Raw genomic sequence first — 55,689 nt, 5'->3', positions numbered from 1 at the left:
CACGGCCCCGCCGGCCCCCCCCCCCCCCCCGCCGGGCGCGCCCCCCCCCCCCCCCCCCCCCCCCCCCCCGCCGGTCGGAGACTCCGGGGAGATCGCGGGCGGCTACGCGGTACGGGCGTCCCGGTCCGATCCGACGCACAGCGCCCAGATGACGAAGGCGTCGACGGCGATCAGGACGCTGGCCCACACCGGGGAGTGCGGCAGCCACATGAAGTTGGCGACCATCGACAGTCCCGCCAGGGTGATGCCGACGATCCGGGCCCACAGCATGCCGCGGAACACGGCGACGCCGGCGAGGACGACCAGGACGCCCAGGGTGAGATGGATCCATCCCCAGCTCGTGAGGTTGAAGGTGTAGACGTAGTTGCGGGTGGTGACGAACACGTCGTCCTGGGCGATGGCGGCGATGCCCTGGAACACCGCCATCGCTCCTCCGAAGATCATCATGACTCCGGCGAAGGCGGTCCAGCCGGACACCCACGCCCCCGAACTACCGGCGGTTCCCTGCCGGTGCATACCCGTCGTAGCCATAGCGAGCTCCTCCTGCGTAGATCTCACCACTGACCGGGCGACGGCCGGTGGCCCACATTTCAGCTTGCCATGGGAATGACAGACCGGCAGATCGTCGGAAATCGCGCCCGATGAGGGAGAGATCGAGGTGCGGGGGAATCCGTTCGGTGCTCCAATGGTTCTGCCCGATGCGCCGGGACGAATTCGGCGCACCCAGGGGATCGAATCCCTTTCGGGCTCGTTCCGTATGTCTCGTGCCGGAAAGGAAACCACCGTGCCAGGTCTCCTCCGCGGGGTCGCCCGCACCGCCGTGGTGGCCGGTACGGCCACCGCCGTCTCGAACCGTGTCTCCCGTCGTCAGCAGGGACGATGGGCACAGCAGGAAGCCCAGCAGCAGTACCAGGAGCCCCCGCCCCCGCCTCCGCCCCCCGCGCCGGCCGACGAGATGACCAGCAAGATCGATCAGCTCAAGCAGCTCGGGGACCTCAAGGCCCAGGGCGTGCTCACCGAGGCCGAGTTCGAGGCACAAAAAGCCCGCATCCTCGGCTGACTCGCGTCCTTCGCCGGGTGGTGGGCGGACTCGCGGTCAGCCCACCCGGTGGCCGTTCTCCAGTTCCGCCGCGCCCGACCCCTCCGCCAGGACGTCGAGCGCGGCGAGGACGCGACGGCCCGAGGCGCCCGACAGATGAGCGGTCACCTCCTCCCGCGGCACCAGCCGCCAGGACAGCAGCTCCTCCTCCTGGAGCCGGATCGCCTTGAGTTCCCGCTCGCCGAGCACCCCGCCGTCGTACAGATAGGCCACGATCGGCGGGCGCTCCGGCCCCAGGACCCAGTCGACCGCCAGCAGCCGTCCGAGCTCCACGTCGAGGCCGATCTCCTCGGCCGTCTCGCGGCGCGCACCCCGCCGGGGGCTCTCGCCGGCGTCCGACTCCACCGTTCCGCCGGGCAGGGTCCAGCCCTTGCGGTAGTTCGGTTCGACGATCAGTACCCGCCCTTCGGCGTCGCGGAGGAGGGCGGCGGCCCCGACGAGGACACGGGGCAGGCCGGCGATATATGCGGCGAAGTCCGAAGTGGTCACCCCACGAAGGGTAGCGAGAAGACCCGTACGTTCGCGGGCGGCGGGCGGCGGGCGGCGGCCCAGGGCCCTGGGCCCAGGGCCCTGGGCCCAGGGCTCAGGGCTCAGGCTTCGACCAGCGCGACCGTGCGTGACGCGAGCTCGCTGATCCGTACCCCGTCGAAGCCGAACACCGCGCTGCGGACGGTGTCCTCCAGCGGGTCCTTCCACTGCGGGGGGATCGCCTCCGCACCGCACAGGACGCCCGCGACGGAGCCCGCGGTCGCGCCGTTCGAGTCGGTGTCCAGGCCGCCGCGGACCGTCAGCGTGATGGTGCGGGTGAAGTCCCCGTCGCCGTACAGCAGCCCGGCGGTCAGCACCGCCGCGTTCGGGACCGTGTGGATCCAGCCCATCCCCGCGGTCTCCTCGGACACGGCGGTGAGCGTGTCCTCCCAGGTCATCCGGGTCTCGTGGAGCGCGAGCACCCGGCGCACGGTGCGGGACAGGCGGCTGCTCGCGGGGATCACGGTGAGCGCCGTGTCCAGCGCGTCCCGGACGGAGGGGGCGGTGAAGGCCGCGGAGATCAGCGCCGCCGCCCACATCGCGCCGTACACGCCGTTGCCGGTGTGGGACAGGACCGCGTCACGGCGGGCCAGGGAGGCCGCGCGCTGCGGCTGCCCCGGCGACGTCCAGCCGTAGACGTCCGCGCGGATCAGCGCCCCGATCCATTCCTGGTACGGGTTCTCGTACGTCGCCGTCACCGGCGGTTTCAGACCCTTGGCGAGGTTGCGGTAGGCGGCGCGCTCCGCCGTGAACGTCTGGAGATACGGAAGCCGCGTCAGCCACAGGTCACCGACCTGCTCGGTGCTGAACGAGAAGCCGTGCGTCTCCAGCAGGTCGAGTCCGAGGATCGCGTAGTCCACGTCGTCGTCACGGCAGCTGCCGTGGATGCGGCCGCGCACACAGTCACGCCACTCGGGCCGCAGCTCGAACTCGCCCCCGTCGTCGTCGGCGGGTCCGGGGAGATAGTCGGTCAGGGGCAGGGCGGCGGCCTGCCGCAGATAGCGGTCGATCCGGTCCCGCGTCCAGTGGTCGCCCTGCTCGACCGGCTTGCCGAGCATGTTGCCCGCGATCCGGCCGAGCCAGCCCCCGAGGACGCGGTCGGCGAAGTCGGTGCCCACAGGGGTCATGGCTCCGGTCTACCCAATTCCGGGCGGGCGTGCTCGCCGGGAGGCAGGGAATCGGGTGCTCCGGGAGCCGCCGGGCCCACGGACGTCCGCGCCGGACGGACCGACGGCCGCCGTCCCCGGGCCGTCCCCGGGCCGTCCCCGGGCCGGTCCAGGGCCGGTCCCGGGGGATGGGCAGGGGCATGACGGCGGGGGTCCGCTCCGGCTATGGTCGCAGCGGCGCGACTGCCTTGACGTGTGCAAGGCCCGGAAGCAAGGGGAATGCAAGGTGGCGGACGCTGCTGTGGATCGGACCCCGCGTGTGCTCATCGCGGCGGACAAGTTCAAGGGATCTCTGACGGCCGTACAGGTCGCGGAGCGGGTGACCGCCGGACTGCGCCGGGTCGCGCCGCACGCCGAGATCGAGTCGCTGCCCGTGGCCGACGGCGGCGACGGCACCGTCGACGCGGCGGTCGCGGCCGGATTCGAGCGCCGCGAGGTGCGCGTCGCCGGACCGCTGGGCCACGAGGTGACGGCCGCGTTCGCGCTGCGCGGGCGGACGGCGGTCGTGGAGATGGCCGAGGCGAGCGGGCTCCAGCGGCTGCCCAAGGGCGTCTTCGCGCCGCTCTCGTCCTCGACGTACGGCACCGGGGAACTGCTGCGGGCCGCGCTGGACGCCGGTGTGGACACCGTCGTCTTCGGCGTGGGCGGCAGCGCGACGACGGACGGCGGGGCGGGCATGCTCTCCGCGCTCGGCGCGCGTTTCCTCGACGCGGAGGGCGAGCCGGTGGCTCCCGGCGGCGCCGCGCTGGGCGATGTGGAGAGCGCCGATCTGTCCGGCCTCGACGACCGCCTCGCCTCGGTCGACCTCGTCCTCGCCAGCGACGTGGACAACCCGTTGACCGGCCCGACGGGCGCGCCCGCCGTCTACGGCCCCCAGAAGGGCGCCGGTCCCGACGACGTGGCGGTGCTGGACGGCGCCCTCGCCCATTTCGCCGGCGTCATGGAGAAGGAGATCGGACCGAAGGCCGCCGGGTACGCCACCGCGCCCGGCGCCGGTGCCGCGGGCGGAGTCGGATACGGGGCCCTGGTCCTGGGCGCACGCTTCCGGCCCGGCATCGAGGTGATGCTCGACGTGCTCGGCTTCGCGCCCGCGCTGGAGCGCGCCACGCTGGTGATCACCGGGGAGGGGTCGCTGGACGAGCAGACCCTGCACGGCAAGGCGCCCGCCGGGGTCGCGGCGGCCGCCCGAGCAGGGGGCAAGGAGGTCGTCGCGGTCTGCGGCCGCCTCGCGCTCCGGCCCGAGGCGCTCGGCAGGGCCGGCATCCGGCGGGCCTATCCCCTCACCGAGGCCGAGCCCGACATCGCGCGGTGCATCGCCGACGCCGGACCGATCCTGGAGCGGGTGGCGGAGAACATCGGGCGGGACTTCCTGGTCTGAGGGCCGGTCCGCCCGCGCGGACCCGTCGCCCGAGGAGTTCACCGCTCCCGGACCCGTCGCCCGAGGAGTTCGCCGCTCCCGGACCCGTCGCCGGAAGTTCACCGTTCCCGGACCCGCGGTCCGGGGACTTCACCCCCCTCGGACGGCGGCCCGAGGGCGGTCCGCCCGCCGTCCCCGGCGTCGTGGGCCGTGCCGCGGACCGGCCGCTCCCGGTTCACCGTCCCGGCCCCGCCCCCGTGACCGCCGTGGCGCCCGCCAGCCGGTAGGCGTCCAGGGCCAGGGTCATCTCGATCAGGTCGCGGGGGCGGGCCAGTGAGCGGGAGGTGAGCTGTTCCAGCCGGCGCAGGCGGTTGAACACGGTGTTCCGGTGGCAGTACAGACGTCCGGCCGCGCGTCCCGCGGAACCCTCGCAGGCCAGCCACATGTCCAGCGTCTCGATCAGCACGGCCCGGTCCCCGGGTTCGAGCTCGAGCAGCGTGCCGAACACGTCGGACACCAGCCGGGCCGCCAGCTCCGGCTGGCTCACGACGAGCGCCGTCGGCATCCGCTGATCCAGGCGTACGACACCGGTCGCGTCCGGCGGACAGGTGCGCAGCGCCAGTTCGGCCCACCGCCGGGCCCGCCCCAGCTCGCCCAGACCCGAGACCACGGGACTGATGCCGCCCGGACCCGAGCGCCGTCCGTCCAGCAGCCGGGCCACCCCGTCCAGGCCCTGTCCGGCGTCCAGCGCCACCACCGCGATCTCGCAGTCGGCCCGCATCCGCCAGATGAACCGCAGCCCCGCGCCCACCATCGGCCGGACGCAGACGTCCCGTCCGTCGTGACGTTCCGTCCGCAGCACGACGACGGCGTACGGTCCGTGCTCGGGCAGATCGAGCCCGGCCGCCGCCCGCGCCGCGAGCCCCGGCGCCTCCTGACCCTCGAGCAGCGCGTCGAGCAGAGCCTGGAGTTGCTCGTCCGTGCGCCGCCGCAGCTCCCGTTCCGTGGCGAGGTAGGACTCCGACGCGGTCGTGGCCTGCGCGTCCACGGCCGACCACACCATCGTGGCGCACCGCATGAGCACCGCGAGCCGCTCGGGCTCCCGGCTCGCCGCGCTCTCCATCAGCGCGTCCCACACCAGATAGCCCGCGGCACGGTAGGCGTGCACCAGGAGTTCGAGCGGCAGCCCCTGGTGGGCCCGCCGCCGTCCCGCCTCCTCGGCGTGCTCCAGATCGCGGCGCGGTGAGTCCCGCGGCGCGGAGATCGCCTTGATGCCGATGCGCATCGCGGTCTCCGCCTCCCGCCACTGCTGGTCGTACGGCAGCACCTGTCCGTAGACGGGGGAGTACTCGGTGAGCTGCCTGACGTGCTCGTCGACGAGCTCGGGCAGCCGTTCCAGCAGAGCCGTACACGACTCCGCGAGCAGCTTCCAGTCATGACCGGTCCGCGGTCTGCGCCCTCCCATGGCCGGAGGATGCCACCGGGACACGGGGTCGCACAGGCCCCTGACACGCGGTGTTGTGCGCGTGCACAACGGGCGGGCGCCACCGGTGGGCTCCCGCCGCGTTTCGGCCGCAGCCCGTGGACGGGGGTCTTCGCCGGTGCTGAGGTGAGCGCCACACCGAGCGAGGACAAGGGAGATGCCATGGGCGGTTCCGCTCTGCTCGTGCGGGAACTGTCGGTCGGATACGGCCCCGTACGCGCACTGCGTCATGTGTCGTTGGAGGTGCCCGAGGCATCCGTGGTGACGGTCCTCGGCGGCAATGGCGCGGGCAAGACGACGCTGCTGCGGGCGGTGTGCCGGACCCTCTCCTTCCACGGGGGAGCGGTCACCGGTGGCACGGTCACTCTCGGCGGACGCCCGCTGGACCGGCTGCCGCCGGACCGGGTGGTGGCCGCCGGGGTGTCCCAGGTCCCGGAAGGGCGGCGGGTGTTCAGCCGGATGACGGTCGCGGACAATCTGCGCGCCGGAGCCCTCGGCGGCACCGGCGGCCGCGTCGGCAGGGCGCGCGCCCTGCGGCGGGTGCACGAACTTTTCCCCGTCCTCGCCGACCGCGCCGACCAGCGGGCGGGGCTGCTGTCCGGCGGGGAACAGCAGATGCTCGCGGTCGGCCGGGCGCTCATGGGCGCCCCGAAGGTGCTGCTTCTCGACGAGCCCTCCCTCGGGCTCGCTCCGCTGATGGCCGCGCGGATCGCCGACACCGTGCGGGAGATCAACGAACAGGGCACCTCCGTCCTGCTCGTCGAACAGAATGTCGCCCTCGCCCTGCGCCTCGCGTCCCGTGCCTACGTCCTGGAGGTCGGCGAGGTCACCCTGTCCGGTCCCGCGGACGAACTCGCCGCCTCCGACGAGGTGCGCCGCCGCTATCTCGGCGTGGTCGACGAGGACGCCGCGGCCGACGGGGCGGCCACGCCCGACGGCCTTCCGTCCCTGACCCGCTGGAAGGGGTGAACCCACCGTGGAAGAACGCGACAACGCGACGGCCAGCACGGCCGCTCCGGCAACCGCGCCGGCGCACCCGGAAGCTCCGGAGGCCGTGCCCTCCGGCATCCCGTCGCTCGACGTCCGGGACGTGACCGTCCGCTTCGCCGGGCTGACCGCGCTCGACGCGGTGAGCTTCACCGTGCGGCCGGGCACCGTGCACGCCCTCATCGGCCCGAACGGGGCCGGGAAGTCCACCTGCTTCAACGTGCTGTCCGGTGTCTGCCGGCCCGCCGCCGGAAGCGTCCGCCTCGGGGAACAGGAGCTCACCGGCCTGCCGCCCCACGAGATCGCCGGTCTCGGCGTGGCCCGGATCTTCCAGAACCTCGCCCTGCCCGCGCACGCCACGGTCGAGGACTGTCTGATGCTCGGCCGGCACCGGCTGACCCGCGCCGGATTCCTCGCCGCCGGGCTGCGGCTGCCCTCGGCGGCCCGCGAGGACCGGCGCCACCGCGAACGCGTCCGCGAGATCGCCGCGTTCGTGGGCCTTCAGGGACAGCTCGGCCGGCCCGCCGGTTCGCTCCCGTACGGGCAGCAGAAGCTCGCCGAGCTCGCCCGGGCCCTGTGCATGGAGCCCCGGGTCCTGCTCCTGGACGAACCCGTCGCCGGCATGACCGCCGACGAACGGCGCCGAACCGCCGCGGTCGTGGCGGGGGTCCGCGACAGCCTCGGCATCTCGATCGTGCTCGTGGAACACGACATGGGGGTGGTGATGCGGCTCGCGGACGCGGTGACCGTACTCGACTTCGGGCGCCGGATCGCCGACGGCGCCCCCGCAGACGTACAGAACGATCCGGCGGTGGTGCGTGCCTATCTGGGCGAGCGCGCCGAGCCAGAGGAGACCGCGTCATGAGCACCTTCGTCGAACTCCTGCTCAACGGCCTGTCCATGGGCTCCGTCTACGCCCTCATCGCCCTGGGCTTCGTCGTCATCTTCCGGGCCACCGAGGTCGTCAACTTCGCGCACGCCTCCCTGCTGCTCGCGGGCGGCTATGTCACCGCGACCCTCCACGACGACATCGGCTTCTGGCCCGCCCTGCTCGCCGGGGTCGCGGGCGCCGCGCTGGTGGGGGCCGCCGTGGAGTTCCTGGTGATGCGCCGCTACCGGGGCTCCGACCAGAGCGTCCTCGCCATCGTCACCATCGGCGTCGACATCCTGCTCACCACCGAGCTGACCCGGCGGATCGGCACGGACGTGCTGGCGCTGGGCGACCCCTGGGGCAACGCCGTCCTCACCGTCGGCCCCGTCTCCATCGCCCACACCAGGATCGCGGCGTTCGTCGCGGCGGCCCTGCTCATCACGGCCTTCCTGCTGGCCTTCCGGTACACGTCCTGGGGCGTGGCGATGCGCGCCGCCGCGGAGAGCCCGGAGACCGCCGCCCTGATGGGGGTCCGGCTCGGCCGGGTGTCGCTGGGGGCCTGGGCGGTGGCCGGCGGCCTCGCGGCCGTCGCCGCGCTGTTCCTGACCGTCTTCCCGACACCCGGGCTGGAACGCGCCACCTCGCTGGCCGCGCTCAAGGCGTTCCCCGCGGCGATCCTCGGCGGCCTCGACTCGACGACCGGCGCGCTGGTCGGCGGACTCCTCGTCGGCGTCACCGAGTCCCTGGCCACCGGCTACCAGAGCGACCTCACCTTCCTCGGGCGCGGCCTCGGCGACCTCGCGCCCTACGTGGTCATGGTCGCGATCCTGCTCATCCGGCCCGCCGGGCTGTTCGGCACGAAGGAGCTCGCCCGTGTCTGAGGTCCTCACCCACGACGAGGCGGGCAGCGCCTCCCGCCCCGCCCGCCGGCGCACGGTCCGGCTCCCCGCGGCCCGGACCGCCGCCGGGACGGCCGGCGCCGTCCTGCTGCTCGCGCTTCCCTTCTACGTCGACCGCTTCTGGCTGCAGGCCGGACTGTTCGCGATGGCCGCCGCGATCGGCGCCATCGGCCTGAACCTCCTGACCGGCGCGACCGGACAGCTCTCCATGGGGCACGCCTTCTTCCTCGCGGTCGGCGCCTACGGGTACTGCGTGTTCGCCGCCGACGGGGGCGACGGGCTGACCGGGCTCGGACTGCCCGCCTGGCTCGCGGCCGTGCTCGCCGTGGCCGTCTCCGGGATCGCCGGGGGCCTGTTCAGCCCGATCGCGGGACGGCTGCGCGGTGCCTACCTCGGCATCGCCACGCTCGCCCTGATCTTCATCGGCCAGCACGTCCTGTTCAACGCCCGGGATCTGACGGGCGGCTTCAACGGCCGCGACGTACCGCCGCTCAGCCTCTTCGGGCTCACCTTCGACGACCGCGAGCTGGTCGTCGCGAACGTGCCCTTCGGCTCGGCCGAGAAGCTCTGGTACGTGGGTCTGCTGCTGCTCCTGGGCTGCGGGCTGTTCGCCCGAGGGGTGCTGCGCGGCCGGCCCGGCCGGGCGATGAACGCGATCCGCGACCACCGGATCGCGGCCGGGGTGATCGGCGTGCCCGTCGCCCGGTACCGCGCCGGCGTCTTCGTCCTGTCCTCGATGTACGCGGGCCTGGCCGGGGTGCTGCTCGCCCTGGTCTTCCAGCGCACGGTGCCCGACTACTTCGGGATCACCCTCTCGCTCGACTATCTCGCCATGATCGTCATCGGCGGCCTCGGCTCGGTGACCGGGGCGGTCGCCGGGGCCGTGTTCGTCTCGCTGCTGCCCCAGCTGCTGACCCGCTACAGCGACACCCTTCCCCTGGTCTCCGACCCGGGCATGGGCGGGATCGCGCCGGGTGAGGCGGCCCGGTACCTGTACGGCGCCGCTGTCGTGGCGGTGGTGCTTTTCCTTCCGGGCGGTCTGGTCAGGGTGGCCGCCCGGCTTCGCGTCACGCCCCGTCCCGGGGCCACTCCAGGGGAGGAAGAATGAGAACGACACACACCGCGAGGCTGGCCGCCGGGGCGCTGGCCGCCCTGCTCGTGCTGGCCGGATGCAGTTCCAAGGCCAAGGACGACGACGGCGACAAGGGGGCGGCCGGCGGGGTGAAGACCGGCGAGGGGATCTCCGGGAAGACGATCAGCCTCGGAGTGCTCACCGACATGAGCGGTGTCTACGCGACACTCGGCAAGAGCGTCACCCAGGCCCAGCAGCTCTACGTGAAGCAGACCAACGCCGCCGGCGGTGTCTGCGGCTACAAGCTGGCGCTGACGGTCCGCGACCACGGCTACGACCCGCAGAAGGCCGTCTCCGGCTACACGGAGCTGGCACCGAAGGTGCTGGGCTTCACCCAGTTCATCGGCTCGCCGTTCGTCGCGGCCGTCAAGCAGCGCATCGACGGCCAGGACAAGGCCCTGGTCCTGCCGCAGGCCTGGTCGGCCACCCTGCTGGGCAGCCCGTACATCCGGCCCATCGGCGCCACGTACGACATCGAGACGATCAACGCGATCGACTTCCTGATGAAGGAGAAGGGCCTGAAGAAGGGCGACAGCATCGGCCACGTGTACTTCGAGGGCGACTACGGAGAGAACGCTCTGACGGGCTCCCGGTACATGGCGGAGCAGTCGGGTCTCAAGGTCGTCGAGCAGAAGATCAAACCCACGGACAACGACATGACCGGCCAGGTCGTCGCGCTGAAGAAGGCCGGGGTGAAGGCCGTCGTGATCAGCGCGGGACCGCGGCAGGCGGCCTCGCTCGTCGGGGTCGCGGCGGCCGGCAAGTTCAATGTGCCGATCATCGGCAACAACTCGGCGTTCGCCCCGCAGCTCCTGGCCACCGCGGCCGCCCCGGCACTGGAGGCGAACTACTACGTCGCGAACCCCTCGCTGCCGATCGGAGCGGACACCCCGAAGGCGAAGAAGCTGGTCGCGGACTACAAGGCCGCCTACCCGAAGGACTCCCTGGACAACGGCGTGGTGGCCGGCTGGACGGCCGCGACGGCGTTCGGCGAGGCGCTGAAGAAGGCCTGCGCGTCCAAGGACCTCACCCGTGCGGGCGTCGACAAGGCCCTGCTGACCATCGACGCCCTCGACACGGGGTTCGGCATCCCGCAGGACTTCACCGACCCGAAGTCGGCGTCGTCGAAGGAGAGCGTCATCCTCCAGCCCGACAAGAACGCCGTGGGCGGGATGAAGGTCGTCCGTGAGGCGGAGGCCTCGTCCGTCGCCCAGGGGTACACACCCGGCGCCTGACCCCGGCGCACGCCCGGCGCATGACCCACTGCGCTCCCGCGCGGGGGCGCACGGGAGCGCAGTGGGTCCGCACAGCGGAAGGGCCCCGAACCGTGTGGTTCGGGGCCCTTCCGTGTCGTACGGGGTGTTACGGGAGCTGTGCGGCGCGTGCCTCACGTCGGTTGCCCCGGAAGTTGTTCACCCGGCGGGCCGTGGCGAACAGCGGGATCACCGCGCCCATGACCAGCTGGAGCGCACAACCGGTCTGGAGGAGCAGCTGGCCACCGGGGGCGTCGAACGCCCAGGCCGCCAGGAGCGCCATCGAGAGCACGATCCAGGAGAGCATCGCCACCGCGAGGCGGCCACGCGGCTTGGGGTACTCGACCCGGCTCACCATCAGCCACGCGGTGCCCATGATCGCCATGAGCGTGGCGACGAAGGGCAGCTCCAGCAGGATGATCGAGACCACCGTCAGCGCGCCGAACGGGCTCGGCATGCCCTGGAACGTGCCGTCCTTCACCGTGACGCAGGAGAATCTCGCGAGCCTCAGCACCACGGCCAGGAGCACCACGATCGCTCCGACCGCCGCCACCTTCTGGTAGGCGTCGTCCGCGACCATGCCGTAGACCAGCACGAAGTACGCCGGCGCGAGGCCGAAGCTGATCAGGTCGGACAGGTTGTCCAGCTCGGCGCCCATGGGGGAGGAGCGCAGCTTGCGGGCCACCAGTCCGTCGAACAGGTCGAAGATCGCGGCGCAGAGCATGAGGATCACGGCCGTCGCGGCGGAGTGACGGGCCATGCCCGACTCGTCGCTGCCCGTGAGGTGCGGGATCAGGATGCCGGTGGTGGTGTAGTACACCGCCATGAAGCCGCAGGTGGCGTTGCCGAGCGTGAGCGTGTCCGCTATCGACAGACGGAGCGAGAGAGGCATCTCCTCGTCGTCGTCCATCTCATCGGCCTCCGGCACCCAGCCGGCCTGTGTCTCGGGATCAATCACGGTCAATTCGAGTCACCCCAGCCACGGTCTTCTGACCGACCTCCACGTCGACCTCGACACCCTCGGGGAGGTAGATGTCCACGCGAGAGCCGAAGCGGATCAGGCCGATCCGGTCACCCTGCTCGACCTTCGTCCCCTGCGGGATGTAGGGCACGATGCGACGGGCGACGGCGCCGGCGATCTGGATCATCTCGATGTCACCGAGTTCGGTGTCGAAGTGCCAGACGACGCGCTCGTTGTTCTCGCTCTCCTTGTTGAACGCCGGGACGAACCCGCCGGGGATGTGCTCGACCGACGTCACCGTGCCGGAGAGTGGCGCGCGGTTGACGTGGACGTTGAGCGGGCTCATGAAGATCGCGACGCGGGTGCGCCCGTCCTTCCACGGCATGATGCTCTGCACCACTCCGTCGGCGGGCGAGATGACCCGGCCCTGCGCGATCTCACGCTCGGGGTCGCGGAAGAACCACAGCATCCCGGCCGCGAGTGCGGTGACGGGTACGGCCACGGCCTTGGCCGCGCCGGAACGGCGCGAACGGGCCAGACTGAGTGCTGCGGTGGCAACGGTCGGGAGAAGCCACGGCGATGCTCCGCGCGCGAGGCGGACCCGGCCGCGAGGTGCAGAGGTTTGGCTGTGGGGCATGGATGACCTTCGTAGCGGATGATGCCGCGCTCGAACGGGGGACGGCGGCTTTCACGCGATCGTACCGGTCGCAGACCGCAACTGGGCAAGCCAAGTTGCGGAGTCGACGACTGAAGAGAGCTGACGGGGTGTGACCTTCTTAGCGAAGAAAACACCCCGAACCCGGACATCTAGCCCTGGAGTCGATACTCTTCGAGCAGTCGGCGCCCGATGATCATTTTCTGGATCTCGGCGGTACCCTCGCCGATCAGCAGCATCGGTGCCTCACGGTAGAGGCGCTCGATCTCGTACTCCTTGGAGAAGCCGTAGCCGCCGTGGATCCGGAAAGCATCTTCCACGACCTCTTTGCAGTACTCGGAGGCGAGGTACTTCGCCATCCCTGCTTCGAGGTCGTTTCGTTCCCCGGAGTCCTTTTTGCGAGCCGCGTTCACCATCATTGCATGGGCGGCCTCGACCTTGGTAGCCATCTCGGCCAACTTGAACTGGATCGCCTGATGCTGAGCGATGGCCTTGCCGAAAGTGTGACGTTGCTGGGCATATGAGACGCCGAGCTCGAATGCGCGCTGTGCGACGCCGCAGCCACGGGCCGCGACATTGACGCGGCCGACCTCGACTCCGTCCATCATTTGGTAAAACCCTCGGCCGGTGGTGCCGCCGAGGACCCGATTGGCCGGAATGCGCAGTCCGTCCATGATGAGTTCGGTGGTGTCGACCCCCTTGTAACCCATCTTGTCGATCTTCCCGGGGATGGTGAGGCCCGGGCGGACCTCTCCGAAGCCGGGCTCCTTCTCCACGAGGAAGGTCGTCATCGACTTGTGGGGCGCCGTGCCCTCGGGGTGTCCTTCGTCACTTCGGACGAGAACGGCCACCAGATTCGAGGATCCGCCGTTCGTCAGCCACATCTTCTGGCCGTTCAGGACGTACTCGTCGCCGTCCTTGACCGCCTTGGACGTGATGGCCGACACATCGGAGCCGAGCGCCGGCTCCGACATCGAGAAGGCGCCGCGCGTCTCGCCGAGCGCCATGCGGGGCAGGAAGTGGTCCTTCTGCTCCTGCGTCCCGTGCTGCTTGAGCATGTACGCCACGATGAAGTGGGTGTTGATGATGCCGGAGACCGACATCCAGCCGCGGGCGATCTCCTCCACGCACAGCGCGTAGGTGAGGAGCGACTCGCCCAGGCCCCCGTACTCCTCGGGGATCATCAGACCGAACAGACCCAGCTCCTTGAGTCCGTCGACGATCTGCTGGGGGTACTCGTCGCGGTGCTCCAGCTCGGTGGCGACCGGGATGATCTCCTTGTCCACGAAATCGCGGACCGTGGAGAGGATCTCCCGCTGGACGTCGGTCAGACCGGCGGTCTGGGCGAGTCGCGCCATGACTACTTCTCCGTCTTCTTCTCCGCCGGGGCGGTGAGTTCGGGCCGGCCGGGCTGCTCGCCGCCGCGCTCCTTGATGTACGTCTCGGTGGGGACCATCACCTTGCGGCGGAACACGCAGACCAGCGTGCCGTCCTGCTTGTAGCCCTTGGTCTCCACGTAGACGATCCCGCGGTCCGACTTGGACCGGGAGGGCGTCTTGTCGAGGACCGTGGTCTCGCCGTAGATCGTGTCGCCGTGGAAGGTCGGCGCCACGTGCTTCAGCGACTCGACCTCCAGGTTGGCGATCGCCTTGCCCGAGACGTCCGGCACGGACATGCCGAGGAGCAGCGAGTAGATGTAGTTGCCGACGACGACGTTCTTGCCGAAATCGGTCGTCTTCTCCGCATAGTTGCTGTCCATGTGGAGCGGGTGGTGGTTCATGGTCAGCAGACAGAAGAGGTGGTCGTCGTACTCCGTGACCGTCTTCCCGGGCCAGTGCTTGTAGACCGCCCCGACCTCGAACTCTTCGTAGGTGCGTCCGAACTGCATGGTGCTCAGGCCTCCGGGGCTTCGAACGAGGTGGTGCGCTGCATGCCGGCGGCCCGGCCCTTGCCCGAGATGACGAGCGCCATCTTGCGGCTGGCCTCGTCGATCATCTCGTCGCCGAGCATCGCGGAGCCCTTCTTGCCGCCCGCCTCGGACGTGTAGTAGTCGTACGCGTCCAGGATCAGCTCGGCGTGGTCGAAGTCCTCCTGCGAGGGGGAGAAGATCTCGTTGGAGGCCTCCACCTGACCCGGGTGCAGCACCCACTTGCCGTCGAAGCCGAGGGCGGCGGCGCGCTGGGCGACCGCGCGGTAGCCGTCGATGTTGCGGATCTGGAGGTAGGGACCGTCGATCGCCTGGAGGTTGTTGGCACGCGCGGCCATCAGGATCTTCATCAGGATGTAGTGGTAGGCGTCCGCCGGGTAGCCGGGCGGCTGCTCACCCACGACCAGCGACTTCATGTTGATCGACGCCATGAAGTCGGCCGGGCCGAAGATGATCGTCTCCACGCGCTGCGAGGCCGTGGCGATCTCGTTGACGTTGTTCAGGCCCTGGGCGTTCTCGATCTGCGCCTCGATGCCGATCTTGCCGACCTCGAAGCCCATCGTCTTCTCGATCTGCGTCAGCAGCAGGTCGAGGGCCACGACCTGCTGGGCCGTCTGGACCTTCGGCAGCATGATGCAGTCGAGGTTCTGGCCCGCGCCCTCGACGACCGTGACGACATCGCGGTACGTCCACTCGGTGGTCCAGTCGTTGACGCGCACGACCCGCGTCTTGCCGGTCCAGTCACCCTCGTTGAGGAACTTGACGATGGTGTGCCGGGCGTCGGGCTTGGCCAGCGGCGCGCACGCGTCCTCCAGGTCCAGGAAGACCTGGTCCGCGGGCAGCCCCTGGGCCTTCTCCAGGAAGCGGGGGTTGCTGCCCGGCACCGCCAGGCAGGAACGTCGCGGACGCAGACGGTTGACGGGCGTGGTCATGCGGGGACCTCCAGGGGGTCGAGCTTGTTCGCTTTCCGGATCTCGTCGACGATACGGCCGATGATTCCGGTGATGTCGAAGTCCTTCGGTGTGAAGACCGCGGCCACTCCCGCGGCCCGCAGCTGTTCGGCGTCGGCGTTCGGGATGATCCCGCCCGCGATCACCGGAATGTCGCCCGCGCCGGCCGTGCGCATCTTCTCCAGGACGTCCGGCACCAGCTGGGCGTGCGAGCCGGACAGGATGGACAGGCCGACGGCGTGCACGTCCTCGGCCACGGCCGCGTCCACGATCTGCTCCGGGGTGAGCCGGATGCCCTGGTAGACCACCTCGAACCCGGCGTCGCGGGCCCGCACGGCGATCTGCTCGGCGCCGTTGGAGTGCCCGTCCAGGCCCGGCTTGCCCACCAGGAACCGGAGGTTGCCGGCGCCGAGCTCCTTGGCGGTCAGCTCCACCTTGCGGCGCACCAGGGCGAGCGCGGTGCCCTCCTCGGCGGTGACCGCGACGGGTGCCGAGGAGACACCGGTCGGGGCACGGAACTCGCCGAACACCTCGCGCAGGGCCCCGGCCCACTCGCCGGTGGTGACACCGGCGCGGGCGCACTCCAGGGTGGCCTCCATGAGGTTGTCGGTGCCCTTCGCGGCCTCCTTCAGCCGCTCCAGCGCCTTGCACGGGCGCGGGTGGTTGAAGGGCGGCTGGTAGCGCGTGTCGCGCCAGGTCCCCAGCGCGGAGATCACCCGGGCCTCGACCGCCGGGTCGACCGTCATGATCGCCGCGTCCAGGTCGGCCGTGAGCGGGTTCGGCTCGGTCGACTGGAAGACGTTGACGCCGACGATCTTGTCGGTGCCGCCCTCGATGCGGCCCCGGCGCTCGGCGTGCGAGGAGACGAGCTGCGACTTGAGGTAGCCGGACTCGACGGCGGCCATCGCGCCGCCCATCGCCTCGATCCGGTCGATCTCGGCCAGCGACTCCTCGACGAGTTCGGTCACCTTGGCCTCGATGACGTGCGAGCCCTCGAAGATGTCCTCGTACTCCAGCAGGTCGCTCTCGTGCGCCAGCACCTGCTGGATGCGCAGCGACCACTGCTGGTCCCACGGGCGGGGCAGGCCGAGCGCCTCGTTCCAGGCGGGCAGCTGGACGGCACGCGCGCGGGCGTCCTTGGACAGGGTGACGGCCAGCATCTCCAGCACGATCCGCTGGACGTTGTTCTCCGGCTGCGCCTCGGTCAGACCGAGGGAGTTGACCTGGACGCCGTACCGGAAGCGCCGCTGCTTGGGGTCCTCGATGCCGTACCGCTCACGCGTGATCTTGTCCCAGATCCGCCCGAACGCCCGCATCTTGCACATCTCCTCGATGAAGCGGACACCCGCGTTCACGAAGAAGGAGATACGGGCCACGACCTCGCCCTTGCGGTCCTCGGCGATCTGCCCGGACGCGAACACCGCGTCCAGGACGGCGATCGCGGTGGACATCGCGTACGCGATCTCCTGGACCGGCGTGGCGCCCGCCTCCTGCAGGTGGTAGCTGCAGATGTTGATCGGGTTCCACTTGGGGATGTGGTTGACCGTGTACGTGATCATGTCCGTCGTCAGACGGAGGGAGGGCACCGGCGGGAAGACGTGCGTCCCCCGCGAGAGGTACTCCTTCACGATGTCGTTCTGGGTCGTGCCCTGGAGCTTGGTGATGTCGGCGCCCTGCTCCTCGGCGACGACCTGATAGAGCGCCAGCAGCCACATGGCGGTGGCGTTGATGGTCATCGAGGTGTTCATCTGCTCCAGGGGGATGTCCTGGAACAGCCGGCGCATGTCACCGAGGTGCGAGACCGGCACGCCGACCCGGCCGACCTCGCCGCGGGCGAGGATGTGGTCGGGGTCGTAGCCCGTCTGTGTCGGCAGGTCGAAGGCCACGGAGAGCCCTGTCTGCCCCTTGGCGAGGTTACGCCGGTACAACTCGTTGGACGCCTCGGCCGTGGAGTGGCCGGCGTACGTCCGCATGAGCCACGGCCGGTCCTTCGCCCTCTGCCCGTCGGCTGTCTGACGCTCTGTCATGGATGGACCTCAGACGTTCCGGAAGCGGTTGATGGCGTCGATGTGCTGGGCGCGCTTCTCCTGGTCGCGCACGCCCAGGCCCTCCTCGGGCGCCAGCGCGAGCACGCCGACCTTGCCCTGGTGGAGGTTGCGGTGCACGTCGTAGGCGGCCTGCCCGGTGTCCTCCAGGGAGTAGACCTTGGAGAGCGTCGGGTGGATCTTGCCCTTGGCGACGAGCCGGTTGGCCTCCCAGGCCTCGCGGTAGTTCGCGAAGTGCGAGCCGATGATCCGCTTCAGGGACATCCACAGGTAGCGGTTGTCGTACTCGTGCATGTAGCCCGAGGTCGAGGCGCAGGTGGTGATGGTGCCGCCCTTGCGGGTGACGTAGACCGAGGCGCCGAAGGTCTCGCGGCCGGGGTGCTCGAAGACGATGTCGATGTCCTCGCCGCCGGTGAACTCGCGGATGCGCTTGCCGAAGCGCTTCCACTCCTTCGGGTCCTGGGTGGTCTCGTCCTTCCAGAACTTGTAGCCCTCGGCGTTGCGGTCGATGATCGCCTCGGCGCCCATCGAGCGGCAGATGTCCGCCTTCTGCTCGCTGGAGACGACGCAGATCGGGTTGGCACCGCCGGCGAGCGCGAACTGCGTGGCGTACGAGCCGAGTCCACCGCTCGCGCCCCAGATCAGGACGTTGTCGCCCTGCTTCATGCCGGCGCCGTTGCGGGAGACGAGCTGCCGGTAGGCGGTGGAGTTCACCAGCCCGGGGGCGGCGGCCTCCTCCCAGCTCAGGTGGTCCGGCTTGGGCATCAGCTGGTTGGACTTGACGAGCGCGATCTCGGCGAGGCCGCCGAAGTTGGTCTCGAAGCCCCAGATGCGCTGCTCGGGGTCGAGCATCGTGTCGTTGTGGCCGTCGGAGGACTCCAGCTCGACGGACAGACAGTGTGCGACGACCTCGTCGCCGGGCTTCCAGGAGTTGACTCCCGGGCCGGTGCGCAGGACGACGCCCGCGAGGTCCGAACCGATGATGTGGTACGGCAGGTCGTGGCGCTTGCTGAGGTCGCTGAGCCGCCCGTAGCGCTCCAGGAAGTTGAAGGTCGACACCGGCTCGAAGATCGACGTCCAGACCGAGTTGTAGTTCACGGAGGACGCCATCACCGCGACCAGGGCCTCGCCCGGGCCGAGTTCCGGCACCGGCACGTCGTCCAGGTGGATCGACTTGCGGGGGTCCTTGTCGCGGCTGCTGAGCCCGGCGAACATCTCCGTCTCGTCCTTGTGCACGGTGATCGCGCGGTAGGAGTCGGGGAGCGGAAGAGCGGCGAAGTCGGCGGACGTGGCCGTCTGCGACTGAATCGCGTCCAGGATTTCCTTCACGGTGTTGCCTCCGGCGATGCGCGTCCTGAGGGGGAACGCTGAGGGTTACGTCGGTGCTGCTGAGGGGTGTGCCGTCGGTTCGGCGGAGGTGGTGCTGGCAGCGCTGTGGTTGGCGCGGGAGGTTGCCTGTGACGCAGGCGTCCGGGCGCGCAGGCCATGGGGCTTGCGGGGACAGCCGGCGTACGAATGGTCTCTGCACGCCGGCCGCCCGGACTCCTTCAACGTATGGCACGCCGTGTCACCTGACAAGGCACGGAGTGCCAAAAGTTGCGCTCAGGTGAAATCTTTACGTAACAAGTGAGCGATGATCGATCAAATCGGAGTGCAAAGCACTCAAAGCAGGACACAAAAAACGCCGGACGCGCTCGAAGTGAGCGTGTCCGGCGCGTGGTCGGAGTAAGTGGGCCGTCGATGTGCGGCGGGTCGCTACGACCGTTCCTTGAGGGCCTGCTCGATGGTGCGCATCACCTGGTCCAGCGGTGCGTCGACACGGGCGACGGTCACCAGGACGTCCCCCTCGGTGAAGGACGACGCCGGCGCCTGTCGCGGCGCGGTCTCCCGTCCCGCGCCGATCCCGGTGCCGAAGGTCTTGCGGACGATCGCGAAGGCGTGGTCCAGCTGGGACTCCACGTCTCCCTGACCGCCGGCCCGCAGCCACCGCCGCAGGACGTGGTTGTGGGCCGTGACCACGGCCGAGGCGGCGACCTCGGCGAGCAGCGGATCGTCGTTGGCGTCGTCGTCGTGCGCGTGCTCGTCGAAGTGGCCCAGCAGATAGCGCGTGAAGAGCCGCTCGTAGCGGGCCACCGAGGCGATCTCGGCCTCGCGCAGCGTCGGCACCTCGCGCGTCAGCTTGTACCGGGAGACGGAGATCTCCGGCTGGGCCGCGTACATCTTCATGACTTCCTTGATACCGCGGCACACGGTGTCGAGCGGATGCTCGTGCGGGGGCGCCGCGTTCAGCACCGCCTCGGCCCGGATCAGGGTGTCGTCGTGATCGGGGAAGATCGCCTCTTCCTTGGAGCGGAAGTGGCGGAAGAACGTACGGCGGGCCACTCCGGCCCGGGCCGCGATCTCGTCGACGGTGGTCGCCTCGTACCCCTTGGCGGCGAACAGCTCCATGGCCGCGGCCGCCAGTTCCCGGCGCATCTTGAGGCGTTGGGCCGCCGCGCGACTGCCCGCGGCGCTCTCCGGCGCGTCGGGCGTGGCTGGTGTACGTGAGGACTTGGCGGGCTGGGGCATGCCCCGAACGTACTGCATGTGCGCAGGAGAGCGCGCATGTCCGGGGATCCCCCCGCCCTGGAAGGGCGGGGGGTGTCCGGCGGGGCCCAGCAGTCCGCCCCAGTCGGCGTCGTCCGCGAACCAGTCGCCCGGACGCTCAGCGGCGGGCATATTCGCGGAAGCCGCGGCCCGTCTTGCGGCCGAGGCAGCCCGCGGCCACCAGGTGCTCCAGAAGCGGGGCGGGGGCGAGTCCCGGGTCCCGGAACTCGCGGTGCAGGACCTTCTCGATGGCCAGCGAGACATCGAGACCGACCACGTCGAGCAGCTCGAAGGGTCCCATCGGGTAGCCGCCGCCCAGCTTCATCGCCGCGTCGATGTCGTCCAGCGAGGCGTAGTGCTCCTGCACCATCTTGATCGCGTTGTTCAGGTAAGGGAACAGCAGCGCGTTCACGATGAAGCCGGCCCGGTCACCGCAGTCCACCGGGTGCTTGCGGATCTTCGCGCAGACCTCGCGCACGGTGGCGTGCACGTCGTCCGCGGTCAGCACGGTCCGCACGACCTCGACGAGCTTCATCGCCGGGGCCGGGTTGAAGAAGTGCATGCCGATGACGTCCTGCGGGCGCGAGGTGGCGCGGGCGCAGGCGACGACGGGCAGCGAGGAGGTGGTGGTGGCGAGGATCGCGCCGGGCTTGCAGACCTTGTCGAACGTGCCGAACAGCTGCTGCTTGACCTCCAGGTCCTCGGCGACCGCCTCCAGCGCCAGGTCCACGTCGGCGAAGTCGTCGTAGCTGCCGGTCGGCGTGATCAGCTCCAGGGTCCGCGCCGCCGCCTCGGCCGTCATCCGGCCCTTGTCGACAGAGCGGTTGAGCGACTTGCCGATGCGGGCCTTCGCGGTCTGCGCCTTCTCCTCCGTGCGGGCGGCGAGGACGACCTCGTACCCGGCCTTGGCGAAGACCTCGGCGATCCCGGAGGCCATCGTGCCGGAGCCGGCCACACCCACCGAGCGGACCGTACGCCCCTCCGCCAGGACGGCGCCCTCCAGCGGCGTCAGCGCGTCCCGCACGACGGCGTCGCTGCCCGGGGCCTCGTACGAGTAGAAGCCGCGGCCGGACTTACGCCCGGTCAGGCCCGCCTCGCTGAGCTGCTTGAGGATGGGCGCGGGGGCGTGCAGCCGGTCGCGCGACTCGGAGTACATCGCCTCCAGGACGGTCCGCGCGGTGTCCACGCCGATCAGGTCGAGCAGCGCGAGCGGGCCCATGGGCAGTCCGCAGCCGAGCTTCATCGCCGCGTCGATGTCCTCGCGGGAGGCGTACTTCGCCTCGTACATCGCGGCCGCCTGGTTGAGGTAGCCGAAGAGCAGTCCGTCGGCGACGAAACCGGGGCGGTCGCCCACCGCGACGGGCTCCTTCCCGAGTTCCAGGGCCAGGTCGGTGACCGCGGCCACGGCCGTCGGCGCGGTCAGCACCGAGGAGACGACCTCGACGAGCTTCATCGCGGGCGCCGGGTTGAAGAAGTGCAGGCCGAGCACGCGCTCGGGGTGGGCCGAGTCGGCGGCCAGACGCGTCACGGACAGGGCGTTGGTGCCCGTCGCGAGGATCGCCTCGCGACGCACGATGCCGTCGAGCGCCCGGAAGACCTGCTGCTTGATGTCGTACGACTCCGGGGTCACCTCGATGACGAGGTCGGCGTCGGCGGCGGCCGCGAGGTCGGTGAAGGTACGGAAGCGGGCGAGGGCGTCGGTGCGCTCCGCGTCGCTCATGTGCTCGCGTCGCACGGCGCGGGCGGTGGAGGCTTCGAGGGTGGCCACGGCCTGGGCGGCCGCGGCCTCACTGATGTCGATGCCGATCACGTCACGGCCGGCCCGGGCCAGGACTTCGGCGATGCCGGTGCCCATGGTGCCGAGGCCGACGACGGCGACGGTCTTCAGCGGGGACAGAGGGGTGTCGGACAGGGGAGTGGCCATCGCGGGACTCCAGAAAGTGGTGACGGCTGAGGAGCGCACGCGGGTACGCCGACAGGCGCACACCGTGCGGAGGTTGCGGGTGTTTCCGGGCTGACGAGCGCACACGCCCGGTGCCGTCCCGAAGCGCCGAGGAACGGGCGCCCGTGGGAGGTGAAAGCCGACCGGCCCTGTCCCGGAGCCATGTCGTACTGAGGTACCTGAAGTACCGAACCGACTGCTCTCACGGTGGCTGCGTCACCAGGCCACCGAGAGGTGAGACACGAGTGGGTAACTCGCTCGTCTGAGCTTAACCCGCCGGTAACGAGCGCGCCAGTCCCCGACTTTGTGATGTACGTCCCCGCACCTAGGTCCTGTCGTCAAATTCCCGTCGTCCGCCCGGAGGGCGGGCCCTGCGGCGTCAGGTGCGTGCTCTCGGCGTGCCGGGCTCAGACCCTCGTACTGGATGTACTTGGGTCTGTGCCCGGTGCGTCGAGAGTGCGTGCATGGCGTCGCGGGGCAGACGGGAATTTGACGACAGGACCTAGCGGGCTTGCCTAAGCTCGGCCCATGGACGAAGCGTTGCGATCACTCACGGAGCGTCTGCGCGCCGAGGCCGGGGCCCCGGCCTCGGCGGCCTACGAACGACTGGCGCGGACGGCGGACCCCGACGTGCTGGCCGCGGCGCTGACCGAGCCCGGACAGCCGCTCTGGGCACGGGAGTTGGTCGCCTTCCGGCTCGGCACGGCAGGGGACCGGCGGGCCTTCGAAGCGCTCGTCCTGCTGCTCAACCACCGTGATCCGCAACGCTGCGCGTCCGCCGCCCACGCCCTGGCCCGGCTCGGCGACCCGCGCACGGCCCGTGCCGCCGCGGCGCTCGCCACCAACGAGCTGCGGGTCGCGTACGCGCTCCAGCCCGTACGGCTCCTGGTCGAACTGCGCGCGCCCGAGGCCGTACCCGCGCTGATCACCACCCTGGAGCGCAGGCTGCGCCCGCACGACCCCTACCGCAAGGTCGCCCTCGCGTGCGCGGAAGGTCTGGGCGTCCTGGGCGACGCCCGCGCCAGAAGGGTCCTGAACGAGGCACTGGCCCATCCGGCGCTCGCGGAGACGGCCGTGCGCGCGCTGACCCGGCTGCCCGAGGACCAGGTCTAGGGCTCGCGCCGGTGCCTGTGTGCGGGGCCGGGCGGGCCGGCGCCGGCCGGAACTGACGCGGTCCGGCCCGCCCGCGTCAGTCCCGGCCGGCGCCGGTCAGTGCGCGGGCGTAGCGCACCTCGGGCACCGCGACCCCGGCCGCCTCGAAGGGCTCCTCGGCGCCGTCGGGGCCGAAGCCGGATCTTTCGTAGAAGCGGCGGGCCGCGGTGTTCTCCTTGAGGACCCACAGCAGCATGCGTTCGTGCCCGGCCGCCGCGCAGCGGTCCGAGGACTCCCGCAGCAGGGCTTGGCCGACCCCCTGGCCCAGCACGTCGGGGTGTACGTAGATGGCGTACAGCTCGACTTCCCCGGGCCCCGCCCCGCTGTCCCGGTGCGGTCCGTGGCAGGCCCAGCCGACCACGGATCCGTCGCGCTCCGCGACCAGGTTCACGACGCTGCCGTCACCCTGTTCGAGGTGGCGGCGCCGGCGCGCCGCGTCCTCGGCCACGCTGAGTCCGTCCAGGTACGACTGCGGTATCAGGCCCTTGTACGCGGCCTGCCAGCCGCGCACCCGGATCTCCGCCACGCGCGGACAGTCGTCGAGGGTCATCTCACGGACCCGGGGCCCGCTCACGTGCCGACCACCGCGTACGCCTCGATCTCCATCAGGAACTCGGGCCGGATCAGTGCGGCGACCTGGACCGCCGAGGCGGCCGGAAGGCGCTCCGCGGGTATGTGCGCGGCGCGGGCGGCCCGGATCGCGGGCATGTGGGCCATGTCCGTGACGAAGAAGGTGAGTTTGACGACGTCGTCGAAGCCGGCGCCCGCCGCCGCCAGGCACCGACGCAGGTTCTCGAAGACCTGACGGGCCTGGGCCTCGGCGTCGCCCTCGCCGACGAGGCCGCCGTCTTCGTCCAGGGGGACCTGGCCCGACACCGCGACGAAGCGGCCCGTGCCCGTCACGACATGGGAGTAGGCGGCGGCTGGGGCGACCCCGTCGGGGGCGGAGATGCGTGTCGGCTCACTCATGGGTCCATGGTGGACCATGGGTCCGACAACGCCCCCGACGGGCGTCCGCGCGGGCGGGGTTCAGCCTCGGTGACCGAGGAGTCCGTGCAGCGTCGCGCCCCGTGACGAGGAGGACGCGGCCTTCGCGGTCAGCGGTTTCGGATCGGGTAGCGTCTCGCACACCGCGTCGGCCTCGCCGCTGCCGTGCGGCACCTTGCCGCTGGTCAGATAGGCCGACAGGTACTTGTCCAGGCAGGCGTTGCCGCTCAGCGTGATGCCGTGGTTGCCGCCGCCCTGTTCGACCACCAGGCTGGAGCCGCGCAGCTGGTGATGGACGGTCACCCCTCCCTCGTAGGGAGTGGCCGCGTCGTCGGTCGCCTGGAAGAGCAGCGTCGGCGGCAGACGGCGGTTGGAGATGTCCACCGGCCGGAGCGAGTCCGTGGGCCAGAACGCGCACGGCGCGTTGTACCAGGCGTTGTTCCAGGCCATGAACGGCGCCTTGTCGTACACCGCCCAGTTGTCCCGGCGCCACTGGCGCCAGTCGCGCGGCCAGGACGCGTCACGGCACTGGACCGCCGTGTAGACGCTGTAGCCGTTGTCTCCCGAGGCGTCCACGGCCCCGAAGTTCTCGTACGCCTCCACGAGCGCGTCCGAGTTCTTGCTGTTCACGTAGGAAGCGAACGCCTCGGCGAGGTAGGGCCAGTAGCCGTTGTAGTAGCCGCCCGGGATGAAGGTGTCCTCCAGTTCGGAGGCGCCCACCTTCTTCTGCGCGGGGGCCTTGGCGAGCGCCGCGCGCATCGCGTACCACTTGGCCTCGACCGCGGCCGGGTCGGTGCCGAGCTTGTAGGCCGCGTCGTTCTTGGCGACCCACGCCAGGAACGCCAGGTGGCGGTCGTTGAAGGCGTAGTCCTGGCTGAGGTTGTCGTCGTACCACACCCCGGTGGGGTCGACGATGGAGTCGAGGACCAGCCGGCGGACCCGCTGCGGATACAGCTTGGCGTACACGGCTCCCAGGTAGGTGCCGTACGAGTAGCCGAAGTAGTTGATCTTCTTGGCGCCCAGGGCCGCGCGGATCGCGTCCATGTCGCGGACCGCGCTCACCGTGTCGAGGTACGGCAGCAGTTTCGCGTACTTCGTGCCGCACGCCTCGGCGAAGGCCCTGGCGCGGGCGAGGTTGGCCTTCTCGAGGGCCCTGGTGCTCGGCACGGTGTCGGGGCGGACGGGCTTGAAGTGTCCCGGCTCGCAGTCGATCGCGGGCTTGCTCCTGCCGACACCGCGCGGGTCGAAGCCGATGACGTCGTACTGCGCCGCCACGGCCTTGGGCAGCGTGGAGGCGACGAACCCGGCCAGCGTCAGTCCGCTGCCGCCGGGACCGCCCGGGTTCACCAGCAGCGGTCCCTGGTACGTCTTCGCGGTGTGCGGGACGCGGGACAGGGCGAGGGTGATCCGCTCGCTGTAGGGGTTCTTATGGTCCAGCGGTACCTTCACGGACGCGCACTGGAGCGTCGGATAGTCGCTGGTGCCGCACTTCTTCCAGACGGGTTTCGCGGTCCGGGCGGTGCGCGGTGCGGCGGCGGAGCCGGTGCTCGCCTCGGCGGGGATCGACGTGATCATCCCGGCCAGCACGACGGCCGCCCCGCACAGAGCGGCTGCGCGTTTTTTCACAAGGCCTCCCAGGACGGAGGGTTCTGAGCCGTGCACGCCACGGCCTTCGCCGTATCGTCCCGGACAGGGGTCCTGGAAGAACGTGTTCCGGTGAGACTCGACCCGATTGGATCGCGGGATGCGCTCGGATGCCGCCACGAACCGCATCCCGGGCCTTCGGGGAGGCGGTCTCGCGGGAAGCACGGGACAAGCCGCCAAGCCGCTGTGACGGGTCGTCATCGGCCTTCAGAGCAGCGTCAGCTGTGTCGGTCCCGGCGCGGTGGGGGCCTGCGCGGCGGGCGCCGGGGCTGCCGCGGGCTCGGGAAGGGTGATCCGGCGCGGCATGCCCGCGCGCGCGGGGCCGATGCCGTACTCCTGTGCCAGCTCGTGCACCTGACGGGTGATCCGGCGCTGATACCACTTCGGGGCGTAGGCGCCCTCCGCGTACAGCCGCTCGTAGCGCCGTACGAGGTAAGGGTGGTGGTGTTCCAGCCAGGCCATGAACCACTCCCGGGCGCCGGGCCGCAGATGCAGCACCAGCGGGGTCACCGAGGTGGCCCCGGACGCCGCGACGGCCTGGACGGTGGCGCGCAGCTGGGCGGGGTGGTCGCCGAGGAAGGGGATCACGGGGGCCATGAGGACGCCGCAGCCGATGCCGTGGTCCGTCAGGGTGCGGACGACGTCCAGGCGGCGCTCGGGGGCCGGTGTGCCCGGCTCCACGGTGCGCCACAGCTCGGTGTCGGTGAAACCCACGGAGACCGAGATCCCGACGTCGGTGACCTCGGAGGCCTGCTTCAGCAGGTCGAGGTCGCGCAGGACGAGCGTGCCCTTCGTCAGGATCGAGAAGGGGTTCGCGTGGTCGCGCAGGGCCGCGATGATGCCCGGCATGAGCCGGTAGCGGCCCTCCGCGCGCTGGTAGCAGTCGACGTTGGTGCCCATGGCGATGTGCTCGCCGTGCCAGCGGGGCGAGGCGAGCTGGCGGCGCAGCAGCTCCGGCGCGTTGACCTTCACCACGATCTGAGAGTCGAACCCGAGTCCGGTGTCGAGGTCCAGATAGCTGTGCGTCTTGCGGGCGAAACAGTAGACACAGGCGTGTGAGCAGCCGCGATAGGGGTTGACCGTCCACTCGAACGGCATCCGGGAGGCTCCCGGCACCCGGTTCACGATCGAGCGCGCCCGGACCTCGTGGAACGTGATCCCTCTGAACTCGGGCGTGTCGAACGTCCTTGTCGTGACCGTGTCCGCGCTGAACAGGGCGGCGTCCCGGGCGGGGCCCCCGGCGGGGTCCGCTGTCAGGTTCTCCCAGCGCATGGCGCCTCCTAGGTAGCACTGGACAGAGAATAGAACACATGTTCCCTTGATCGTGCGACCTGATTCCCGTGTCGCCCCGCCGGCGCCGCCCGCGTCCACGGGCACCCCGATTTGGGGGGCCGGGGCGCCGGGTGGTTGGCTGGCCGCACACCCCGAGGAACCAAGTGCTGGAGGAAGTGCCATGGCGCAGGTCGAGGCGACGACGGAGCGGGTCATCGCGGCGGACGCGGAGGCGGTGTTCGACGCCCTGGCCGACTACGACGGCACGCGGCGCGAGCTGCTGCCCGAGCACTTCAGCGAGTACGAGGTGCGCGAGGGCGGCGACGGCGAGGGCACCCTCGTCCACTGGAAGCTCCAGGCCACCAGCAAGCGCGTCCGCGACTGCCTGCTCGAGGTGAGCGAGCCCACCGACGGCGAGCTCGTCGAGAAGGACCGCAACTCCTCCATGGTCACCACCTGGCGGGTCACCCCGGCCGGTGAGGGGAAGTCGCGCGTGGTGGTCACCAGCGTCTGGAACGGCGCGGGCGGCATCGGCGGCTTCTTCGAGCGGACCTTCGCGCCCAAGGGCCTCGGCCGCATCTACGACGCCGTGCTCGCCAACCTGGCGGCGCGGACCGAGAAGTGACCCCGCCCTCCGGGACGCGCACGGCTCTCTGAGGCCCAGGTGCGGCCGCCGGATGGTGACTTGACGGCCGCGGCCGTCAAGAGGCCGTCTCCGAAAGCGTGTTGCGCCCTCACCGTTTCGGGTGGAAGTCCCTCCCGCTCGGCGATATGCCGTAACTCGTCATGCTTGCCGGGAGTTGTCGCGATTGGCGGCAATTGCTCGGCGGATGTGACGAGGGGAGCGGACGCATGGGCGGGATCACTCGGGTGCGGGACGAACCGGCCGTCGCGCCCGCGCGAAACCCCGTTCCCGGGGCCGCCGAACCCGTCGGGCCGACCCCGCGGCAGGTGCGGCTGATCTTCTGCGGACTGATCCCCGCCCTGCTCCTCGCCGCCCTCGACCAGATGATCGTGGCCACCGCGCTCCCGGGGATCGTCGGAGAACTGCACGGCCTCGACAGGATGTCCTGGGCGATCACCGCCTACCTGCTCACCTCCACCGTCGTACTCCCCGTCTACGGCAAGCTCGGCGACCTCCACGGCCGCAAGGGCGTCTTCCAGTTCGCCATCGCCGTCTTCGTCGTCGGCTCCGCGCTCGCCGGACGGGCGGGGACCATGGACCAGCTGATCGCCTTCCGCGCGGTCCAGGGCGTCGGTGCCGGAGGCCTCGTGACCGGCGTGCAGGCGATCGTCGCGGACATCGTGCCGCCCCGTCGGCGCGGCCGGTTCATGGGGCTGATCGGCGCCGCGTTCGCTCTCGCCTCGGTCGCGGGCCCCCTGCTGGGCGGGTACTTCACCGACCAGCTGTCCTGGCGGTGGTGCTTCTACGTCAACGTGCCCTTCGGACTGCTCACCCTGGCCGTCGTCACCGTCGTCCTGAAGCTGCCGAAGCCCGCCGTCCGGGGACGCGTCGACGTCCTCGGAGTGCTGCTCCTCACCACGGCCTCGACCTGCCTGGTCCTGCTGACCAGCTGGGGCGGCACCGAGTACGCCTGGAGCTCACGGGTCGTCCTCGTCCTCGCGGCGGGCTATCCGCCCGTGGCCACCGTGCTCCAGGTCTCCGGAGGCGGCCGCACGGAACACGACCTGCACGTGGGCCACGAGGACTGACGCGCACGCACGCGCGGACCGGGCCCGGCAGGCGCCCCGGGAGGCGCGCCGCGCTCCGGAGCCGCCCCCGCCGAGGCCAATTCCCGCATTGCCGCACATCGTGACGGACCGCCGCCGTACGGTGGTGGAGGCGGCACAGATCTTGCGGAGCCGTGGGGGAGAGAGGGTCTGGGCCATGGACCATGGCACCGAAGCCGGCACGACTCCGAGCCCTGGGGCCGGGAACGGCGCGACGGACCACGCCGACGCCGGTCGCGTCCCGCTGGCCGTGGTGGTCGTGGACCGTGACGGGCTCGTCTCGCACTGGAGCAGCGGCGCGCGGCGCATGTTCGGCGTCCCCAAGGAAGAAGCTCTGGGCCGCCAGGCGGTGGACCTGCTCCCGGTCTCCGGCGCGCTCCCCGAGGACACGGGCGCGACCCCCTTCGGCAGCCGTGCCACGTACGACGGACTCGGGCCAGGCCTGGAGTCGTCCCTGGACGGGCATCTCTCCTATCCCGCCGCCGGACGCGCCCGGCTCACCGCGGCCGGTCCCGAGCGGATCGACGTCCTGTGGTGGGCCTACCCGCTGGTGGGCCCGGGCCCGGAGCGGCTGCTCGTGCTCGCCGCCGACGCGGCCGCGATGCGGCACGAGGACGACGACGTCTCCTTCGAGCGCATCGCACCCGGCTTCGCGCTGCACACCGACTTCCCCGGCGCCGAGGAACTGGCCCGCCGGCTCCCCGACATCCTGCCCAGCATGAGCGTCGGCGACAGCGCCCGCATCGTCTCGCAGGTTCTGGAACTGGGATATCCCGTCCTGGAGTTCAGCCAGAACGACCGGGTGCCCGTCACCCCCGACTGGGGCGTGCCCAGGCGCGCGGAGCGCAAGGCGCGCCGCGAGCGGGCGGCCCGGGCCGAGGCCCGCGGAGCGCCCCTGCCGGGGGACCTCGCGGACGACGAGGCAGAGGACCTCGAGTACGTCGCCGTCCGGGAACGTCTGGAATTCCTGAACGAGGTCAGCGGGCGCATCGGAACCTCCCTCGACCTGTCGCGCACCATCGTGGAGGTCAGCCGGGCCGTCGTGCCGCGCTTCACGGACGTGGCGGGCACCTATCTGCGTGAGCAGGTCGTCGCCGGTGAGGGCTTCCCCGACGGTGTGCCCGACACGACCACGATGTGGCACCGGGTCGCCCTGGAGCACACGGACGAGCCGGGCCGCTGGGACGACGTCGTGCCGGTCGGCGAGGTCATGCCCTTCCCGGCGCACACCCCGTTCTTCCAGTGCATGACCACCGGTGAGCCCGTCCTGGTGCCGCGCATCAGCGAGCGGATGGGGCACATGATCGCCGCGCAGTTCGAGAAGCGCGACATCAGGCCGCTCATCACCGGCCGCTCCATGCTGGTCGTGCCCCTCAAGGCCCGGAACGTGGTGCTCGGGTTCATGATCCTGCTGCGGCACCCCGAGCGCGTCGAGTTCAACGACATGGACCGGGTCACCGGCGCCGAACTGGCCGCCCGCGCGGGCCTGGTGCTGGACAACGCGCGCATGTACACCTACCAGGAGAGCGTCGCCGAGACCCTCCAGGACAGCATGCTGCCGACCATCGAACCCCGCATGGCCGGCTGCGACATCGCCACCCGCTATCTGCCGGGAACACTCCTCGGACGGGTCGGCGGCGACTGGTTCGACTCGGTGAAACTGCCCGGCTCGCGCACCGCCCTGGTCGTCGGGGACGTCATGGGCCACGGCCTCAACTCCGCCGCGATGATGGGCCAGTTGCGTACCGCCGTACAGACCATGGCCGCCCTCGACCTGCCGCCCGCCCAGCTCCTGCGCAGCCTGGACGACCTCGCCCAGCGCCTCGGCGACACCTACCTCGCGACCTGCCTGTACGCCGTCTACGACCCGATCGCCGGCCTGCTGCACCTCGCCAACGCCGGCCATGTCCCGCCGGTCCTGGTCCGCGCCGCGGACGGCCGCAGCGAACTGCTCGACCTGCCGACCGGAGCGCCCGTCGGGGTCGGCGGAGTGCCCTTCGAAGCGGTCCGCGTGCGGGTGCGGCCCGGCGACCGGCTCGTGATGTGCACCGACGGCCTTGTCGAGGTCCGCGGTGAGGACATCGGCGTCGGTCTGGCCACCCTCTGCGAGTCCGCCGCCCACCCGGCCGCCTCCATGGACCACGCCTGCGACACCATCATCCGCGCGCTCAACACCCGCGGCGGGCGCAAGGACGACGTCGCCCTGCTGATGGCCCGGCTCAACGGGATCGCGCCCGAGGACGTCGCCGAATGGCGCCTGGCGCTCGACCCGGTGGAGGTCGGCAGAGCGCGCGCCGTGGTCCGCGAACAGCTTCACGCGTGGGGTCTGGCGAGCCTCGCCGACAACGCCGGGCTGATGGTCGGCGAGCTCGTCACCAACGTCGTACGGCACACGCAGAGCCGCCGGATCGAGCTGCGGCTCGTTCGCGGCGACACCCTGCTCTGCGAGGTGGACGACGACGACCACACGCTCCCGGTCCTGCTCAGCGCGGGGCCCGGGGACGAGTTCGGACGCGGCCTCAGGCTCGTCAGCGCGCTGTCCCGCGAGTGGGGCGCCAGCCGCACCGGCGCGGGCAAGACCGCGTGGTTCGAACTGACGCTTCCCCGCGGCTGATCCGTCCGCGCGGTGTCCCGCACGCCCGGGCGGCTCCGGCGCGCGAGGGCGTACGGGGTTCGAATGAGAGGTGAAGGAATGCGCCGGCGGCTTGTCGCCGCAGGCCGGGCGCGATAGACCGATCAGGCCCGCCGGGTCCCGGCGGGCGCGGTCGCGACCCCGGGAGCGGGCATGAGCGTGAGCAGTCGGTACCGAGGGGCCTGGGAGGGCTTCTGGAGCGAGGCCCCCGGCGGACAGGGCGGGGTCCTGTGGGACGCCGAGCCCGCGCTCACGGCCGCGGTCCACCTCGCCCACTTCGAGCCGTACCTGACGGCACCCGACCTGCCCCTGGTGGACCTCGGCTGCGGCAACGGCACCCAGACCCGCTTCCTGTCCGACCGGTTCCCGCAGGTCGTCGGCACCGACCTCGTGTCCGCGGCGCTCGACCACGCCCGTGCCGCCGATCCGGCGGGCCGGGCCCGGTACCGCCTGCTCGACGCGGCGGACAAGGCCGAGACGGAGGCGCTGCACGCGGAGCTCGGCGACGCCAACGTCTACATGCGCGGTGTGCTCCACCAGTCCGAGCCGGACGACCGGCAGCCCCTCGCGGACGGCCTGGCCACCCTCACGGGCGACCGGGGCCGGGTCTTCCTGGTCGAGCTCGCCCAGGCCGCCGGTCCGATCCTGCGCGCCCTGGCGCAGAGCCCGGACGGACCTCCGGCCAAGCTGGCCCCGGTGTTCCGGCACGGCATCGCCCCGGGCGAGGTCGCGGACGCCGCGGTCCCCGAGTACCTGCGCCGGGCCGGCCTCACCGTCCTCGCGAGCGGTGAGCTCCCGCTCTTCACGACCGAGCACACGTCCGACGGCGCCCTCATCGACCTTCCGTCGCGGTGGCTGGTGGCCGGACGCCCCGGGTGACACCGGTGGCCCGGACCAGGAAGAGTTGTCCACAGGCTCTGCCGGGTCCGGGCCGAAGCGCGTACGGTTTCGGCATGAAGATCCTCATCAGCGCCGACATGGAAGGCGCCACGGGCGTGACCTGGCCGGCCGACGTGTTGCCGGGGACTCCCCAGTGGGAGCGGTGCCGCGCGCTGTTCACCTCGGACGTGAACGCCGCAGTGCTCGGCTTCCTCGACGGCGGCGCCGACGAGGTGCTGATCAACGAAGCGCACTGGACCATGCGGAACCTGCTGCTCGAGCGGCTCGACGAGAGAGCGGAGATGCTCACCGGGCGGCACAAGTCGCTGTCCATGGTCGAGGGCGTGCAGCACGGGGACGTGGACGGCATCGCGTTCGTCGGCTACCACGCGGGCGCGGGCATGGAGGGCGTCCTCGCCCACACCTATCTGGCGAACTCCATCACCGGCGTCTGGATCGACGACGTACGGGCCAGCGAGGGGCTGCTCAACGCGCGCGTCGTCGCCGAGTACGGCGTGCCGGTCGTGCTGGTCACCGGGGACGACGTGGCCTGTGAGGACGCCCTCGGGTACGCGCCCGGGGCGCTGAAGGTCGCCGTGAAGGACCATGTCTCGCGGTACGCGGCCGTGTGCCGCACACCGGCCAGGACCGCCGCGGACATCCGGGCCGCGGCCAAGGAGGCGTCCGCGCTGGCAGTGCGGTACGAGCCGGTCGCCGGCGGGCCGTTCACCATCGCCGTGGAGTTCGACGCCGAGCACCTGGCCATGGCCGCCACCGTCGTACCGGGGGTCGGCCGCGTCGGCGAGCGGAAGATCGCGTACACCAGCGGCACGATGTACGAGGGGATTCGGACTTTCAAGGCGGTCACCACGATCGCCTCGGCCGCGGTGGAGGAGCAGTATGGCTGACGAACTGGCACTCGACGAGGTCGTCCGGTTCACCTCCGACCTCATCCGGATCGACACGACCAACCGGGGCGGCGGGGACTGCCAGGAACGCCCGGCCGCCGAGTACGCCGCCGCGCGGCTGGCCGAAGCGGGCCTGGAGCCCACACTCCTGGAGCGCACCAAGGGGCGGACGAACGTCGTGGCCCGGCTGGAGGGCACCGACCCGTCCGCGGACGCGCTGCTCGTCCACGGTCATCTGGACGTGGTGCCCGCCGAGGCCGGGGACTGGAGCGTGCACCCGTTCTCCGGCGAGATCCGTGACGGTGTCGTCTGGGGACGCGGCGCGGTCGACATGAAGAACATGGACGCGATGATCCTCTCGGTCGTCCGGTCCTGGGCGCGCGAAGGGGTACGGCCCCGCCGTGACCTGGTCATCGCCTTCACCGCCGACGAGGAGGCGAGCGCCGAGGACGGCTCGGGCTTCCTGGCCGACGAGCACCCCGGACTCTTCGAGGGCTGCACCGAGGGCGTCAGCGAGTCGGGGGCGTTCACCTTCCACGACGGCAGCGGACGGCAGCTGTATCCGATCGCCGCGGGGGAGCGCGGCACCGGCTGGCTCAAGCTCACCGCCCATGGACGGGCGGGACACGGCTCCAAGGTGAACCGGAGCAACGCGGTGACCCGCCTCGCCGCCGCGGTCACCCGCATCGGCGCCCACGAGTGGCCGCTGCGCATCACCCCGACCGTGCGGGCCGCCCTGACCGAACTCGCGGCCCTGTACGGCCTGGACGAAGGCCTGGACGACGTGGACGCCCTCCTCGGCAAGCTCGGTCCGGCCGCCGCGCTCGTCGAGGCGACCGTCCGCAACAGCGCCAACCCGACGATGCTGAGCGCCGGTTACAAGATCAACGTGATTCCGGGGGAGGCCGTCGCCTACGTGGACGGCCGCTATCTGCCCGGCGGCGAGGACGAGTTCCGTACGACCATGGACCGGCTCACCGGACCGGACGTCGAGTGGGAGTTCCACCACCACGAGGTGGCCCTCCAGTCGCCGCTGGACTCGCCGACGTACGCGAGGATGCGCGCGGCCGTCGAGGAGTTCGCACCCGAGGGCCATGTCGTGCCGTACTGCATGTCGGGCGGCACGGACGCCAAGCAGTTCTCCCGTCTCGGCATCACCGGCTACGGCTTCGCGCCGCTCAAGCTCCCGGAGGGCTTCGACTACCAGGCGCTGTTCCACGGAGTCGACGAGCGCGTCCCGGTCGAGGCGCTCCACTTCGGTGTCCGCGTTCTCGACCGCTTTCTGCGTACGGCCTAGGGGGACGAGATGCAGACCACGCCATACGGTTCATGGCCCTCGCCGATCGACGCGAGGCTGGCCGCCGCGCACGACGGTCATCCCGAGTTCGTCGGTTTCGTCGGCGACGAGGCCTGGTGGACCGAGCCCCGGCCGGCCGAGGGCGGGCGGCGCGCGCTGGTGCGGCGGAAGGCGGACGGCACCGAGGAGACGGTCCTTCCGGCCCCCTGGAACGTGCGCAGCCGCGTCATCGAGTACGGCGGCAGCCCCTGGACCGGGATCACGCGCCCCGAAGGCCCGCTGGTCGTCTTCGTCGACTTCGCCGACCAGCGCCTCTACCGCTGCGAACCCGGGGGCGAACCGAGCCCGTTGACCCCCCTCTCTCCGGTGGGAGGCGGACTGCGCTGGGTGGATCCGCAGTTGCGGCCGGAGCGCGGCGAGGTCTGGTGCGTCATGGAGGAGTTCACCGGCGACGGGCCCACCGACGTGCGCCGGGTCCTCGTCGCGGTGCCGCTGGACGGATCGGCGGCGCAGGACCGTGCCGCCGTGCGCGAGCTGTCCGACGGGCGGCACCGGTTCGTCACCGGGCCCCGGCTCTCGCCGGACGGCCGGCAGGCGGTCTGGCTGGCCTGGGACCACCCACGGATGCCGTGGGACGGCACCGAGGTGATCCTCGCGGACGTCACCGAGGACGGCACGCTGTCCGCCCCGCGGTCCGTCGCGGGGGGCCCGGAGGAGTCCGTCGCCCAGGCCGACTGGGCGGCCGACGGCACGCTCCTCTACGTCAGTGACCGCAGCGGCTGGTGGAACCTGCACCGCCTCGGCGCGGACGGCGAGGCGATCGCCCTGTGTCCGCGCGAGGAGGAGTTCGGCGGCCCTCTGTGGAAGGTCGGACTGCGGTGGTTCGCGCCGCTGGACAGCGGCCTGGTCGCCGTCGTGCACGGACGGGGTGCCACCGGTCTCGGGATACTGGACCCCGAGACCGGAGAGCTCGTCGACACGGCCGGCCCCTGGACCGAGTTCGCGTCGACGCTCGCCGTGCACGGCAGCAGGGTCCTCGCCGTCGGAGCCAGCCCCCGCAGCGCCCACGAGGTCGTCGAACTGGACGCCCGCACCGGGCGGACCCGGGTGATCGGCGCCGCGCACGACGACCCGGTCGACCCCGCGTACTACCCGGAACCCCAGATCCGCACCTTCACCGGCCCCGCCGGACGTGAGGTCCACGCGCACATCTACCCGCCGCACCACCCCGGCCATGTGGGCCGCACCGACGAACTCCCGCCGTACGTCGTATGGGTCCACGGCGGCCCCACCGGCAGGTCGGCCCTCGTGCTCGACCTGGAGATCGCCTACTTCACCTCCCGGGGAATCGGCGTGGCCGAGGTCAACTACGGCGGATCGACCGGCCACGGCCGGGAGTACCGCAACCTGCTGCGGGAGCAGTGGGGTGTCGTCGACGTCGAGGACTGCGCGGCCGTCGCGCTCGCGCTCGCCGACGAGGGCACCGCCGACCGGCGGCGGCTCGCGATCCGCGGCGGCAGCGCGGGAGGCTGGACCACGGCCGCCTCGCTGGCCACCACCGACGTCTACGCCTGCGGCACGATCATCTATCCCGTGATCGACCTCACCGAGTGGGCCTCGGGCGAGACCCACGACTTCGAGTCGCAGTACCTGGAATCGCTGGTCGGTCCGCTCGCGGAGGTGCCGGCCCGGTACACGGAGCGGTCGCCGTCCACGCACGCCGACAGGATCACCGCGCCCTTCCTGCTGCTCCAGGGGCTCGACGACGCCATCTGCCCGCCCGTGCAGTGCGAACGCTTCCTGGCCCGCGTCGAGGAGCAGGGCCGCCGGGTCCCGCACGCCTACATCGCCTTCGAGGGAGAGGGACACGGTTTCCGGCGCGCCGAGACGATGGTGCGCGCCCTGGAGTCCGAACTCTCCCTGTACGCGCAGGTCCTCGGACTGAACCCGCCCGGCATCCCCACCCTGGAGCTGTCCAAGTGAGACGGTCGGCAGCCATCGGCACATGAACCGACAGCACCTGAACCGACAGCACATGAACCGACAGCACATGAGCACCGGCACATGAGCACCAACACATGACCGCCCAGCACATGAGCACCAGCACATGAGCACCAACACATGAACCATCAGCAACTGGAGTACCACGAGTGACCCGAACGACCGCACCGATCACCGAACTGACCAGGCCCGCGCGGCTCGCCGCCGGGGCCAGGGTCGCGGTGGTCGCGCCCAGCGGACCCGTCCCCGAGGAGCGGCTCGAAGCCGGCCTCGACATCCTGCGCGGCTGGGGCCTGGACCCTGTGGTGGCACCCCATGTCCTGGACCGGCACACCGAGTTCGCCTATCTGGCGGGGACGGACGCGGACCGGGCCGCCGACTTCCAGGCGGCCTGGTGCGACCCGGACGTGGCCGCGGTCCTGTGCGCCCGCGGTGGCTACGGCGCTCAGCGGATGATCGACCTGCTCGACTGGGACGCCGTCCGGAACGCGGGTCCCAAGGTCTTCGTCGGCTTCAGCGACATCACCGCACTGCACGAGGCGTTCGCCACGCGGGTGGGGCTCGCGACCCTGCACGGGCCGATGGTGGCGGCCGTCGACTTCCTGAAGAACACGCGGTCGCAGGAACATCTGCGGACGACTCTCTTCGAACCCGAGTCGGTGCGCACCATCGCCTCCGGCGAGGCCGCCGCGCTCGTGCCCGGGAAGGCCCGCGGGGTCACGCTCGGCGGCTGCGTCAGTCTGCTGGCAGCCGAACTCGGCACACCGCACGCCCGCGCCGGTGCCCGGGGTGGGCTGCTCCTGATCGAGGACATCGGCGAGGAGGCCTACCGGCTGGACCGGATCCTGACGCAACTGCTGCGCAGCGGCTGGCTCGACGGAGTGTCCGGGCTCGCGCTCGGCTCCTGGGTGGACTGCGGACCCTACGAACGAGTCCGCGCGGTGTTCGCCGACCGGCTCGGCGCACTCGGCGTTCCGGTCGTCGAGCACTTCGGGTTCGGGCACGCGGAGGGGACGCCGACGATGCCGTTCGGCGTCCGCGCCGAGCTCGACGCGGACGCCGGGACACTGACACTGGAGGAGCCCGCGCTGCGCTGACCTCTGTGTGAGGCTGCCGCCGAACCGGCGCTCGCGTAGGGTGACCGGATGCCTGAGAACGCCGGCTGTCTCGCCGAGGGCCCCCGTGTGGGCATCCGTCACTTCACCCTGGAGGACGGCGCGGAGTTCACCGCACGGGCCAGGGAGAGCAGGAGCCTGCACCGCCCCTGGCTCTTCCCGCCCGCCGACGTCGACGCCTATGCCGCCTACGCGGGGCGGCTCATCGAGGATCCGACCAAGGCCGGGTTCCTCGTCTGCGAGCGGGACGGCGGGGGGATCGCCGGGTTCATCAACATCAACAACATCGTCCGGGGCGGCTTCCTGTGCGGTGCCCTCGGCTACGGCGCCTTCGCGCACGCGGCGGGGCGCGGGCTGATGACCGAGGCACTCGGCCTCGTCGTGCGGTACGCGTTCGGGCGGATGGGCCTGCACCGGCTGGAGATCAACGCGCAGCCCGGCAACGCGGGGTCGATCGCGCTCGCCCGGACCTGCGGCTTCCGGCTCGAAGGCTTCTCGCCGGCCTTCATCCACATCGACGGTGCCTGGCGGGACCACGAACGGTGGGCGATCACCGCGGAGATGGTCAAGCCCGGCTGACGCCTTTACGGAATCCTGACCGGATTCTGATGAGCGGACACCCTGGTCAGCAGGCCGATGACCATGTTCCATGGTCATCGTGACGACGATCCGACGTGACGTACTGGCCCTTCCGGCCGCGGAACTGGGCCCGAGCAACCCGCTGCCGCCGCTGCGGACCCTCGACGAGATGCACCGTATCGACGACCGCGACCGTGTCGGCCTGCCGGGCGACATGGCCCGGCAGATCGGGTACGAGCCGCTGCGCAGCGTGCTGCCGGAGCACATACGGGACGGGTACGCGCGAGAACGGGCGCCGCGCGAACTCGACACGATAGTGATCGAGAACGACCGGCTGCGTGCCACCGTGCTGCCCGGCTACGGGGGCCGCGTCGTCTCGCTCTTCCACAAGCCCACCGAGACGGAACTGCTCTACACCAACCCGGTGCTCCAGCCGGCCTGCTTCGCCCTCAACGGCGCCTGGTTCTCCGGCGGCATCGAGTGGAACATCGGAGCCACCGGGCACACCACCCTGTCGTGCTCACCCGTCCACGCGGCCCGCGTCCCCGCCCCGGGCGGCGGCGAGATGCTGCGCCTGTGGGAGTGGGAACGCCTGCGCGACCTCCCCTTCCAGGTCGATCTGTGGTTGCCGGACGGCTCCGACTTCCTGTACGTCGGCGTCCGCGTCCGCAACCCGCACGAGAGGCCCGCCCCGCTGTACTGGTGGTCCAACATCGCGGTCCCCGAGGAGCGCAGGGTGATCGCCCCGGCCGAGGAGGCCTGGCACTTCGGCTACGAGCGACGGCTGCGCCGGGTGTCCGTGCCGGCGTACGACGGGACCGACCGGACGTACCCGCTCAACAGCGTCTTCCCCGCCGACTACTTCTACGAGGTGCCCGACGGGCGGCGCCGCTGGATCGCCGCGGTCGACGAGGCGGGCGAGGGGCTGGTCCAGACGTCCACCGATGTCCTGCGCGGCCGCAAGCTCTTCGTCTGGGGATCGGGGCCCGGCGGGCGGCGCTGGCAGGAGTGGCTCACCGAGCCGGGGACCGGCGGGTACTGCGAGATCCAGGCCGGACTCGCCCGCACCCAGCTCGAACACGTCAGGCTGGAGGCCGAGAGCGACGTCTCCTGGCTGGAGGCGTACGGGCCGCTGTCCGTGAGCCCTGAGCCGGCGCACGGGGCCGACTGGGAGGCCGCGCGGGCGGAGGTCGAGGGCCGTCTGGAGAGCGCCCTGTCCCGGGACGCGGTCGAGGCCGCGTACGCCGCCTGGCTGCCGCACGCCGACACCGCGCCCGGCGAGGTCCTCGCCGTCGGTTCCGGCTGGGGCGCGCTCGAAGTGCTGCGCGCCGAGCACAAGTTGCCCGGGACGCCCTTCGAGGAGAGCACGCTCGGCGAGGACCAGGAGTCGTGGCGGGAACTGCTGAGCTCCGGCGCGTTCCCCGAGCTCCGGCGGGTCGGACCGCCCGGCGGGACACTGGTGGCCTCGCACTGGCGCGACCTGCTGGAGACGGCACCCGCCACTCCGGCCGCCGAGTACCACCTCGGAGTCGCCCAGTGGCATGCCGGAGACGTGGCGCAGGCCGTGCGGAGCTGGGAGCGGGCGCTCGAACTCGCCCCGTCGCGGTGGCCGTTGCTGCGCTGCCTCGCCGTCGCGGACCAGGAGGCCGGCAACGACGAGCGTGCCGCGGACCGTTATGCCGAGGCCTTCGACGACCTGTGCCGGGAGCGGTGCGACGACGCGGAGCGGTGGACCGCGGCGACCGCCGCGCTCGGCCGCGAGGCCGTCGAGGCGCTGCTGAAGGCCCGCCGTCCCGCGCAGGCGCGTGCCGTCTGGGCGCGGCTGCACCCCGGAACCCGGGACCGCGGCCGGTTCCGTCTCGTCGAGGCGGAACTGCTGCTCGCCGAGGGCCGTCGCGAGGACGCGCGGGCGGTCTTCGACGCGGGCTTCGAGGTCGCCGACCTGCGCGAGGGGGCGGAGACCATCGACCGGCTGTGGTCCCGGCTGAGCGACGAGCCCCTGCCGGCGCGCTACGACTTCCGCATGCGGCCGCCGTCCACGCCCTGAACCTGTCGCGGTCACCGCTTCGGGAGCAGGGCCCCGTGATCACGCCTCGGGTGCTCCACCGCCGGGTGGAGCACCCGCGTCGTGCCGTGTCGGATCGTGCCGCATCGGATCGTGCCGGGTCGCGTCGCGGGGCGGGCGCCTGTCAGCCGTGGCGGTCCGCGTACTCGTACACCGACCCGTCGGGATGTACGGCGATGAGGTTGCGGCCCGCGGGTGTCTCCACCGGGCCCGCGACGACACGGGCGCCGAGACCGGTGAGGACCCGGCCGGTCTCCTCGACGTCCTTGACGGCGATCGTCGCCGCGACCTTGCGCAACACGTCGAGTTCGGACGCGGGCCCGCTCATCAGCAGGAAGCAGCCGACCGCGGCGACCGACACGCCGCCGCGCTCGAAGCGGAGCGCTCTGCCGCCCGCGAGCCGTTCGTAGAAGGGGACCGCAGTCTCCAGGTCGTCGACGCAGACGCGCAGCGTGGCTCCCAGAATCTCCATGGGGGCGAGCCTAGTTGGGCGCATACGGCGGGGGAGATCGATTCGGACGATCGCCCTCGGCGCCCGGGCGTTCACGTTGTGTGTCCGGCCGTGCGGGTGACGGCCCCGAGGGGCGGCCGCACCGGGCGCGACAGGAAACCGCCCGGGGTGCCGGTCGCGTGAAACACCGGGCGTGCCCGCGTTTGGGCTCCCGGCTCAGGGGGACGCGGAAAGCCCGTACGGCGGGCGGAAACCGGCCCCGCACCGCGCTCATGAGGGAGGCCGGAGCACCGGGCTGTCCGGAAGCCGCTGTCCAGAGGCCACCGGCCTCGGGGGAGACGTAGGAAGGAGCATCATGAACACACGCGGGCTCATCGACCTGGCCCGGCAACTGCGCGTCGACAGCGTCCGGGCCGCCGACGCCGCGGGCTCGGGACACCCGACGTCGTCCATGTCCGCCGCCGACCTGATGGCGGTCCTGCTGGCCGAGCACACGCGCTACGACTTCGAACGCCCCCAGCATCCCGGCAACGACCGCTTCGTCCTCTCCAAGGGACACGCCTCACCCCTCCTGTACGCCGCGTACAAGGCCGCAGGCGCCCTGAACGAGGCCGAACTGCTCACCTTCCGCAAGGCGGGCAGCCGGCTCGAAGGGCATCCCACGCCCCGGCGGCTCCCGTGGGTCGAGACCGCCACCGGATCGCTCGGCCAGGGGCTGCCCGTCGGAGTCGGCATCGCGCTCGCCGGAAAGCGGCTCGACCGCACCGGATACCGCGTCCGGGTGCTGTGCGGTGACAGCGAACTCGCCGAGGGCTCCGTGTGGGAGGCCGCCGAGCACGCGGGGTACGAGCACCTCGACAACCTCACCGTGATCGTCGACGTCAACCGCCTGGGCCAGCGCGGGCCGACCCGGCACGGACACGACCTCGACGCGTACGCGCGCCGTTTCGGGGCCTTCGGCTGGCACACCGTCCAGATCGACGGACACGACGTGGAGGCGATCGACCGGGCCTTCACGGAGGCGGACTCCACGACGGGACAGCCGACCGTCATCCTCGCCCGCACCCTCAAGGGCAAGGGCGTGGCATCGGTCCAGGACCGCGAGGGACTGCACGGCAAACCGCTGCCGGACGCCGCCGGGGCGATCGCCGAACTCGGCGGGGTGCACGACCGCCGGGTGGTCGTCCAGCAGCCGCCCGCCGCCCGGATGCTGCACGCCGTACGGTCCGGACACCTCGACCTGCCGCGGTACGAGACCGGTGACGAGGTCGCCACCCGCGACGCCTTCGGAAAGGCACTCGCCGCGCTCGGCGACGCCCGCGGCGATGTCGTCGCCCTGGACGGCGAGGTCGGCGATTCGACCCGTGCCGAGTTCTTCGCCAAGGACCACCCCGAGCGCTACTTCGAGTGCTACATCGCCGAGCAGCAACTGGTCGCCACCGCCGTGGGCATGGCCACGCGCGGCTGGGTGCCGTACGCCTCGACGTTCGCGGCCTTCCTCACCCGGGCCCACGACTTCGTCCGCATGGCCGCCGTCAGCGGTGCCGGCATCAACCTCGTCGGCTCCCACGCGGGCGTCTCCATCGGCCAGGACGGGCCTTCGCAGATGGGCCTGGAGGACCTGGCGATGTTCCGGTCCGTGTACGGCTCGACCGTGCTGTACCCGTGCGACGCCAACCAGACGGCCAAGCTCGTCGCCACGATGGCGGGCCTGGAGGGCGTCCGCTATCTGCGCACCTCACGCGGTGAGAGCCCCGTCATCTACAGCGCCACCGAGGAGTTCCCGGTCGGCGGCAGCAAGGTGCTCCGCGCCTCCGCCGACGACCGGCTCACGCTCGTCGCCGCGGGTGTCACCGTCCACGAGGCGCTGGCCGCCGCGGAAGCACTCGACCGCGAGGGCATCCAGGCCCGCGTGATCGACCTCTACTCGGTCAAGCCCGTGGACCGCGCGACCCTGCGCGAGGCCGCCGAGGAGACCGGCTGCCTGGTCACGGTGGAGGACCACCGTGAGGAGGGCGGTCTCGGGGACGCGGTCCTCGACGCCTTCACCGACGGACGGCCCGTGCCCCGTCTGGTGCGTCTCGCCGTCCGTACGATGCCGGGCTCCGCGAGTCCGGAGGAGCAGCTCCACGCCGCGGGCATCGACGCCGAGTCGATCGCGGCGGCGGGCCGTCTGCTGGTCGGGACGGCCATGGTGCGCTGACCCGTCCCGGGCCCGGGACGGGAGAAACGCCTTGCTGCCCTGACCGGCCCGGGACGCGGGACGAGAGAAACGTCGTGGTGCGCCGACCGCGCCGGCGGGTCGCCGTGGTGCGCCGACCGGACTCCGGAGGGCACCATGGTCAGTACGCCGCGGGGGTGCGGGGGGAAGCGCGGGAGGAGACTCATGAGCGCTCTGCGCTATGTCTACGCGATCTGCCGCCCCTTTCCGGCGGCGCTGTCGGCCGAGCTGGCCGGGGTCGGGGGCGTCCCGCCCAGACTGCTGCGCCACGACGGCCTGATCGCCGTGGTCGGCTCGGTCCCGGAGCGGGATTTCGACGCGGAGCCGCTGCGCCGCCGGCTGGAGGACGTCCACTGGCTGGAGGCGACGGCCCGTGCCCACCAGGGCGTCATCGACGCGCTCACCGCCGTCACCAGCCCGCTGCCGCTCCGGCTCGCCACCGTTCTCCGGGACGACAGCGGCGTACGCGTGATGATGGACGAACGCCGGGAGGATTTCGAGCGGACGCTCGACCGGCTCGACGGACGCGTGGAATGGGACGTGAAAGTGTATGCCGAGACGGCCGATGCTTCCGGGGATTCCGGAGAATTCACGCGCCGACTGCACGGCACCCTTTCCGAGTGCGCCGAGGAGAACAGGCTGCTGACCCCGAGGAATCCGGAAGAGGGTTCCCGAATTCTTGACGCGGCCTATCTGGTGCCGCGCGCGGACTCGGGGGAATTCCTGGAGCGGGTGAACGGAAGTGTGGGCGAGGAGCCGGGGATGCGCGTGGAGCTGACGGGGCCGTGGGCGGCGTACTCCTTCACGGGGTCCACGGGCCTCACCGGGTTCGCCGGCCTCACGGGCTGTACGGGCTGAATGGCGCGGAGCGCGGCCCGGGTTCCAGGACCGTCCTGGAACCCGGGCCGCGCGAAGCTGTTTCTCCCCGAGCTCTTCCCGAAGAGGGAAGGGCTACCACCTGTACCAGCGGCCCCGGCTTCCGGAAGCGCTCGTGCCGCGCACCAGGAATCCGAGCAGCCACAGGACGATGACCACCAGTGCTATCCACCACAGGATCTTCAGTGCGAATCCGGCACCGAAGAGAATCAGCGCGAGCAACAGAACGAGCAGAATGGGAACCATAATGTGAGACCTCCTGCGTTCCGGTTTTCCCGATACCGCGGAATCAGGCTTCCTTTCGGCAGAGAATTTCTCCGTGCAGGACGGAGAACCAGCCGTCCTCCTGCCGTCCCCACTGCCGCCAGGCGTCCGACACCGCCCGCAGTTCGCCCGTGTCCGCGTGGCCCCCTTCCGTCGCCCGCTCCGCGTACGCCGAGGCCAGCGTGCGGTCGGCCCACAGCCCGCTCCACCACTCCCGCTCGTCCTCGGTGGCGAAGGTCCAGGTGCTCGACGTGGCCGTGATGTCCCGGATCCCGGCTGCCAGCGCCCAGGACTTGAGACGGCGGCCGGCGTCGGGCTCGCCCCCGTTGGCGCGGGCGACGCGCAGGTACAGGTCCAGCCACGCGTCCATGCCCGGGGTGGACGGGTACCAGGTCATGGAGGAGTAGTCCGCGTCGCGGACCGCGATGAGCCCGCCGGGCTTGGTGACCCGGTGCATCTCGCGCAGCGCCCGCACCGGATCGCCCACGTGCTGGAGCACCTGGTGGGCGTGGACCACGCAGAACGTGTCGTCCGGGTACTCCAGCGCGTGGACGTCCGCGACGGCGAACTCGACGTTGCCCAGGCCGCGTTCGGCCGCCGTCCGGCGTGCCTGGTCGAGGATGCCGGGCGCGTGGTCGACGCCGGTGACGTGGCCGTCCGGTACCCGTTCGGCCAGGTCCGCGGTGATGGTGCCCGGTCCGCAGCCGATGTCGAGGATCTTCATGTGCGGCTTCAGCGAGTCGAGCAGGTAGGCCGCCGAGTTGGCGGCCGTACGCCAGGTGTGGGAGCGCAGCACCGACTCGTGGTGGCCGTGGGTGTAGACGGCGGTCTCCTGCGGTTTCGACTGCGACTGCGACATGACCGATCCCCTTCTCGTACGGGCCTCGCGGAGGGGTGCGCACTCCCTGAGGCGATGTCATCACCGTACGCGGTCATGCCGAATAGTGAGACCTGTATCTTGCGATGTGGACACCGGGTGGGCGGTGGCAGCCGCGCGGGCGCGCACGGACGGTCGCGAGGGCACGACGTACGGGCCCGGCCAGGGAGGGGAGGGAGGGGCGACCGACGCGCGGGAACGGGTCAGTGCGCGGGGAACGGGCGGTAGACGGTCAGCGCCTCGCGGCTCTTGCGCAGGGTCACCTCGCCGCTCACCTCGGTGACCTCACCGTCGTAGGCCAGCAGCGTGCCGGGAGCCACGCCCTCGATGCGCAGCCGGCCCACCCTTACGGCCGCGTGCGCGGGCGAGCGGGTGAGGGGACCCGCGAAGGCCGCGGCCAGCAGCCGCACCGCGGGATGACGGCCGCCGTGCACGACCCTCACGTCGAGGCGGCCGTCCGCGAGGTCGAAGCGGCGGGCGGGTGCCAGCCCCATCCGGTGGTACGTGCCGTTGCCGGCGAACAGCAGCCACAACGGGTGCGTACGGCCGCCGAGTTCGGCCCGCAGCGGGTGATGGTCGGCGCGCAGCACACGCAGGGCGCCCAGCACTCCCGCCGGCCAGCTGCCGATCACCCTGGACCAGTTCTCCCGCTCGCGCACCAGTTCCGGATAGATGCCCAGGCTGCACGTGTTGAGGAAGATGCCGTTCGTGCCGCCCGACGCGAACCGGCCCACGTCCACCCGGACCGCCTCGCCCTCCTGGAGCGCGCGGACCAGATCGCGTTCGCCCTCCACGCCGAGATCGTGGGCGAAGTGGTTGAGCGTGCCGCCCGGCAGCACGGCGAGGGGGATCCCGTGGCGCAGGGCGACCTCGGCCGCGGTGTTCACGGTGCCGTCGCCGCCGCACACGCCCAGCACCCGGGCGCGGGTCGCCGCCTTCTCCAGCTCCTCCCGCAGGTCGCGGGGCTCGCACTCCACGATCTCGGCCCCCGGCAGCGCTCCGGCCAGCGCGCCGACCCGCTCCGAGGTGCCCGAGCCCGTGTTGGCCACCATGACCAGGCCCTCGCCCTCACCGTCGGCCAGCGCGGGCGCGTCGGTGCGCGGACGGCCGGGCGGGGTCACCTGGTCGCGGGTGGGCACGAGCGCGCGCACGGCGTACGCGGCGCCGACGCCCAGGGCCGCGCCGGCCAGGACATCACTCGGGAAGTGGACGCCGGTGTAGACGCGGGACAGTGCCACCGCCGCGGCCAGTGGTGCGACGGCCGCGCCCCAGCCGCGGGACTCCAGTGCCATCCCCGTGGCGAAGGCGGCGGCGGAGGCGGCGTGTCCCGACGGGAACGACGTGGTGATCGGCTGGCGCTTCAGCTGCCTGATCGCGGGGACCGGGTCCAGTCCGGGGCGGGTGCGGCGTACCGAGCGCTTGCCGAGCGTGTTGATGGTGGCGGAGGCGAGGGCGAGCGAGGCGACACCCCGTGCGGCGGCCCGGCGGGCCCGCGGGGTGCGGCTCGCCGCCACGGCGGCGGCCGTCGCGAACCACAGGACACCGTGGTTCGCGCTCCGGCTCAGCCGCGGCAGCACGGGGTCGCCGCCCGGCCAGTGCCGCGCCGCGACCGCCTCGAAGAGGCGGCAGTCCAGGCCGAGCAGGCGGTCCCGAAGGGCGTGGCGGCCCGGTACGAGGGCGGTCAGGTCGACATCCGGGGTCGTGGTCATGCGGGTCCGTCTACCCCGGATCGGACGGTTCCCGCCCCCGCCCCCGGCCCTTCGTCGCATACGCGTTTGCCCCGCACCCCCGCTCCCCGGAGAATGCCTGCCCATGGGACATCTCGAAGCCGCGCACCTTGAGTACTACCTTCCCGACGGGAGGGCGCTGCTCGGCGATGTGTCGTTCCGGGTCGGGGAAGGCGCCGTCGTGGCCCTGGTGGGGCCCAACGGCGCCGGGAAGACGACGCTGCTGCGGCTGATCTCGGGAGAGCTCAAGCCGCACGGAGGAACCGTGAACGTGGGCGGCGGGCTCGGCGTGATGCGGCAGTTCGTGGGGTCCGTGCGCGACGAGACGACCGTGCGCGAGCTGCTCGTCTCCGTGGCCCCGCCCCGGATCCGCGAGGCGGCGAAGGCCGTGGACGCCGCCGAGCACGCGATGATGACCGTCGACGACGAGGCGTCACAGCTCCGCTACGCGCAGGCGCTGTCCGACTGGGCCGAGGTCCGCGGGTACGAGGCCGAGACCCTCTGGGACATGTGCACGATGGCGGCCCTCGGCATCCCGTACGAGAAGGCCCAGTGGCGGCTGGTGAGGACCCTGTCCGGAGGTGAACAGAAGCGCCTGGTGCTGGAGGCGCTGCTGCGCGGCACCGACGAGGTGCTCCTCCTCGACGAGCCGGACAACTACCTCGACGTGCCCGGCAAGCGCTGGCTGGAGGAACGGCTCAAGGAGACCCGCAAGACCGTCCTGTTCGTCTCCCACGACCGCGAACTCCTCGCCCGCGCCGCCCAGAAGATCATCAGCGTCGAGCCCGGCCCGGCCGGCGCGGACGCCTGGGTGCACGGCGCCGGATTCGCCACCTACCACGAGGCCAGGCGCGAGCGGTTCGCGCGCTTCGAGGAGCTGCGCAGGCGCTGGGACGAGAAGCACGCGCAGCTCAAGAAGCTGGTGCTGAACCTCCGTCAGGCGGCCGCCGTCAGCCATGAGATGGCGTCCCGCTACGCGGCGGCGCAGACCCGGCTGCGCAAGTTCGAGGAGGCCGGACCGCCTCCGGAGCCGCCGCGCGAGCAGGACATCAAGATGCGGCTGCACGGCGGGCGGACCGGGGTGAGGGCCGTGACCTGCAAGGGACTCGAGCTCACCGGTCTGATGAAACCGTTCGACCTGGAGATCTACTACGGCGAGCGTGTCGCCGTCCTCGGCTCCAACGGCTCGGGGAAGTCGCACTTCCTGCGGCTGCTCGCGGGCGGCGACGTCGCGCACACCGGCGAGTGGAAGCTCGGCGCCCGCGTGGTCGCCGGCCACTTCGCGCAGACGCACGCCCACCCGGAACTGGAGGGCCGCACGCTCCTGGACATCCTGTGGACCGAGCACGCGCAGGACCGCGGAGCGGCGAGTTCCCGGCTGCGCCGCTACGAGCTGACCGCGCAGGCCGAGCAGCGCTTCGAGAAGCTGTCGGGCGGCCAGCAGGCACGTTTCCAGATCCTTCTCCTGGAACTGGAGGGCTCGACGGCCCTGCTCCTCGACGAGCCGACCGACAACCTCGACCTGGAGTCCGCGGAGGCACTTCAGGAGGGCCTGGAGGCGTACGAGGGGACGGTCCTGTCGGTCACCCACGACCGCTGGTTCGCCCGCTCCTTCGACCGTTACCTGGTCTTCGGCTCGGACGGCCGGGTACGGGAGACACGGGAGCCCGTGTGGGACGAGCGCCGCGTGGAGCGCGAGCGGTAGGAGCCGTCCGGTGCGGTGACCTCACGCGGGCGGGCCCCGGTGGGGACGCCGGACGCCGGACCCGTCCCGGGGAGGCCCGGCACCCCGGATGTTCGTAGAGTGGAGGGAGTGGGTCTCGACCCACGGCTCCCTCCCGGAGGCCGCTCGGGGCAGTGTCTGCCCGGGGTGGACGTCCGGACCGCACCGACGGCCACGACGAGCGGGGTAGCACCATGACCGGAGTCGACCCGGACCGGCTGGACGATCAGCAGCTCATGAAAGAGCTGGAGGCCATCCACCGCACCCGCCACGACACGCTGTTGCACGGCTCGAACGACGCGCTGCACACCCACAACGTGCGCATGGCCCAGCTGGAGGGCGAGTACCTGCGCCGCCACCCGCGGCGGCCCGTCACGGCGGGCCGCACCCGCGACGGTGCCCGGGAACGCGGAGCGGCGGGGGCGCCGCCGGCATGAGCGAGCCGCAGTCGGTCCTGGTCCGGCAGGCGGAGGCACTGGAGCTCTTCGGCCGCCGGGTCCACGCGATCCACGACGACCAGTGGGAGGCCCCCACGCCCTGCACCGCCTGGACCGTGCGCGATCTCGTGGGCCACCTCGTCTCCGAGCAGGCCTGGGTGCCCGCGCTGGTCCGTGACGGCGCCACCGTCGACGCGGTCGGCGACAGCCTGGCCGGCGACCTGCTCGGTCCCGATCCGGTCGCCGCCTGGGAGTCCGTGGCCGATGCCTCCCGCGCGGTGTTCGCCGAGCCGGGCGCGCTCGACCGCACGGTCCACCTCTCCTTCGGGAACCTGCCGGCGGACGACTACTGCGCGCAGCTCGTCACCGATCTGACGGTTCACACCTGGGACCTGTCCCGCGCCATCGGCGCCGACGAACGACTTCCCGGGGACCTCTTGTCCTTCGCGGTCCGGGAGGTCACCCCGCACGCGGCGGAACTGGAGAAGAGCGGACTCTTCGCGGCCCCGGAGGAGCCACCGCCCGGCGCGGACGTCCAGACGAAACTTCTCTGCCTGGTCGGGCGCCGGCCCTGACCCCGCCCCGACCCCGGGTGCCACCACGGGGAAGCCGGAACCGGGGCCCCGGGAGGACGGGCGGGCCGGCGTCGGGGAGAATCGGAGGGTGTTTGCCCCGCATGGCGCGGGGCAGACGCAGTTGCAGTGCTTCGGACAGGAGGCACGTCCGTGGGAGCGGCTATCCGCGCCATGGGTGTACTCGTCCGGCGCACGGGTGCGTTCCCACGATGACTGTCCATCACATGGCACCATCAAGGGAGTTGCGACGCACCATGCGAACTCGAGTGAGCGCGACGCACCATCCGCACGACGACGCCCCCGACACCGGGGAGGCGTTCCGCAGGCTCGCGGCCCTCCCCCCGGGACAGCAGCGCGACGCACTCCGTGCCGAGATCGTCGAGTCCTGGCTGCCGATGGCCGAACGGCTCGCGGGCCGCTTCCGCAACCGCGGCGAGAGCGCCGAGGACCTGCGCCAGGTCGCGGCGCTCGGACTGGTCAAGGCCGTCGACCGCTACGACCCCGAACTCGGCAACGCCTTCGAGAGTTACGCGGTGCCGACGATCACCGGCGAGATCAAGCGCCACTTCCGTGACCACATGTGGACCCTGCACGTGCCGCGCCGGGTCCAGGACCTGCGCAACCGGGTCCGGTTCGCCGCCCAGGACCTGTCGCAGACCATCCCGGGCCGCCGGCCGACGGTCGCCGAGCTGGCCGAGCACGCCCGCATGAGCGAGGAGGACGTCCTCACGGGTCTGGAGGCCCTGGAGAGTTTCACCGCGCTCTCCCTGGACGCCGAACTGCCGGGCAGCGAGGACGGCTACTCCCTCAGCGACGCCCTCGGCTCGCCCGATCCGGCCCTCGACACCGTCATCGACCGCGAGGCCGTCAAACCCCGGCTCCAGGCCCTGTCCGAGCGGGAACGGGCCATCCTCTACATGCGGTTCTTCAGCGACATGACCCAGAGCCGCATCGCCGACGAACTGGGCATCTCCCAGATGCATGTCTCCCGCCTCATCAGCCGCTGCTGCACGCGAATGCGCGACCAGATCATGCGCGACGCGGCCTAGGGCCTGTCGTTCGGATCGTGCGGCGGGACGCGGGGCAGGGTGCGCGCTCCCCGAGTTCTGTGAGCAGGGGGGACCCCAGCGGCGTTGTCGTCGGTCGCCGACGTCCCCCGGCCTTCGGCCGGGAGGTGCCCCCACCGCGTCGTCGCCCTCCTCCGCCTCGCAGCCGCACGCACCACGCCCCGCTCACCGGCGCCCACCAGGGCCGTCGGCTTCCTCCACCGTGACCGACCGGACAGGTCCTGGATTCCGCCCGAGTCGATCCGGCCGGGGCCCCGGCCATGGGTGTCGTACGGCTCCGGGTGGGGGTGGGCCGGGGTGGGGGCGGCATCGCACGGTGGGTGCGGGGGACCGGTCGCGGACCGCCCGCGATGTCACCCGCTCGGGCCCCCGCTTTCCCGCGAATGGTGCCCGGCCGTTCGCGCCCGGCGGTACGGCGGGCTCTGATGGGCCCGAGGGACACGACGGCCGTGGCTCTCGGACCGCAGCCCGCCGAAGGAGCCCCGCTCATGCGCCGTACCGCCCGTGTCCTGTACGCCACCGCCCTGGCCGGCGCCGCTCTGGGCGCCGCCGCGTCGGGCGCGGCCGCGGATCCGGCCGCGGAGGTCAGTCCGGGCTCAGCCGAACCCGGTGGCACCGTCACCGTCACGGTCAGCTGCGACGCGATCGGGGGGACCCCGCCCGACTCCATCGACGCCAGCTCCCAGGGCTTCCAGGAGGGCAAGGTCCAGCTTCACCGCGTCGAGGGCGCCGACCCGGGCGCCGCCTCCTACAGCGGCACCGCCCACATCGGGTCCGGCGAACCCGATCCGGCCGCCGGCTCCGCCACGGAGGGGTCAGGGCGCGGCTTCGACGAGGTGAGCCCCGGTACGAACGGTTCCGGCGCGGTGGCGAACTCCGACGCGAAGAACTCCGCCGACGCGGCCGAGGGCGCGCCCCCGGGAGCGGTGAGCCCCGCTCCCGGGGGCTGGGTCACCGTCGTGCCCGACGCCCAGGCCCCCGTTCCCGGCCCCGGTGACCCCGTGGTCCCCGACTCGCTGATCCCCGACACCGACAGCCCGGACATGGTGGGTCCGGACACGGTGGCCCCGGACACGGTGAGCCCGGATCAGAGCGGTCCGGATTCGGTGGGCCCGGACGCGGTCGGCCCGGATTCGGTGGCCCCCGACGACCTGGGCCCGGACGCGGTGGGGCCCGACACGGTTCCCGAGCCGCTGAGCCCGGACGCCGTGGGTCCCGGCACCGCGGCTCCCGGCACGGTGGAACCGGACATCGCGGGCCCGGACACCGGGGGCGCCGACGGACGGTGGAACGTCGGCGGGGTCTGTCCCGCGCCCCCGGGCGGTCACGGGAAGCAGTGGACCGCCTCGTACTCCGTGGCCCACGGTGCCACGGCGACCCATGTTCCCGACAGCGGGACCGGCTCCGACACCGGCGTGGGTGAACGTCCGCCCACGGTCCAGCGGGGTGTACACGCCGGTGAGGGCGGGGTGTTCACCGACTCCGTGCCGGCCCTGGTCGCCGGCGGACTGCTGATCGCCGGGGCCCTGGGCGCGGCCGCGCAACGGGTGCACAGACGGCGCCGACGACGGATGTGACAGGCGGACGCCACGGTGGCGGTGGACGGACGGCGGCTGACGATGTGACAGACACACACGAGAGGACACACGGGACGGCACGCCTCCGGGCGCTGGGCGGTCCACCCCGCGGACCGGCGAGCGGCGCCCGGTGAGCCGTACGGGAGGACGACGACACCCGGAACCGTACGGCGGGCGGGCTCCGGAACAGGGAACGGCGGCATCCACGGTGCGGAGGCAGGTATGCGGCGAACGGACCCTGAAGGCCACGGACCGCTCCGGTACGGTCCGCCCCTGCCCGACCAGGGCCTGCCCGTGCTCCCGGAACTCCGCTCCGTGCTGGCCGCCGCCGCGAACCGCTCCGCCGTCGAACCCTGCGGGGGCGGCCCCGTGCTCCTCGACGCCGCCAGCGGTTACTGGACCCGGCGCGGACTGCGTGCCGCACCCGACCGGGTGGCGTCCGCCCCCGGAGCCGCCGCGCTGCTGCTGGCCCTGACCGGCGCGCTCGGCGGCGACATCCTCGTGCCCCGCCCGTGTGCCGCCTGGTGGGCGCCGCAGGCACGCCTGCTGGGCAGATCCGTGTTCCACGTGGCGACGCCCGCGGAGTGCGGCGGCGTCCCCGATCCCTACGCCCTCCTGGAGACCGTCCGCAGGGTCCGCGCGGAGGGCGGCGACCCGCGGCTGCTCCTGCTGTCCGTCGCCGACGACCCGACCGCCACCGTCGCACCGCCCGAGGTGGTGCACGAGGCCGTGGAGGCCGCGGCGGGCGAGGGACTGCACATCGTCAGCGACGAGACCTGGCGCGACACCCTGCACGAGCCGCGGGACACCGTGCTGCTCAGCCCCGCCGAGATGCTCCCCGGCGACGTCTCCGTGATCGCCGACCTCGCGGGTGCCTTCCTGCCCCAGGGCTGGCCCGCCGCCGTCGCCCGCTTCCCCGACAACGCGGCGGGCGCGTCCCTGCGTTCCCGCGTCCTCGACGTGCTCACCGTGCTCGGCGCCCGCGTCGCCGAACCGGTCGCCGCCGCGGCCGCGTACGCGCTCGGCGAGCCCGCCGCGATCACCGAACGGCTCACCGCCGCCGTACGCCTGCACGCCCGCGTGGCCGACGCCGTCCACCGCGCGGTGGGTGCCGCCGGGGCCGTCGCGCGCCCCCCGCAGGCGGGCCGGCACCTGTACGTCGACCTCGGCGCGTTCCGATCCGCCCTCGGCGCGCGCGGCGTCGGTGACGCGCAGGACCTGGAGGACCACCTCTCCGCCCGGCTCGGCATGCCCGCGCCGGGCGGACACCGCTTCGGCGACGACCTCGCCGCCCTCCGGATCCGCCTCGGCACCGGGCCGCTGCTCGGCTCCACGGACGAGGAGCGGGAGGAAGCGCTCATCTCCCCCTCGCCACTGGAACTGCCGCACGTGCAGCGCGCGTTGACCCTCGTGGGGTCGGCTTTCGGCGATCTCCGCGACGACGCCGAGCGACGGGAGTCTCCTCGATGACGCAGCAGTCCGAGTCGACCACGAGCACGACGACCCAGGCCACCGGCGATCCCGCGCCCCCGGCCGCCCCGGCGCCCGGACACCCCGCCGTCCTCCCTCCCGCGCCGCTCGCCGAGCCCCGCCCGCTCGGTGAGCGGCGCCTGTGGCCCCGGTCCTTCGCGAACCGGCTGACCGCCCCGCTGCCCGGCCTGCGGGCCTTCGCGCGGCTCGCCCGCGAGGGCGCGCTCCGGCCGCGTGCCGAAGGGCTCGCCGACATCCCGCTGCTGCCCTTCGAGCCGGAACCGCTGCCCGCCGTGGACGCCCGGACGGTCGCCGTCTCCTGGGCGGGGCACGCGAGCTGGGTGATCCGGATCGGCGGGCTCACCGTCCTCACCGACCCGGTCTGGTCCCGCCGCATCGTGGGAACCCCGGCCCGGATCACCCCGGTCGGCGTGGCCTGGAGCGCGCTGCCGCACGTCGACGCGGTCGTCGTCAGCCACAACCACTACGACCATCTGGACGCACCGACCCTGCGCCGACTCCCGCGCGGCACACCGGTGTTCGTACCGGCCGGCCTCGGACGCTGGTTCAGGCGGCGCCGGTTCACCCGGATCACCGAGCTCGACTGGTGGGAGGCGGCCCAACTCGACGGCGTCCGCTTCGATTTCGTCCCCGCCCACCACTGGTCCAAGCGCACCCTCACCGACACCTGCCGTTCCCTGTGGGGCGGCTGGGTGCTCACGGCACCCGAGGGCCGGCGCGTCTACTTCGCGGGCGACACCGGATACGGCCACTGGTTCACCCGCATCGGGCAGCGCCACCCGGGGATCGACCTCGCCCTCCTGCCCATCGGCGCGTACGACCCCCGCTGGTGGCTGAGCGACGTGCACTGCGACCCGGAAGAGGCCGTGCAGGCGGCCGTCGACCTGAGCGCGCGGCGGATGGCCCCGATGCACTGGGGCACCTTCGTGCTCTCGGCCGAACCGGTGCTGGAACCACTGCGGCGGGTGCGGGCGGCGTGGGAGCGGGCGGGCCTGGCCCGGGAGAACCTGTGGGACCTGGCGGTGGGAGGTTCCCGGGTGCTGGAGTGACGGCGCCTCCCCGTCCTACGAGGGTTTCGTGCCGCGGAACCTGCGCCACGCACCGGGCGCCAGGCTGATCGCCACGGTCAGTGCCACCGCCGCCACCACGCCCTGCCACGGCTCGGGGAAGAGCGAGCCGCCGAGGATGCCGATGATCTGGTACGTGGCCGCCCAGGCGAGACAGGCCGGGATGTCCCCGCGGGCGAAGGCGCGCAGCGGCATCCTCGCGATCAGGCAGGCCAGCATCACCGGAATGCGGCCCGCCGGAACGAGGCGGGACAGGACGAGGACGGCGATGCCGTGGTCGGCGAGTTTCCGCTGCGCCCGGGCGAGCCGGTCCTCGGGGGCGCGTTCCCGGATCGCCTCCAGCCAGCGCGATCCGTTCCTCGAGCCCATGCCGCGCCGGCCGAGCCAGTAGAGCGACATGTCGCCGAGGAACGCGGCGGCCGAGGAGACCAGGAACACCATGAGCAGCGCGAAGGGTGACGTCTGGTGGAAGGCCACGACCGCCGCCGAACTCACCAGCGCCCCCGTCGGTACCACCGGCATCAGAGCGCCGATCAGCACCAGCAGGAACAGCGACGGATAGCCGATCGCCTGCTGAGTGGACTCCGGCGGGACGGTCGGCGCCGTGGCGGACAGGAACACCAGCGGTGCGGTGCTCTTGAGCGGCACGAGGGTCGTGCCCTTGAGCGACAGAAGAGCGCCGCTCTTGGCCGACTGAAGGGCCGGGGGAGCCACCACCCCGGCGGACCAGGACATCACCGAGCGGCCTCCGGACGCACGCTCTCGCCCTGCCTCAGCAGATGGACCGCCACCTGGGGCGTGCGCTCGGCGGCCAGGCGCACGAACTCCTCACCCGGCGCGTGGAATTCATGGGGGCGCACGGCATCCATCCCGATGGGCCAGAACGTGCCGTAGTGCACCGGCACAGCGCTGCGCGGACGCAACGCGGCGAGTGCCTCGGCGGCACGCCCCGCGTCGAGATGCCCCTCCCCGAGATACGGGCCCCAGCCGCCCACCGGCAGCAGGGCCACGTCGACCGGTCCGACCTCCTCGGCCATCGACGCGAACAGCCCCGTGTCCCCGGCGAAGTAGGTCCGCGCCTCGCCCTCGATCACGTACCCCACGGCGGGGGAGCGGTGCGGTCCGATCGGCAGCCGGCGTCCGTCGTGCCGTGCCGGAACCGTGCGAACGGCCAGGTCACCGACACGGGTGCGGTCACCGGGCGCGACCTCCGTGAGCCGCAGATGGTCCAGC

49 protein-coding genes and 1 pseudogene (1 of these 50 cut by a window edge) are annotated in these 55,689 nt (G+C 71.9%); 27 read left to right on the top strand and 23 right to left on the bottom strand.

The window, feature by feature from the left end; all coding sequences use genetic code 11:
* Positions 1-102 precede the first annotated feature (102 nt).
* On the bottom strand, positions 103-531 hold the full coding sequence (locus tag ACFYW9_RS29175) for a hypothetical protein (protein WP_389156257.1): 429 nt from the start codon (positions 529-531) through the stop codon (positions 103-105).
* A gap of 253 nt (positions 532-784) precedes the next feature.
* Here ACFYW9_RS29175 and ACFYW9_RS29170 point away from each other — a divergent pair, with 253 nt between their 5' ends.
* Positions 785-1,060 carry an SHOCT domain-containing protein gene (locus tag ACFYW9_RS29170; protein ID WP_351862221.1) on the top strand — a complete coding sequence of 92 codons (276 nt, stop codon included), beginning with the start codon at positions 785-787 and terminating at the stop codon, positions 1,058-1,060.
* Between the two features lie 36 nt (positions 1,061-1,096).
* Here the strand turns inward: ACFYW9_RS29170 and ACFYW9_RS29165 are convergent, their stop codons facing one another.
* On the bottom strand, positions 1,097-1,588 hold the full coding sequence (locus tag ACFYW9_RS29165) for an NUDIX domain-containing protein (RefSeq protein ID WP_389156253.1): 492 nt from the start codon (positions 1,586-1,588) through the stop codon (positions 1,097-1,099).
* Between the two features lie 101 nt (positions 1,589-1,689).
* Positions 1,690-2,754, bottom strand: coding sequence for an ADP-ribosylglycohydrolase family protein (locus tag ACFYW9_RS29160; protein ID WP_351862224.1), 1,065 nt, complete (start codon positions 2,752-2,754; stop codon positions 1,690-1,692).
* 298 nt (positions 2,755-3,052) lie between these two features.
* Between ACFYW9_RS29160 and ACFYW9_RS29155 the strand changes: the two genes are divergently transcribed.
* Positions 3,053-4,171 (top strand): glycerate kinase, encoded by a 1,119-nt coding sequence (locus ACFYW9_RS29155; RefSeq protein ID WP_351862363.1) that lies wholly within the window; start codon positions 3,053-3,055, stop codon positions 4,169-4,171.
* Positions 4,172-4,385: 214 nt separating this feature from the next.
* On the opposite strand, the gene ACFYW9_RS29150 is transcribed toward ACFYW9_RS29155, so the two are convergent.
* On the bottom strand, positions 4,386-5,615 hold the full coding sequence (locus tag ACFYW9_RS29150; RefSeq protein WP_389156249.1) for a PucR family transcriptional regulator: 1,230 nt from the start codon (positions 5,613-5,615) through the stop codon (positions 4,386-4,388).
* A gap of 180 nt (positions 5,616-5,795) precedes the next feature.
* On the opposite strand from ACFYW9_RS29150, the gene ACFYW9_RS29145 reads away from it, so the two are divergent.
* The 5 genes from ACFYW9_RS29145 (at position 5,796) to ACFYW9_RS29125 (ending at position 10,757) form a co-directional block, all read left to right on the top strand.
* Positions 5,796-6,602 carry an ABC transporter ATP-binding protein gene (locus ACFYW9_RS29145; RefSeq protein ID WP_389156246.1) on the top strand — a complete coding sequence of 269 codons (807 nt, stop codon included), beginning with the start codon at positions 5,796-5,798 and terminating at the stop codon, positions 6,600-6,602.
* Positions 6,603-6,699: 97 nt separating this feature from the next.
* Complete coding sequence (locus tag ACFYW9_RS29140; RefSeq protein ID WP_389156289.1) at positions 6,700-7,485, top strand: ABC transporter ATP-binding protein; 786 nt, start codon at positions 6,700-6,702, stop codon at positions 7,483-7,485.
* Positions 7,482-8,372 (top strand): branched-chain amino acid ABC transporter permease, encoded by an 891-nt coding sequence (locus ACFYW9_RS29135; RefSeq protein WP_266763814.1) that lies wholly within the window; start codon positions 7,482-7,484, stop codon positions 8,370-8,372. Before ACFYW9_RS29140 ends, ACFYW9_RS29135 begins: the two co-directional genes overlap by 4 nt.
* Entirely contained in the window at positions 8,365-9,498 is a 1,134-nt protein-coding gene (locus tag ACFYW9_RS29130; RefSeq protein ID WP_351862227.1) for a branched-chain amino acid ABC transporter permease, read from the top strand. Before ACFYW9_RS29135 ends, ACFYW9_RS29130 begins: the two co-directional genes overlap by 8 nt.
* Positions 9,495-10,757, top strand: a complete 1,263-nt coding sequence (locus ACFYW9_RS29125; RefSeq protein ID WP_389156241.1) for an ABC transporter substrate-binding protein — start codon at positions 9,495-9,497, stop codon at positions 10,755-10,757. The genes ACFYW9_RS29130 and ACFYW9_RS29125 overlap by 4 nt, the downstream gene beginning before the upstream one ends.
* Before the next feature lie 127 nt (positions 10,758-10,884).
* Here ACFYW9_RS29125 and pssA read toward each other — a convergent pair whose 3' ends face one another.
* The 9 genes from pssA to ACFYW9_RS29080 form a co-directional block, all read right to left on the bottom strand.
* On the bottom strand, positions 10,885-11,703 hold the full coding sequence (gene pssA, locus ACFYW9_RS29120; RefSeq protein WP_351862365.1) for a CDP-diacylglycerol--serine O-phosphatidyltransferase: 819 nt from the start codon (positions 11,701-11,703) through the stop codon (positions 10,885-10,887).
* A 22-nt stretch (positions 11,704-11,725) separates the two neighbouring features.
* Complete coding sequence (locus tag ACFYW9_RS29115) at positions 11,726-12,373, bottom strand: phosphatidylserine decarboxylase (protein WP_261705055.1); 648 nt, start codon at positions 12,371-12,373, stop codon at positions 11,726-11,728.
* 170 nt (positions 12,374-12,543) lie between these two features.
* Entirely contained in the window at positions 12,544-13,749 is a 1,206-nt protein-coding gene (locus ACFYW9_RS29110) for an acyl-CoA dehydrogenase family protein (RefSeq protein ID WP_387302300.1), read from the bottom strand.
* 2 nt (positions 13,750-13,751) lie between these two features.
* Positions 13,752-14,279, bottom strand: coding sequence for a MaoC family dehydratase (locus tag ACFYW9_RS29105; RefSeq protein WP_261705053.1), 528 nt, complete (start codon positions 14,277-14,279; stop codon positions 13,752-13,754).
* 5 nt (positions 14,280-14,284) lie between these two features.
* A complete protein-coding gene (locus ACFYW9_RS29100; protein WP_326784643.1) occupies positions 14,285-15,250 on the bottom strand; it encodes a CoA ester lyase in 966 nt (321 codons plus the stop codon).
* A complete protein-coding gene (locus tag ACFYW9_RS29095; RefSeq protein WP_389156235.1) occupies positions 15,247-17,295 on the bottom strand; it encodes a protein meaA in 2,049 nt (682 codons plus the stop codon). Before ACFYW9_RS29095 ends, ACFYW9_RS29100 begins: the two co-directional genes overlap by 4 nt.
* Before the next feature lie 9 nt (positions 17,296-17,304).
* Positions 17,305-18,642 (bottom strand): crotonyl-CoA carboxylase/reductase, encoded by a 1,338-nt coding sequence (ccrA, locus tag ACFYW9_RS29090; protein ID WP_351862231.1) that lies wholly within the window; start codon positions 18,640-18,642, stop codon positions 17,305-17,307.
* 426 nt (positions 18,643-19,068) lie between these two features.
* Positions 19,069-19,881 carry a TetR family transcriptional regulator gene (locus tag ACFYW9_RS29085; RefSeq protein ID WP_351862233.1) on the bottom strand — a complete coding sequence of 271 codons (813 nt, stop codon included), beginning with the start codon at positions 19,879-19,881 and terminating at the stop codon, positions 19,069-19,071.
* A 136-nt stretch (positions 19,882-20,017) separates the two neighbouring features.
* Positions 20,018-21,823, bottom strand: coding sequence for a 3-hydroxyacyl-CoA dehydrogenase family protein (locus tag ACFYW9_RS29080; RefSeq protein WP_328672432.1), 1,806 nt, complete (start codon positions 21,821-21,823; stop codon positions 20,018-20,020).
* 546 nt (positions 21,824-22,369) lie between these two features.
* On the opposite strand from ACFYW9_RS29080, the gene ACFYW9_RS29075 reads away from it, so the two are divergent.
* On the top strand, positions 22,370-22,954 hold the full coding sequence (locus ACFYW9_RS29075) for an adenylosuccinate lyase (protein ID WP_389156230.1): 585 nt from the start codon (positions 22,370-22,372) through the stop codon (positions 22,952-22,954).
* Between the two features lie 76 nt (positions 22,955-23,030).
* On the opposite strand, the gene ACFYW9_RS29070 is transcribed toward ACFYW9_RS29075, so the two are convergent.
* From ACFYW9_RS29070 to ACFYW9_RS29055, 4 genes are all read right to left on the bottom strand, one after another.
* Positions 23,031-23,543 carry a GNAT family N-acetyltransferase gene (locus ACFYW9_RS29070; protein WP_389156285.1) on the bottom strand — a complete coding sequence of 171 codons (513 nt, stop codon included), beginning with the start codon at positions 23,541-23,543 and terminating at the stop codon, positions 23,031-23,033.
* Positions 23,544-23,563: 20 nt separating this feature from the next.
* Positions 23,564-23,962 carry a RidA family protein gene (locus tag ACFYW9_RS29065; RefSeq protein ID WP_351862237.1) on the bottom strand — a complete coding sequence of 133 codons (399 nt, stop codon included), beginning with the start codon at positions 23,960-23,962 and terminating at the stop codon, positions 23,564-23,566.
* A 60-nt stretch (positions 23,963-24,022) separates the two neighbouring features.
* Positions 24,023-25,606: an alpha/beta hydrolase gene (locus ACFYW9_RS29060; RefSeq protein WP_389156226.1), complete on the bottom strand. Its 1,584-nt coding sequence runs from the start codon at positions 25,604-25,606 to the stop codon at positions 24,023-24,025.
* A gap of 225 nt (positions 25,607-25,831) precedes the next feature.
* Positions 25,832-26,896, bottom strand: coding sequence for an Rv2578c family radical SAM protein (locus tag ACFYW9_RS29055; RefSeq protein WP_389156223.1), 1,065 nt, complete (start codon positions 26,894-26,896; stop codon positions 25,832-25,834).
* 181 nt (positions 26,897-27,077) lie between these two features.
* Here ACFYW9_RS29055 and ACFYW9_RS29050 point away from each other — a divergent pair, with 181 nt between their 5' ends.
* From ACFYW9_RS29050 to ACFYW9_RS29005, 10 genes and pseudogenes are all read left to right on the top strand, one after another.
* Positions 27,078-27,521 (top strand): SRPBCC family protein, encoded by a 444-nt coding sequence (locus tag ACFYW9_RS29050; protein ID WP_351862240.1) that lies wholly within the window; start codon positions 27,078-27,080, stop codon positions 27,519-27,521.
* 227 nt (positions 27,522-27,748) lie between these two features.
* Positions 27,749-28,552, top strand: a pseudogene (locus ACFYW9_RS29045) (MFS transporter); the annotation flags it as partial.
* 232 nt (positions 28,553-28,784) lie between these two features.
* Positions 28,785-31,241 carry a SpoIIE family protein phosphatase gene (locus tag ACFYW9_RS29040; protein WP_389156219.1) on the top strand — a complete coding sequence of 819 codons (2,457 nt, stop codon included), beginning with the start codon at positions 28,785-28,787 and terminating at the stop codon, positions 31,239-31,241.
* A gap of 171 nt (positions 31,242-31,412) precedes the next feature.
* Positions 31,413-32,138, top strand: a complete 726-nt coding sequence (locus ACFYW9_RS29035) for a class I SAM-dependent methyltransferase (protein ID WP_389156216.1) — start codon at positions 31,413-31,415, stop codon at positions 32,136-32,138.
* A 74-nt stretch (positions 32,139-32,212) separates the two neighbouring features.
* A complete protein-coding gene (locus ACFYW9_RS29030; RefSeq protein ID WP_389156213.1) occupies positions 32,213-33,046 on the top strand; it encodes a M55 family metallopeptidase in 834 nt (277 codons plus the stop codon).
* Positions 33,039-34,343, top strand: a complete 1,305-nt coding sequence (locus tag ACFYW9_RS29025) for a M20/M25/M40 family metallo-hydrolase (protein WP_389156210.1) — start codon at positions 33,039-33,041, stop codon at positions 34,341-34,343. Before ACFYW9_RS29030 ends, ACFYW9_RS29025 begins: the two co-directional genes overlap by 8 nt.
* Before the next feature lie 9 nt (positions 34,344-34,352).
* A complete protein-coding gene (locus ACFYW9_RS29020) occupies positions 34,353-36,326 on the top strand; it encodes an LpqB family beta-propeller domain-containing protein (protein WP_389156207.1) in 1,974 nt (657 codons plus the stop codon).
* Between the two features lie 188 nt (positions 36,327-36,514).
* A complete protein-coding gene (locus ACFYW9_RS29015; RefSeq protein WP_389156282.1) occupies positions 36,515-37,441 on the top strand; it encodes an LD-carboxypeptidase in 927 nt (308 codons plus the stop codon).
* A gap of 48 nt (positions 37,442-37,489) precedes the next feature.
* Positions 37,490-38,038, top strand: a complete 549-nt coding sequence (locus tag ACFYW9_RS29010; protein WP_351862247.1) for a GNAT family protein — start codon at positions 37,490-37,492, stop codon at positions 38,036-38,038.
* A gap of 70 nt (positions 38,039-38,108) precedes the next feature.
* Positions 38,109-40,085 carry a DUF5107 domain-containing protein gene (locus ACFYW9_RS29005; protein WP_389156203.1) on the top strand — a complete coding sequence of 659 codons (1,977 nt, stop codon included), beginning with the start codon at positions 38,109-38,111 and terminating at the stop codon, positions 40,083-40,085.
* A 142-nt stretch (positions 40,086-40,227) separates the two neighbouring features.
* Here the strand turns inward: ACFYW9_RS29005 and ACFYW9_RS29000 are convergent, their stop codons facing one another.
* Entirely contained in the window at positions 40,228-40,575 is a 348-nt protein-coding gene (locus ACFYW9_RS29000) for a VOC family protein (RefSeq protein WP_351862249.1), read from the bottom strand.
* 334 nt (positions 40,576-40,909) lie between these two features.
* Here ACFYW9_RS29000 and ACFYW9_RS28995 point away from each other — a divergent pair, with 334 nt between their 5' ends.
* A complete protein-coding gene (locus ACFYW9_RS28995; protein WP_389156199.1) occupies positions 40,910-42,757 on the top strand; it encodes a transketolase in 1,848 nt (615 codons plus the stop codon).
* Positions 42,758-42,940: 183 nt separating this feature from the next.
* Entirely contained in the window at positions 42,941-43,633 is a 693-nt protein-coding gene (locus ACFYW9_RS28990; protein ID WP_389156196.1) for a GvpL/GvpF family gas vesicle protein, read from the top strand.
* Between the two features lie 93 nt (positions 43,634-43,726).
* Here the strand turns inward: ACFYW9_RS28990 and ACFYW9_RS28985 are convergent, their stop codons facing one another.
* From ACFYW9_RS28985 to ACFYW9_RS28975, 3 genes are all read right to left on the bottom strand, one after another.
* Positions 43,727-43,897 carry a hydrophobic protein gene (locus ACFYW9_RS28985; RefSeq protein WP_326784621.1) on the bottom strand — a complete coding sequence of 57 codons (171 nt, stop codon included), beginning with the start codon at positions 43,895-43,897 and terminating at the stop codon, positions 43,727-43,729.
* Positions 43,898-43,940: 43 nt separating this feature from the next.
* Positions 43,941-44,774, bottom strand: a complete 834-nt coding sequence (locus ACFYW9_RS28980) for a class I SAM-dependent methyltransferase (protein ID WP_351862252.1) — start codon at positions 44,772-44,774, stop codon at positions 43,941-43,943.
* Positions 44,775-44,995: 221 nt separating this feature from the next.
* Positions 44,996-46,501, bottom strand: a complete 1,506-nt coding sequence (locus tag ACFYW9_RS28975; protein WP_389156192.1) for a bifunctional phosphatase PAP2/diacylglycerol kinase family protein — start codon at positions 46,499-46,501, stop codon at positions 44,996-44,998.
* 103 nt (positions 46,502-46,604) lie between these two features.
* Here ACFYW9_RS28975 and ACFYW9_RS28970 point away from each other — a divergent pair, with 103 nt between their 5' ends.
* From ACFYW9_RS28970 to ACFYW9_RS28940, 7 genes are all read left to right on the top strand, one after another.
* Entirely contained in the window at positions 46,605-48,224 is a 1,620-nt protein-coding gene (locus tag ACFYW9_RS28970; protein ID WP_389156189.1) for an ABC-F family ATP-binding cassette domain-containing protein, read from the top strand.
* A 212-nt stretch (positions 48,225-48,436) separates the two neighbouring features.
* The gene (locus tag ACFYW9_RS28965; RefSeq protein ID WP_351862255.1) at positions 48,437-48,679 is read left to right on the top strand and encodes a DUF6158 family protein; all 243 of its coding nucleotides are present in this window, start codon (positions 48,437-48,439) and stop codon (positions 48,677-48,679) included.
* Entirely contained in the window at positions 48,676-49,254 is a 579-nt protein-coding gene (locus tag ACFYW9_RS28960) for a TIGR03086 family metal-binding protein (protein ID WP_389156185.1), read from the top strand. Before ACFYW9_RS28965 ends, ACFYW9_RS28960 begins: the two co-directional genes overlap by 4 nt.
* 254 nt (positions 49,255-49,508) lie before the next feature.
* A complete protein-coding gene (locus tag ACFYW9_RS28955; RefSeq protein WP_389156182.1) occupies positions 49,509-50,303 on the top strand; it encodes an RNA polymerase sigma factor SigF in 795 nt (264 codons plus the stop codon).
* A 506-nt stretch (positions 50,304-50,809) separates the two neighbouring features.
* Entirely contained in the window at positions 50,810-51,898 is a 1,089-nt protein-coding gene (locus tag ACFYW9_RS28950) for a hypothetical protein (protein ID WP_389156179.1), read from the top strand.
* Between the two features lie 222 nt (positions 51,899-52,120).
* Positions 52,121-53,368, top strand: coding sequence for an aminotransferase class I/II-fold pyridoxal phosphate-dependent enzyme (locus ACFYW9_RS28945; RefSeq protein WP_389156176.1), 1,248 nt, complete (start codon positions 52,121-52,123; stop codon positions 53,366-53,368).
* On the top strand, positions 53,365-54,438 hold the full coding sequence (locus ACFYW9_RS28940) for an MBL fold metallo-hydrolase (protein ID WP_351862261.1): 1,074 nt from the start codon (positions 53,365-53,367) through the stop codon (positions 54,436-54,438). The genes ACFYW9_RS28945 and ACFYW9_RS28940 overlap by 4 nt, the downstream gene beginning before the upstream one ends.
* Positions 54,439-54,453: 15 nt before the next feature.
* On the opposite strand, the gene ACFYW9_RS28935 is transcribed toward ACFYW9_RS28940, so the two are convergent.
* Together ACFYW9_RS28935 and ACFYW9_RS28930 are read right to left on the bottom strand one after the other, a co-directional pair.
* On the bottom strand, positions 54,454-55,080 hold the full coding sequence (locus tag ACFYW9_RS28935; protein ID WP_389156279.1) for a DedA family protein: 627 nt from the start codon (positions 55,078-55,080) through the stop codon (positions 54,454-54,456).
* A 110-nt stretch (positions 55,081-55,190) separates the two neighbouring features.
* A protein-coding gene (locus tag ACFYW9_RS28930) for an MBL fold metallo-hydrolase (protein ID WP_351862262.1) crosses the window boundary here: on the bottom strand, positions 55,191-55,689 show its 3' portion. The gene runs 275 nt beyond the window's last position; only the last 499 of its 774 coding nucleotides appear in the window; its start codon lies beyond the right edge, outside the window — the gene reads right to left on this strand; the stop codon is at positions 55,191-55,193.

Origin of the sequence: Streptomyces sp. NPDC002698, from assembly GCF_042888945.1 — a bacterium.
In the GTDB taxonomy this organism is placed as follows: Bacteria; Actinomycetota; Actinomycetes; order Streptomycetales; family Streptomycetaceae; genus Streptomyces.
This window is presented reverse-complemented; position numbering and strand designations above follow the sequence as displayed.

Excerpts from the sequence above, each read along its gene's own strand:
- ACFYW9_RS29175 (WP_389156257.1), bottom strand. The coding sequence starts at position 531 with ATGGCTACGACGGGTATGCACCGGCAGGGAACCGCCGGTAGTTCGGGG.
- ACFYW9_RS29160 (WP_351862224.1), bottom strand. The coding sequence starts at position 2,754 with ATGACCCCTGTGGGCACCGACTTCGCCGACCGCGTCCTCGGGGGCTGG.
- ACFYW9_RS29150 (WP_389156249.1), bottom strand. The coding sequence starts at position 5,615 with ATGGGAGGGCGCAGACCGCGGACCGGTCATGACTGGAAGCTGCTCGCG.
- ACFYW9_RS29145 (WP_389156246.1), top strand. The coding sequence starts at position 5,796 with ATGGGCGGTTCCGCTCTGCTCGTGCGGGAACTGTCGGTCGGATACGGC.
- ACFYW9_RS29135 (WP_266763814.1), top strand. The coding sequence starts at position 7,482 with ATGAGCACCTTCGTCGAACTCCTGCTCAACGGCCTGTCCATGGGCTCC.
- ACFYW9_RS29125 (WP_389156241.1), top strand. The coding sequence starts at position 9,495 with ATGAGAACGACACACACCGCGAGGCTGGCCGCCGGGGCGCTGGCCGCC.
- ACFYW9_RS29115 (WP_261705055.1), bottom strand. The coding sequence starts at position 12,373 with ATGCCCCACAGCCAAACCTCTGCACCTCGCGGCCGGGTCCGCCTCGCG.
- ACFYW9_RS29110 (WP_387302300.1), bottom strand. The coding sequence starts at position 13,749 with ATGGCGCGACTCGCCCAGACCGCCGGTCTGACCGACGTCCAGCGGGAG.
- ACFYW9_RS29105 (WP_261705053.1), bottom strand. The coding sequence starts at position 14,279 with ATGCAGTTCGGACGCACCTACGAAGAGTTCGAGGTCGGGGCGGTCTAC.
- ACFYW9_RS29100 (WP_326784643.1), bottom strand. The coding sequence starts at position 15,250 with ATGACCACGCCCGTCAACCGTCTGCGTCCGCGACGTTCCTGCCTGGCG.
- ACFYW9_RS29095 (WP_389156235.1), bottom strand. The coding sequence starts at position 17,295 with ATGACAGAGCGTCAGACAGCCGACGGGCAGAGGGCGAAGGACCGGCCG.
- ACFYW9_RS29085 (WP_351862233.1), bottom strand. The coding sequence starts at position 19,881 with ATGCCCCAGCCCGCCAAGTCCTCACGTACACCAGCCACGCCCGACGCG.
- ACFYW9_RS29080 (WP_328672432.1), bottom strand. The coding sequence starts at position 21,823 with ATGGCCACTCCCCTGTCCGACACCCCTCTGTCCCCGCTGAAGACCGTC.
- ACFYW9_RS29075 (WP_389156230.1), top strand. The coding sequence starts at position 22,370 with ATGGACGAAGCGTTGCGATCACTCACGGAGCGTCTGCGCGCCGAGGCC.
- ACFYW9_RS29070 (WP_389156285.1), bottom strand. The coding sequence starts at position 23,543 with ATGACCCTCGACGACTGTCCGCGCGTGGCGGAGATCCGGGTGCGCGGC.
- ACFYW9_RS29065 (WP_351862237.1), bottom strand. The coding sequence starts at position 23,962 with ATGAGTGAGCCGACACGCATCTCCGCCCCCGACGGGGTCGCCCCAGCC.
- ACFYW9_RS29055 (WP_389156223.1), bottom strand. The coding sequence starts at position 26,896 with ATGCGCTGGGAGAACCTGACAGCGGACCCCGCCGGGGGCCCCGCCCGG.
- ACFYW9_RS29050 (WP_351862240.1), top strand. The coding sequence starts at position 27,078 with ATGGCGCAGGTCGAGGCGACGACGGAGCGGGTCATCGCGGCGGACGCG.
- ACFYW9_RS29040 (WP_389156219.1), top strand. The coding sequence starts at position 28,785 with ATGGACCATGGCACCGAAGCCGGCACGACTCCGAGCCCTGGGGCCGGG.
- ACFYW9_RS29035 (WP_389156216.1), top strand. The coding sequence starts at position 31,413 with ATGAGCGTGAGCAGTCGGTACCGAGGGGCCTGGGAGGGCTTCTGGAGC.
- ACFYW9_RS29030 (WP_389156213.1), top strand. The coding sequence starts at position 32,213 with ATGAAGATCCTCATCAGCGCCGACATGGAAGGCGCCACGGGCGTGACC.
- ACFYW9_RS29025 (WP_389156210.1), top strand. The coding sequence starts at position 33,039 with ATGGCTGACGAACTGGCACTCGACGAGGTCGTCCGGTTCACCTCCGAC.
- ACFYW9_RS29020 (WP_389156207.1), top strand. The coding sequence starts at position 34,353 with ATGCAGACCACGCCATACGGTTCATGGCCCTCGCCGATCGACGCGAGG.
- ACFYW9_RS29010 (WP_351862247.1), top strand. The coding sequence starts at position 37,490 with ATGCCTGAGAACGCCGGCTGTCTCGCCGAGGGCCCCCGTGTGGGCATC.
- ACFYW9_RS29005 (WP_389156203.1), top strand. The coding sequence starts at position 38,109 with ATGGTCATCGTGACGACGATCCGACGTGACGTACTGGCCCTTCCGGCC.
- ACFYW9_RS29000 (WP_351862249.1), bottom strand. The coding sequence starts at position 40,575 with ATGGAGATTCTGGGAGCCACGCTGCGCGTCTGCGTCGACGACCTGGAG.
- ACFYW9_RS28995 (WP_389156199.1), top strand. The coding sequence starts at position 40,910 with ATGAACACACGCGGGCTCATCGACCTGGCCCGGCAACTGCGCGTCGAC.
- ACFYW9_RS28990 (WP_389156196.1), top strand. The coding sequence starts at position 42,941 with ATGAGCGCTCTGCGCTATGTCTACGCGATCTGCCGCCCCTTTCCGGCG.
- ACFYW9_RS28985 (WP_326784621.1), bottom strand. The coding sequence starts at position 43,897 with ATGGTTCCCATTCTGCTCGTTCTGTTGCTCGCGCTGATTCTCTTCGGT.
- ACFYW9_RS28980 (WP_351862252.1), bottom strand. The coding sequence starts at position 44,774 with ATGTCGCAGTCGCAGTCGAAACCGCAGGAGACCGCCGTCTACACCCAC.
- ACFYW9_RS28975 (WP_389156192.1), bottom strand. The coding sequence starts at position 46,501 with ATGACCACGACCCCGGATGTCGACCTGACCGCCCTCGTACCGGGCCGC.
- ACFYW9_RS28970 (WP_389156189.1), top strand. The coding sequence starts at position 46,605 with ATGGGACATCTCGAAGCCGCGCACCTTGAGTACTACCTTCCCGACGGG.
- ACFYW9_RS28965 (WP_351862255.1), top strand. The coding sequence starts at position 48,437 with ATGACCGGAGTCGACCCGGACCGGCTGGACGATCAGCAGCTCATGAAA.
- ACFYW9_RS28960 (WP_389156185.1), top strand. The coding sequence starts at position 48,676 with ATGAGCGAGCCGCAGTCGGTCCTGGTCCGGCAGGCGGAGGCACTGGAG.
- ACFYW9_RS28955 (WP_389156182.1), top strand. The coding sequence starts at position 49,509 with ATGCGAACTCGAGTGAGCGCGACGCACCATCCGCACGACGACGCCCCC.
- ACFYW9_RS28950 (WP_389156179.1), top strand. The coding sequence starts at position 50,810 with ATGCGCCGTACCGCCCGTGTCCTGTACGCCACCGCCCTGGCCGGCGCC.
- ACFYW9_RS28945 (WP_389156176.1), top strand. The coding sequence starts at position 52,121 with ATGCGGCGAACGGACCCTGAAGGCCACGGACCGCTCCGGTACGGTCCG.
- ACFYW9_RS28940 (WP_351862261.1), top strand. The coding sequence starts at position 53,365 with ATGACGCAGCAGTCCGAGTCGACCACGAGCACGACGACCCAGGCCACC.